General features: G+C 64.0%; 39 protein-coding genes and 1 pseudogene. 26 read left to right on the top strand and 14 right to left on the bottom strand.

The features are described from left to right. The 6 genes and pseudogenes from AC07VY_RS24890 to AC07VY_RS24865 all read left to right on the top strand — a co-directional run. A pseudogene (locus AC07VY_RS24890) lies at positions 1–129 on the top strand (NAD(P)(+) transhydrogenase (Re/Si-specific) subunit alpha); the annotation flags it as partial. Then, complete coding sequence (locus AC07VY_RS24885) at positions 126–845, top strand: hypothetical protein (RefSeq protein ID WP_495099828.1); 720 nt, start codon at positions 126–128, stop codon at positions 843–845. The pseudogene AC07VY_RS24890 and the gene AC07VY_RS24885, both read left to right, overlap by 4 nt. Positions 846–861: 16 nt before the next feature. Then, on the top strand, positions 862–1,179 hold the full coding sequence (locus tag AC07VY_RS24880; protein ID WP_495099829.1) for an NAD(P) transhydrogenase subunit alpha part 2: 318 nt from the start codon (positions 862–864) through the stop codon (positions 1,177–1,179). Further along, positions 1,176–2,612 carry an NAD(P)(+) transhydrogenase (Re/Si-specific) subunit beta gene (locus AC07VY_RS24875; protein WP_495099830.1) on the top strand — a complete coding sequence of 479 codons (1,437 nt, stop codon included), beginning with the start codon at positions 1,176–1,178 and terminating at the stop codon, positions 2,610–2,612. The genes AC07VY_RS24880 and AC07VY_RS24875 overlap by 4 nt, the downstream gene beginning before the upstream one ends. A 42-nt stretch (positions 2,613–2,654) precedes the next feature. Continuing rightward, the gene (locus tag AC07VY_RS24870) at positions 2,655–4,331 is read left to right on the top strand and encodes a long-chain-fatty-acid--CoA ligase (RefSeq protein ID WP_495099831.1); all 1,677 of its coding nucleotides are present in this window, start codon (positions 2,655–2,657) and stop codon (positions 4,329–4,331) included. A 6-nt stretch (positions 4,332–4,337) separates the two neighbouring features. Further along, positions 4,338–5,084: a 5'-methylthioadenosine/adenosylhomocysteine nucleosidase gene (locus AC07VY_RS24865; RefSeq protein ID WP_495099832.1), complete on the top strand. Its 747-nt coding sequence runs from the start codon at positions 4,338–4,340 to the stop codon at positions 5,082–5,084. Here the strand turns inward: AC07VY_RS24865 and AC07VY_RS24860 are convergent. Continuing rightward, entirely contained in the window at positions 5,081–6,070 is a 990-nt protein-coding gene (locus tag AC07VY_RS24860) for a magnesium and cobalt transport protein CorA (protein WP_495076873.1), read from the bottom strand. The two genes, AC07VY_RS24865 and AC07VY_RS24860, sit on opposite strands and share 4 nt — an antisense overlap. 330 nt (positions 6,071–6,400) lie before the next feature. On the opposite strand from AC07VY_RS24860, the gene hpf reads away from it, so the two are divergent. From hpf to hprK, 3 genes are all read left to right on the top strand, one after another. Then, positions 6,401–6,730, top strand: a complete 330-nt coding sequence (gene hpf / locus AC07VY_RS24855) for a ribosome hibernation-promoting factor, HPF/YfiA family (protein ID WP_490591461.1) — start codon at positions 6,401–6,403, stop codon at positions 6,728–6,730. Positions 6,731–6,823: 93 nt separating this feature from the next. After that, complete coding sequence (locus AC07VY_RS24850; protein WP_495076872.1) at positions 6,824–7,291, top strand: PTS sugar transporter subunit IIA; 468 nt, start codon at positions 6,824–6,826, stop codon at positions 7,289–7,291. Positions 7,292–7,331: 40 nt separating this feature from the next. Beyond that, complete coding sequence (gene hprK, locus AC07VY_RS24845; RefSeq protein WP_495076871.1) at positions 7,332–8,282, top strand: HPr(Ser) kinase/phosphatase; 951 nt, start codon at positions 7,332–7,334, stop codon at positions 8,280–8,282. Between the two features lie 26 nt (positions 8,283–8,308). Here hprK and fur read toward each other — a convergent pair whose 3' ends face one another. Then, on the bottom strand, positions 8,309–8,731 hold the full coding sequence (gene fur / locus AC07VY_RS24840; RefSeq protein WP_495099833.1) for a ferric iron uptake transcriptional regulator: 423 nt from the start codon (positions 8,729–8,731) through the stop codon (positions 8,309–8,311). A gap of 157 nt (positions 8,732–8,888) precedes the next feature. Between fur and AC07VY_RS24835 the strand changes: the two genes are divergently transcribed. The 8 genes from AC07VY_RS24835 (at position 8,889) to AC07VY_RS24800 (ending at position 16,926) form a co-directional block, all read left to right on the top strand. After that, positions 8,889–9,368, top strand: a complete 480-nt coding sequence (locus tag AC07VY_RS24835; protein WP_495099834.1) for an outer membrane protein assembly factor BamE — start codon at positions 8,889–8,891, stop codon at positions 9,366–9,368. A 13-nt stretch (positions 9,369–9,381) separates the two neighbouring features. Beyond that, positions 9,382–10,224, top strand: coding sequence for a 4-hydroxy-tetrahydrodipicolinate reductase (gene dapB, locus AC07VY_RS24830; RefSeq protein WP_495099835.1), 843 nt, complete (start codon positions 9,382–9,384; stop codon positions 10,222–10,224). A gap of 4 nt (positions 10,225–10,228) precedes the next feature. After that, positions 10,229–10,873, top strand: a complete 645-nt coding sequence (locus AC07VY_RS24825) for a MotA/TolQ/ExbB proton channel family protein (RefSeq protein WP_495099836.1) — start codon at positions 10,229–10,231, stop codon at positions 10,871–10,873. A gap of 15 nt (positions 10,874–10,888) precedes the next feature. Beyond that, complete coding sequence (locus AC07VY_RS24820) at positions 10,889–11,311, top strand: ExbD/TolR family protein (protein WP_495076866.1); 423 nt, start codon at positions 10,889–10,891, stop codon at positions 11,309–11,311. Positions 11,312–11,376: 65 nt separating this feature from the next. After that, complete coding sequence (gene leuS / locus AC07VY_RS24815) at positions 11,377–14,034, top strand: leucine--tRNA ligase (protein ID WP_495099837.1); 2,658 nt, start codon at positions 11,377–11,379, stop codon at positions 14,032–14,034. Continuing rightward, positions 14,034–14,537: an LPS-assembly lipoprotein LptE gene (locus AC07VY_RS24810; protein ID WP_495076864.1), complete on the top strand. Its 504-nt coding sequence runs from the start codon at positions 14,034–14,036 to the stop codon at positions 14,535–14,537. The genes leuS and AC07VY_RS24810 overlap by 1 nt, the downstream gene beginning before the upstream one ends. A gap of 8 nt (positions 14,538–14,545) precedes the next feature. Next, positions 14,546–15,607 carry a DNA polymerase III subunit delta gene (holA, locus tag AC07VY_RS24805; protein WP_495076863.1) on the top strand — a complete coding sequence of 354 codons (1,062 nt, stop codon included), beginning with the start codon at positions 14,546–14,548 and terminating at the stop codon, positions 15,605–15,607. A 26-nt stretch (positions 15,608–15,633) separates the two neighbouring features. Next, a complete protein-coding gene (locus AC07VY_RS24800) occupies positions 15,634–16,926 on the top strand; it encodes a glutamate-5-semialdehyde dehydrogenase (RefSeq protein ID WP_495076862.1) in 1,293 nt (430 codons plus the stop codon). Here AC07VY_RS24800 and AC07VY_RS24795 read toward each other — a convergent pair. Further along, positions 16,923–17,813, bottom strand: coding sequence for an amino acid ABC transporter substrate-binding protein (locus AC07VY_RS24795; RefSeq protein WP_495099838.1), 891 nt, complete (start codon positions 17,811–17,813; stop codon positions 16,923–16,925). The two genes, AC07VY_RS24800 and AC07VY_RS24795, sit on opposite strands and share 4 nt — an antisense overlap. A 193-nt stretch (positions 17,814–18,006) precedes the next feature. On the opposite strand from AC07VY_RS24795, the gene gshA reads away from it, so the two are divergent. The 4 genes from gshA to AC07VY_RS24775 all read left to right on the top strand — a co-directional run bounded on the left by gshA (position 18,007) and on the right by AC07VY_RS24775 (position 23,705). Further along, positions 18,007–19,290 carry a glutamate--cysteine ligase gene (gene gshA / locus AC07VY_RS24790; protein WP_495076860.1) on the top strand — a complete coding sequence of 428 codons (1,284 nt, stop codon included), beginning with the start codon at positions 18,007–18,009 and terminating at the stop codon, positions 19,288–19,290. Positions 19,291–19,454: 164 nt separating this feature from the next. Next, the gene (locus AC07VY_RS24785; protein WP_495076859.1) at positions 19,455–21,323 is read left to right on the top strand and encodes a potassium transporter Kup; all 1,869 of its coding nucleotides are present in this window, start codon (positions 19,455–19,457) and stop codon (positions 21,321–21,323) included. Positions 21,324–21,416: 93 nt separating this feature from the next. Then, positions 21,417–22,997: an L-aspartate oxidase gene (nadB, locus tag AC07VY_RS24780; RefSeq protein ID WP_495099839.1), complete on the top strand. Its 1,581-nt coding sequence runs from the start codon at positions 21,417–21,419 to the stop codon at positions 22,995–22,997. Between the two features lie 36 nt (positions 22,998–23,033). After that, on the top strand, positions 23,034–23,705 hold the full coding sequence (locus tag AC07VY_RS24775) for a phytanoyl-CoA dioxygenase family protein (protein ID WP_495099840.1): 672 nt from the start codon (positions 23,034–23,036) through the stop codon (positions 23,703–23,705). A gap of 69 nt (positions 23,706–23,774) precedes the next feature. On the opposite strand, the gene pabB is transcribed toward AC07VY_RS24775, so the two are convergent. From pabB to nadC, 3 genes are read right to left on the bottom strand one after another with little or no spacing between them, the layout of a single operon-like run. Continuing rightward, complete coding sequence (gene pabB / locus AC07VY_RS24770; protein ID WP_495099841.1) at positions 23,775–25,523, bottom strand: aminodeoxychorismate synthase component I; 1,749 nt, start codon at positions 25,521–25,523, stop codon at positions 23,775–23,777. Then, positions 25,523–26,632, bottom strand: a complete 1,110-nt coding sequence (gene nadA, locus AC07VY_RS24765) for a quinolinate synthase NadA (RefSeq protein ID WP_495099842.1) — start codon at positions 26,630–26,632, stop codon at positions 25,523–25,525. The genes pabB and nadA overlap by 1 nt, the downstream gene beginning before the upstream one ends. Before the next feature lie 10 nt (positions 26,633–26,642). Then, positions 26,643–27,521 carry a carboxylating nicotinate-nucleotide diphosphorylase gene (gene nadC, locus AC07VY_RS24760; RefSeq protein WP_495099843.1) on the bottom strand — a complete coding sequence of 293 codons (879 nt, stop codon included), beginning with the start codon at positions 27,519–27,521 and terminating at the stop codon, positions 26,643–26,645. Between the two features lie 103 nt (positions 27,522–27,624). Between nadC and AC07VY_RS24755 the strand changes: the two genes are divergently transcribed. Then, positions 27,625–29,037 carry a coniferyl aldehyde dehydrogenase gene (locus AC07VY_RS24755; protein ID WP_495099844.1) on the top strand — a complete coding sequence of 471 codons (1,413 nt, stop codon included), beginning with the start codon at positions 27,625–27,627 and terminating at the stop codon, positions 29,035–29,037. 71 nt (positions 29,038–29,108) lie between these two features. Here the strand turns inward: AC07VY_RS24755 and AC07VY_RS24750 are convergent, their stop codons facing one another. The 5 genes from AC07VY_RS24750 to AC07VY_RS24730 are packed head-to-tail and all read right to left on the bottom strand — an operon-like array spanning position 29,109 to position 34,301. Further along, entirely contained in the window at positions 29,109–30,554 is a 1,446-nt protein-coding gene (locus AC07VY_RS24750) for an efflux transporter outer membrane subunit (protein WP_495099856.1), read from the bottom strand. A 31-nt stretch (positions 30,555–30,585) separates the two neighbouring features. Beyond that, positions 30,586–31,533, bottom strand: a complete 948-nt coding sequence (locus AC07VY_RS24745) for an efflux RND transporter periplasmic adaptor subunit (protein ID WP_495099845.1) — start codon at positions 31,531–31,533, stop codon at positions 30,586–30,588. 7 nt (positions 31,534–31,540) lie between these two features. After that, the gene (locus AC07VY_RS24740) at positions 31,541–31,747 is read right to left on the bottom strand and encodes a DUF1656 domain-containing protein (RefSeq protein ID WP_495099846.1); all 207 of its coding nucleotides are present in this window, start codon (positions 31,745–31,747) and stop codon (positions 31,541–31,543) included. Beyond that, positions 31,744–33,792: an FUSC family protein gene (locus AC07VY_RS24735; RefSeq protein ID WP_495099847.1), complete on the bottom strand. Its 2,049-nt coding sequence runs from the start codon at positions 33,790–33,792 to the stop codon at positions 31,744–31,746. Before AC07VY_RS24735 ends, AC07VY_RS24740 begins: the two co-directional genes overlap by 4 nt. Next, complete coding sequence (locus AC07VY_RS24730; RefSeq protein WP_495099848.1) at positions 33,789–34,301, bottom strand: MarR family winged helix-turn-helix transcriptional regulator; 513 nt, start codon at positions 34,299–34,301, stop codon at positions 33,789–33,791. Before AC07VY_RS24730 ends, AC07VY_RS24735 begins: the two co-directional genes overlap by 4 nt. A gap of 76 nt (positions 34,302–34,377) precedes the next feature. Between AC07VY_RS24730 and AC07VY_RS24725 the strand changes: the two genes are divergently transcribed. The 3 genes from AC07VY_RS24725 (at position 34,378) to AC07VY_RS24715 (ending at position 39,136) form a co-directional block, all read left to right on the top strand. After that, entirely contained in the window at positions 34,378–35,556 is a 1,179-nt protein-coding gene (locus AC07VY_RS24725) for a benzoate/H(+) symporter BenE family transporter (RefSeq protein WP_495099849.1), read from the top strand. A gap of 20 nt (positions 35,557–35,576) precedes the next feature. Continuing rightward, entirely contained in the window at positions 35,577–36,533 is a 957-nt protein-coding gene (gene gshB, locus AC07VY_RS24720; RefSeq protein ID WP_495099850.1) for a glutathione synthase, read from the top strand. A 134-nt stretch (positions 36,534–36,667) separates the two neighbouring features. Next, on the top strand, positions 36,668–39,136 hold the full coding sequence (locus AC07VY_RS24715; RefSeq protein ID WP_495099851.1) for a sensor domain-containing protein: 2,469 nt from the start codon (positions 36,668–36,670) through the stop codon (positions 39,134–39,136). An 11-nt stretch (positions 39,137–39,147) separates the two neighbouring features. Here AC07VY_RS24715 and AC07VY_RS24710 read toward each other — a convergent pair whose 3' ends face one another. Beyond that, positions 39,148–40,164 (bottom strand): LacI family DNA-binding transcriptional regulator, encoded by a 1,017-nt coding sequence (locus AC07VY_RS24710; protein WP_495099852.1) that lies wholly within the window; start codon positions 40,162–40,164, stop codon positions 39,148–39,150. 98 nt (positions 40,165–40,262) lie between these two features. On the opposite strand from AC07VY_RS24710, the gene AC07VY_RS24705 reads away from it, so the two are divergent. Continuing rightward, positions 40,263–41,474, top strand: a complete 1,212-nt coding sequence (locus AC07VY_RS24705) for a phytanoyl-CoA dioxygenase family protein (protein ID WP_495099853.1) — start codon at positions 40,263–40,265, stop codon at positions 41,472–41,474. Positions 41,475–41,612: 138 nt separating this feature from the next. Here AC07VY_RS24705 and AC07VY_RS24700 read toward each other — a convergent pair whose 3' ends face one another. Both AC07VY_RS24700 and AC07VY_RS24695 read right to left on the bottom strand, forming a co-directional pair. After that, a complete protein-coding gene (locus tag AC07VY_RS24700) occupies positions 41,613–42,377 on the bottom strand; it encodes a class II glutamine amidotransferase (RefSeq protein ID WP_495099854.1) in 765 nt (254 codons plus the stop codon). A gap of 4 nt (positions 42,378–42,381) precedes the next feature. Next, on the bottom strand, positions 42,382–42,618 hold the full coding sequence (locus AC07VY_RS24695; protein ID WP_495099855.1) for a cysteine-rich CWC family protein: 237 nt from the start codon (positions 42,616–42,618) through the stop codon (positions 42,382–42,384). Between the last annotated feature and the right edge of the window lie 128 nt (positions 42,619–42,746).

Genomic DNA, 42,746 nt, shown 5'->3' with positions numbered 1-42,746 from the left:
TATGCCCGCAATGTGCTGGACTTCCTCAAGCTCATCTTGACCAAGGAGGGCACGCTGAACGTGGACATGGCCGACGATATCGTCGCGGCTTGCTTGATGACGCAGGGTGGAAAGGTGACGCGGGTATGAAGTTGAAAAATATCTATGCCGCACTGGCCATGGGCGTGGCGGTGCTGACGGTGGCTAGGGCCGAACCAGTAGAGGGCTCGGCAATCACCATAGGCCGCGTCAAAGTGGCCCTGGCCGAAAGTAACTGGGAAAAGTACCCTGCACCGTCCTTGGGTATCAAAGTGTCAGGGGGCAATGGTGAGGTCCGCAGTGAAGCCGGGTTGCTGGTACTGCGCCGCACGGATGGCCAGGTGGCGGCGGCTTTCATGGTGGGCGCGACCTGGGGCCGCAGTCAGCTCTACATCAACAACAGCTGCCAAGCCCAGGAGCCGCTATATGCGCATGACTTCAGTGGGGGCCAGGCCAAGGCCATGGAATGTGCGCGGACCGGTGGTCCGTTCTCGACAGAGATGCTGCTGAAGCAAGCCATGCCTAAGCTGAAGGCGGCCGTTGAGCCGCTGTCGCCATCGCTAAAGTTGCCTGAAGTGGCGTATCCGGTATGGATCTTCATGTCCAACCACAATGCCTCCATTGTGATGGTGGAGGGCGTGGTGGCTAGGGATTTTGCAGGTTTGCCCAACCACGAGCCGCTGGACAAATTGCCGGTCAATTTGCGCCCGGTGGTTGCAGCCTGGGCTGACGCGCTGGGCGCGGCGTCGAAAGAGGCAGTGAACTCGATGGGCGGTGAATTGCTGATGCCCGCCGTGGCGTTCAATGCCAACCAGCCTTCCCCATAAACAAGGAGACAAGAGCATGGACATACTTTCCCACACGGTCACCAACCTGATCATCTTCGTGCTGGCCATCTACGTGGGCTACCACGTGGTCTGGACCGTCACGCCGGCGCTGCACACCCCACTGATGGCGGTGACCAATGCCATCTCGGCCATCGTCATCGTCGGCGCCATGCTGGCCGCTGCGCTGACCGAAACCGGCCTGGGCAAAACCATGGGCGTGCTGGCTGTGGCGCTGGCGGCGGTGAATGTGTTCGGTGGCTTCATGGTCACCCGGCGCATGCTGGAGATGTTCAAGAAGAAGGACAAGAAGGCTGCCGTCAAGGAGGCAGCATGAGCTTGAACCTCGTCACCCTGCTGTACCTGTTCGCCAGCGTCTGCTTCATCCAGGCGCTCAAGGGCCTGTCGCATCCCACCACATCCATCCGTGGCAACCTGTTCGGCATGGTGGGCATGGCGGTGGCTGTACTCACCACCATTGCGCTGATCTTCAAGCTGGCCGGCCAGATGGGGGTGGACGGCGGCACCGGCATTGCCTGGGTACTGGGCGCGCTGGTGGTCGGCGGCAGCGTCGGCACGCTGATGGCCAAGCGGGTCGAGATGACCAAGATGCCCGAGCTGGTCGCCTTCATGCACAGCATGATCGGCCTGGCGGCGGTGTTCATCGCCGTGGCGGCCGTGGCCGAGCCCTGGGCGTTTGCGATTGTGGAAAAAGGCGGCGCCATTCCCGGCGGCAACCGCATCGAGCTGGCGCTGGGGGCGTTCATTGGCGCAGTGACCTTCAGCGGCTCGGTGATTGCGTTTGGCAAGCTCAGCGGCAAGTACAAGTTCCGCCTGTTCCAGGGCACGCCGGTCAGTTTTGCCGGCCAGCACAAGCTGAACCTGGTGCTGGGCCTGGCGGCGGTGTTCTTTGTGTTCGGCTTCTGGCATTCGCAAAGCTGGCTGGACATCTGCCTGGTGATCGCGCTCGGCTTCTTGCTGGGCGTGCTGCTGATCATCCCTATCGGTGGCGCCGACATGCCGGTGGTGGTGTCGATGCTGAACAGCTATTCCGGCTGGGCCGCGGCCGGCATCGGCTTCAGCCTGAACAACAGCATGCTGATCATTGCCGGCAGCTTGGTGGGCTCCAGTGGCGCCATCCTGAGCTACATCATGTGCAAGGCCATGAACCGCTCGTTCTTCAACGTCATCGGTGGTGGCTTTGGCGGCGACGCGGCAAGCGCATCGGCCGGCGCGGCTGTGCAGCGCGCGGTGAAGAGCGGTAGCGCCGACGATGCGGCTTTTGTGCTCGGCAATGCCGAAACCGTGGTCATCGTGCCCGGCTACGGCCTGGCCGTGGCACGGGCCCAGCATGCGGTCAAAGAGCTGGCGCAAAAGCTCACGGCGAAGGGCGTCAACGTCAAATACGCCATCCACCCGGTGGCCGGGCGCATGCCGGGCCACATGAACGTGCTGCTGGCCGAGGCCGAGGTGCCTTACGACCAGGTGTTTGAGATGGACGACATCAACGGCGAGTTCGGCCAGGTGGACGTGGCCATCATCCTGGGTGCCAACGACGTGGTGAACCCTGTCGCGCATGTGAAGGGCAGCTCCATCTACGGCATGCCCATCCTGGAGGCCTACAAGGCCAAGACCATCATCGTCAATAAGCGCAGCATGGCCGCTGGCTACGCGGGGCTGGACAATGAGCTGTTCTACATGGACAAGACCATGATGGTGTTTGGCGATGCCAAGAAGGTGGTCGAAGACATGGTCAAGGCCATTGAATAGGTGGGCGAAGCTGCCTGTTTTTGTATTTTTGAAGGAACGTGAATGACCGAGCGCATTTGGCTCAACAGCTACCCACCGGGCGTACCCGCTGACATAGATCCGGCTTGCTACCCCTCATTGCAGGCGCTGATCGAGGAGAGCTTCCAGAAGTATGCCGACCGCACGGCCTACAGCTTTATGGGCAAGGACTTGCGCTACAGCGAGACCGATGCGCTGAGTCGCAAGTTCGCCGCCTATCTGCAAGGTCTGGGCCTGGTCAAGGGCGATCGCGTGGCGGTGATGATGCCCAATGTGCCGCAGTACCCGGTGGCCGTGGCAGCTCTGCTGCGGGCCGGCCTGGTGCTGGTCAATGTGAACCCGCTGTACACCCCGCGCGAGCTGGAGCACCAGCTCAAGGACTCGGGCGCCAAGGCCATCGTGATTCTGGAGAACTTTGCCGCCACGCTGGAGCACTGCATCGCTGCCACGCCGGTGAAACACGTGGTGCTGTGCGCCATGGGCGACCAGCTGGGGTTGCTCAAGGGCGCACTGGTCAACTACGTGGTGCGCAAGCTCAAGAAGCTGGTGCCGCCGTTCCAGTTGCCGGGCGCGGTGCGCTTCAATGCAGCATTGGAAAAGGGCAGCCAAGGCGTCTTCAAACCGGTACCGGTGCAGCACGACGATGTGGCCGTGCTGCAGTACACCGGCGGTACCACCGGCGTGTCCAAGGGGGCGGTGCTGCTGCACCGCAATGTGATCGCCAACGTATTGCAGTCCGAGGCCTGGAACCAACCGGTGATGGACGCTGTACCCGCTGACGAACAGCCCACCAGCGTGTGCGCACTGCCGCTGTACCACATCTTCGCTTTTACCGTGGGCATGATGCTGTCCATGCGCACCGGTGGCAAGCTGATCCTGATTCCGAATCCGCGCGACCTCAAGGCCGTGCTGAAGGAGCTGTCGCAGCACCGCATCCACAGCCTGCCGGCGGTGAATACCCTGTTCAACGGCCTGGCCAACCACCCCGACTTCAATACCGTGGACTGGAGCCATCTGAAGGTGTCTATTGGCGGGGGCATGGCGGTGCAGGCGGCCGTGGCCAAGCTCTGGCTGGAGAAGACCGGTTGCCCCATCACCGAAGGCTACGGGCTGAGCGAAACCTCGCCCACCGCCAGCTGCAACCCGCCCACTAGCAAGTCCTACAGCGGCTCGATTGGTGTGCCCCTGCCCAGCACCTATTTCAAGTTGCTGGACGATGCAGGCGTGGAAGTGCCCATGGGCCAGCCGGGCGAGATCGCCATCAAAGGCCCGCAGGTCATGGCCGGCTACTGGCAGCGCCCGGACGAAACCGCCTCGGCCATGACGGCCGACGGCTATTTCAAAACCGGCGACATCGGCACCATGGACGAACGTGGCTTCTTCAAGATCGTGGACCGCAAAAAGGACATGGTGCTGGTCAGCGGCTTCAACGTCTACCCGAACGAGGTGGAAGACGTGGTGTCGGCCATGCCCGGCGTGCTGGAGTGCGCCTGTGTGGGCGTGCCTGACGAAAAGACCGGCGAAGCCGTGAAGCTGGTGATCGTGAAGAAAAACCCCGAGCTGACCGAAGCCCAGGTACGCGAATACTGCAAGGCCAAGCTCACCGGCTACAAGCAGCCGCGCGTTATCGAGTTTCGCACCGAGCTACCGAAGACCCCGGTGGGCAAAATCCTGCGGCGAGAGTTGCGCGCCAAGGCGTGATCTGACATGACCCTGGCCATCTTGAGCGCCCTGGCCGAAGAGCAGCAGGGCATCTTTGAGCAGCTGGGGCAAGCGCGGCAGGTGCAGCACGCGGGGCGTGAATTTGGCTTGGGTGTCTGGTACGGCCAGCCGGTGGTGCTGGCGCTGTCGCGCATAGGCAAGGTGGCCGCGGCCACCACAGCTACGGCGCTGATCGAGAAATTCCAGGTCAGCCGCATCGTCTTTACCGGCGTGGCCGGAGGCGTAGGCGAGGGCGTGCAGGTGGGGGACGTGGTGGTGGCCCGCGACTTCATCCAGCACGATATGAACGCGGCACCGCTGTTTCCCACCTTCGAAATACCGCTCTATGGCCAGGCCCGCTTTGCCTGCGATCCGGTGCTGACTGCTATGCTTTTGCAAGCGGCTAGCGCAGGTATTTCCTGCGCCAGCGGCCTTTTTTCTTTAAATGCATCCAAGCCCCAAGTGCACCATGGCTTGGTGGCCAGCGGTGACCGTTTCGTCTCTGCCGCCACTGAAGTGCAGCGCTTGCAAGCTGTTTTGCGTGGCGCCGGCCATGAAGCCTTGGCCGTGGAAATGGAAGGCGCCGCCGTGGCCCAGGTTTGCCATGACTACGGCATTCCCTTTGCCGCCATGCGCACCATCTCCGACCGCGCCGACGACAGCGCGCATGTGGACTTTCCCGAGTTCGTCCGCACAGTGGCCAGCCGCTATGCGCAGGCCATCCTCACAGAATTTGTGCAGCGCTTGGGCTAAGTTAGCCATCCCCGTTTGTAGAAGTACCACATGGGTACCAGTGCGCTGGCCACCATCAGTGTGACGGTATAGGGGTAGCTCCAGCCGCCCAAAAATTCCAACTCAGGGAATTTCAAATTCATGCCGTAGACGCTGGCCACCAGGGTCGGCGGCAGCAGGGCCACGCTGGCCACCGAGAAGATCTTGATGATCTTGTTCTGATTGATGTTGATGAAACCGACGGTGGCGTCCATCAAGAAGTTGATCTTGTCGAACAGGAAGGCGGTGTGCGAGTCCAGTGAGTCTATGTCGCGGTGGATCTGGCGGGCCTCTTCAAACTGCTCGGCATTCAGCATCTTGCTGCGCATCATGAAGCTCAAGGCGCGGCGGGTGTCCATCATGTTGCGGCGGATGCGGCCGTTCAAATCCTCATGCCGTGCGATAGAAGCCAGTACCTCGCCCGCCAAGGCGTCGGTCATATTGCCGGCCAGTACCCGGCGGCTGACCTTTTCCAGGTCCACGTAGATGTCTTCCAGTGTGTCGGCGGAGTACTCTGCGTCGGCATCGAAAAGTTTCAGTAAAACTTCTTTCGCGTCTTCGATCAAGCCTGGTGCCCGGCGCGCGCGCATGCGCAGCAGACGGAATACGGGCACGTCTTCATCGTGGATGGAAAACAGTACGCCGCGGCTTTTCAGCTCGGTGTTGTGTTGGTTCAGGATGAAAGCCACCCGCACGGTACGCGGGTCGGATTCGTCGGCTACCAAGAAGTCGCTGCGGATATGTAGTTCGCCGTTGTCTTCCTGATAGAACCGGGCCGATTCTTCGATATCTTCGTCCATCGCGTCTTCGGGGATGGACAGGCCGTAGTACTGCTTGATCCAGCGCTTTTCTTCCAGCGTGGGCGACTCCAGGTCCACCCATATCGGTTGAAAACGGGACAGCTCTTCCAGCGATTCGATTTCCTCCTGGAATAAACGACCGTTGGCGAGCGAAAAAATATTGAGCATGGGGCACTCCCTGGAAATGATGGCTACGGGCGGGGGAATGGGTTGGCTTTCAACCCCCCGTGCAGCGCAGGGAGGTGAAAGCTACCGACTAGGTATGCTTTCCATGGGTTATTTCCGATGTGGTAACGCTATGGATTATGGCATCGCAAAAGTGCTGGTTTGGGTGTGCGTTTTGCGGTGTTGAATGGTGTATTGGCGTACTTATTCACGTTTTCGTTAGCCGTTGTAACAGCCATGTCATCAGGTCGGGTTAGTGCTTGCGTTCCGCCTGTATCGGGCGCATAGTTAATTGACTTTCAACGGTGAAAGTAATGCACTAGGAGGCTGTACATGAACTTGACGATCAGCGGACACCATCTGGAGGTGACTCCCGCACTGCGTAGCTACGTGACCACCAAGCTAGACCGAATAACCCGGCATTTTGACCAACTGGTGGATGTCAAAGTTCTTCTGACAATCGAGAAGCAAAAGGAAAAGCAGGGACGACAACGCGCCGAGTGCAACATCCACGTCAAAGGCAATGACATGTTCGCCGAGAGCTCCCATGCGGATTTGTATGCTGCCGTGGACGAGTTGGTCGACAAGCTGGATCGCCAGGTGGGACGCCACAAAGACCGTGTGCAAGACCACCACCATGAAGCGCCCAAGCGCCTGATGTAGTCTCGGGCGCTGCGCGCCAACCACAAAGCCGCCCGCATAATCAGGCGGCTTTTTTGTTGTGCGACGCAGCACGTGCATAATTCACTCCCCACCATGAACCGACTCGCCTCCATCCTGCCCTCCGCTCAAGTGCTCGTGAGCGTTGACGCGTCCAGCAAAAAGCGTGCTTTTGAAGAAGCCGGCTTGCTGTTTGAAAACCTGCACGGCCTGAGTCGCGCCCTCATCACGGACAGCCTGTTTGCCCGAGAGCGTCTGGGCTCCACCGGTTTAGGGCATGGGGTGGCCATTCCGCACGGACGCATCAAGGGGCTGAAGTCGCCCATGGCCGCTGTGGTGCAGTTGGCCCAGCCCATCGGTTTTGATGCACCTGACGAATTGCCCGTGGGCCTGCTGATTTTTTTGCTGGTGCCCGAGGCTGCAACTCAGAAACATCTGGAAATCCTGTCGGAAATCGCCGAGCTGCTCAGCGACGCGCCCCTGCGTGAAAAAATCAAGACTGCCGAAGACGCTGCGGCCCTGCACGGCCTGATCAGCACCTGGCAGTCGGCGCAACCCGCCTAGTCTGTTGGCTGTTTAATAGCGTTCAGGGTCGGTACCGTCTTTGAAACCCACCGTCGTCAGCGCTGACGTCCTGTTTGAAGCTTTTCGTGGCCTGTTGCGCTGGGAGTGGATTGCGGGCCTCGGTGCTTCGGAGCGGCGTTTTGACGAGGTGGCTGTGCGTGCGGCCCGTTCTGGTGCCGATCTGGTCGGCTACCTGAACTATATCCACCCCTACCGTGTGCAGATTCTGGGTGAGCGCGAAGTCGCTTACCTGACCAGCGCCTCTGGTGAGGACTGCGCGCGCCGCATCGCCCGCATCGTCACGCTGGAGCCGCCGGTGCTGGTGATTGCCGATGGCCAGGCAGCACCGGACGCACTGCTGTCCATGTGCGAACGCGCGCAAATCCCGATGTTTTCCACCCAGGATTCATCGGCTTTCGTGATTGACGTGCTACGCGCCTACCTGTCCAAGCATTTCGCCGACCGCACCTCGATGCACGGCGTGTTTATGGACATTCTGGGCCTGGGCGTGATGATCACCGGTGAATCCGGCCTGGGCAAAAGCGAGCTGGGCCTGGAGCTGATTTCACGTGGCAACGGCCTGGTGGCCGACGATGCTGTCGATCTGTACCGCATCAACCAGACCACCATTGAAGGCCGCTGCCCCGAGCTGCTGCAAAACCTGCTGGAAGTACGTGGCATCGGTCTGCTGGATATCCGTGGCATCTTTGGCGAAACTGCGGTGCGCCGCAAGATGCGCCTGAAGCTGATCGTACATCTGGTGCGCAAAGAGACCATGGAGCGCGAGTATGAGCGCCTGCCCTACGAGCCGCTGACCCAAGACGTGCTGGGTGTGCCGGTGCGCAAGGTCATCATCCAGGTGGTGGCTGGCCGCAACATCGCCGTGCTGGTCGAGGCGGCCGTGCGCAATACGATCTTGCAGCTTCGTGGCATTGACACCTACCAAGAGTTTGTCGAGCGCCACCGCAAGGCCATGGAAAACGAGGGCTAGGGCCTTTCAGGCCCTTGAGCAGGTTTTTAAGCCTGCTTTTTGCTGCAGTCGGCGCACAGTCCGTACAGCGACATGGCGTGGTCTTGCACCGTCCAGCCTTTTTCCTTGGCCACGATTTTTTGGCGCTGCTCGATTTCTGCGTCGTAAAACTCTTCCACCTTGCTGCAGGATGTGCAGATGAAGTGGTCGTGGTGGCGGCCTTCGTTCAGCTCGTACACCGACTTGCCCGATTCGAAGTTGCTACGCGACAAAATCCCGGCTTGTTCAAACTGGGTCAGCACGCGGTAGACGGTGGCCAGGCCGATGTCTGAATGCTCCAGCAGTAAAACCCGGAATACATCTTCTGCTGTCATGTGGCGCAGTTCGCCTTTCTGGAAAATCTCCAGAATCTTCAGTCGTGGCAGGGTGGCTTTGAGGCCGGTATTTTTGAGCTCGTCGATGTTGGCCATGGTATCGTATCTTTCGGGTGCGGGGTGGCTGGGAGGCAGCCGCTACAATCGTTTGATCATATCGCCAGAGCCTTTATCCATGTTCGAACCTTTATTGCGCGGTACCCGTTGCGCCCTTGTGCTTGCTGTCTGCGCGGCCTCGGCGGCGTGCAGCGGAGTGGATACGAAAACGCGTAGTTTGCTGGCTGTCGTGTCGCCCTACAAGATAGAAGTGGTGCAGGGTAATTTTGTTTCCAAGGAGCAGGTTGAGGCCATCAAGCCCGGCATGTCCCGCGAGCAGGTCAAGGACATTCTGGGGACCTCTTTGCTGCAAAGCGTCTTCCATGCCGACCGTTGGGACTATGTCTTTACCTTGGATCGCCAAGGTACCGAGCCCCAGTCGCGCCAGCTGACTGTGTATTTCAAGGGTGATGCGGTAGACCGTGTAGAAGGCGACCCCATGCCGAGCGAGAGCGAATTTGTGGGCTTGCTGGCCCGCTCCCGTCCTGCCAAGACGGTGCCTCTGCTGGAGGCCGATGAAAGCAGCCTGAAGTCCTTCCCCGCGCCCGCCGCTGCCGTATCTGCTCCGCAAGCGCCCGCCGCCCCGGTGACGGCGGCCACAACTTACCCCCCTTTAGAAGCCCCTGCGGCGCCTTAATTCTGGCTTTTCCATGACCGATTCTCTTTCCTTACAGGCCACCACGGCGGGCGTGCCCCACGCGATTGCTGTTGCTGGCGCTTCTGGCCGTATGGGCCGCATGCTGGTTGAGGCCATCCACAATGCCGACGACTGCGTGCTGGCTGGCGCCCTGGGTTTGGCTACCGACCCGAATATCGGCGCCGATGCCGCTGCATTTTTGGGCCATAGCACCGGTGTGGCCATTACGGTCGACGTGAAGGCCGGCCTGCAGAATGCCCGTACCTTGATCGACTTCACCCGGCCCGAAGGCACCATGCACCATCTGCGCATCTGCCGCAGCCTAGGTGTGAACGCCGTAGTGGGTACCACCGGTTTCAGCGACGAGCAAAAGGCCGAAATCGCCGACATCGCGCAAGACATCGCCATCATGCTGGCGCCGAATATGAGCGTCGGCGTGAACGTCACCCTGAAGCTGCTGGAAATGGCCGCCAAGGCCCTGTCCACCGGCTACGACATCGAGATCGTCGAGGCCCACCACCGCCACAAGGTGGATGCACCGTCCGGCACCGCGCTGAAGATGGGCGAAGTGATTGCCGATGCGCTGGGTCGTGATCTGAAAGACTGCGCCGTGTACGCCCGTGAAGGCATCACCGGCGAGCGCGACCCGTCCAGCATTGGCTTCGCCACTATCCGCGGTGGCGACATCGTGGGCGACCACACCGTGCTGTTTGCTGGCATTGGCGAGCGCATCGAGATCAGCCACAAGTCCTCCAGCCGCGTGACCTATGCGCAGGGCAGCCTGCGTGCTGTGCGCTTCCTGGCCGACAAGCGCAAGGGCTTGTTCGACATGTTCGACGTCTTGGGCCTGAAATAACACCATGGATCCGCTACAGGTGCTGCTGCGGGGCGATATCGTCAGCCGCGTCGTGGCGCTCGTGCTTTTGTGCATGTCTGTGGCCAGCTGGATGGTGATTTTCTGGAAGGGCTGGCTGCTGCGTCGTGCGCGCACCGACGTGGCCCGCAGCACCGCTGCGTTTTGGCAGTCGCCTAGCGTGGCCGAGGCCTCGGAACGTCTGGTGTCTTTTGACCCTCTGGCGCTCGTACTACCTTTGGTTGCAGCTACAAAAATGGAAGCAAGTGGTACCTTGGCCGCAGCCGGTGACCGCGCCCAGCAACTGACCCGCGTGTTGCGCAATGCCTTGCATGCCGTGCTGCACAAGCTGCAGTTTGGCCAGGTATTGCTGGCTACCGTGGGTTCCACTGCGCCGTTTGTCGGCCTGCTGGGCACGGTCTGGGGCATTTACCACGCGCTCGGCGCCATCGCACTCGAAGGCCAGATCAGCATCGACAAGGTGGCCGGCCCGGTGGGCGAGTCGCTGGTGATGACGGCCGCCGGCCTGGCAGTGGCAATTCCGGCGGTGCTGGCCTACAACGTGTTTGGACGCCTGATCGGCAGCATTGAGGCCGATCTGGAAGGTTTCGCCCGCGACCTGCGCGAGCTGTTGGCCAGCCATACGGCCTAAGGCCTGAGACCCACCATGGCATTCGGCCGTCTTGAGCGCACCAAGGGTTCCGAGCCCATGAGCGACATCAATATGACACCGCTGGTGGACGTGATGCTGGTGCTGGTGGTGATCTTCATCATCACCGCGCCGCTGCTGTCCAGCTCCATCAAGCTGGACCTGCCCAAGACCGATGCGGCCAAGTCGCAGGCCGCGCCCCAGTCCGTCACCTTGGTGGTGGACAAGTCCGGCCAGGCCTTTCTGGACGACAAACCGGTCAATGCGGCTCAACTGGCGACCCAGCTGGCCGCCGTGGCCGAGCAAAACCCTGATACCGAGGTGCAATTGCGTGCCGATACCACCGTGCCCTATGGCCGCGTGGTGGAAGTCATGGGTGCCGCGCAGGCCGCCGGCCTGAATCGCATAGGATTTGTGGCCCAGCCCACGGCCACGCCCTAAAATCAGCCCCTTGCGGCTTGTGTGCCGCCCCGTCTTTCTGCTTCTTCCCGCTTTTTACGCCTGCCATGCTCGAAAAATACAACCATCTCGACGTCGAACCGTCTGCGCAAAACTATTGGAATGGCCGCGACGCCTACCGCGTCACCGAAGATGCATCCAAGAAGAAGTTCTACGCCTGCTCCATGCTGCCTTACCCCAGCGGCAAGCTGCACATGGGCCATGTGCGCAACTACACCATCAACGACATGCTGGCGCGCCAGCTGCGCATGCAGGGCTACAACGTGCTCATGCCCATGGGCTGGGACGCGTTCGGCCTGCCGGCGGAAAACGCGGCGATGAAGAACGGTGTGCCGCCCGCGCAGTGGACCTTCGACAACATCGCCTACATGAAGAAGCAGATGCAGGCCATGGGCCTGGCCATCGACTGGAGCCGCGAGGTCGCCACCTGCACGCCCGAGTACTACAAGTGGAACCAGTGGCTGTTCCTGAAGATGCTGGACAAGGGCATTGCCTACCGCAAGACCCAGGTGGTCAACTGGGACCCGGTGGACATGACGGTGCTGGCCAACGAGCAGGTCATCGACGGCAAGGGCTGGCGTACCGGTGCCGTGGTCGAGAAGCGTGAAATCCCCGGCTACTACCTGAAGATCACTGACTACGCCGACGAGCTGCTGGGCCAGGTCAAGGACGATCTGCCCGGCTGGCCCGAGCGAGTCAAGCTGATGCAGGAGAACTGGATCGGCAAGAGCGAGGGCGTGCGCTTCGCCTTCCCGCACACCATCCAGGACAGCAGCGGCCAGCTGATCGGCGACGGCAAGATGTATGTCTTCACCACCCGTGCCGACACCATCATGGGCGTGACCTTCTGTGCGGTGGCGCCCGAGCACCCCTTAGCCACACACGCCGCGCAGAGCAATCCCAAGCTGGCCGCCTTTATCGAGAGCTGCAAGCAGGGCGGCACCACCGAGGCAGAACTGGCGGTGCGCGAAAAAGAAGGCATGCCCACCGGCCTGCAAGTCATCCACCCGCTGAACGGCCACAAGATCGACGTCTGGGTTGGCAACTATGTGCTGATGGGTTATGGCGACGGCGCCGTGATGGGTGTACCCGCCCACGACGAGCGCGACTTCGCCTTCGCGCTGAAGTACGAGCTGCCCATCGTCCAGGTAGTGCATGTAGACCACCTGCATTACGACTACCACCACTGGAACGACTGGTACGGCGACAAGCAACGCGGCGTGACCATCAACTCCGACAGCTTCAGCGGCCTGGGCTTCCAGGAGGCGGTGAACGCAGTTGCCCACGCGCTGCAGGTCAAGGGCCTGGGCGAGAAGAAGACCACCTGGCGTCTGCGCGACTGGGGCGTGAGCCGCCAGCGCTACTGGGGCACGCCCATCCCCATCATCCACTGCGAAGAACACGGCGCGGTGCCGGTGCCCGAGAAGGATCTGCCGGTGGTGTTGCCACAGGACTGCATCCCCGACGGCTCTGGCAACCCGCTGAACAAGCACGAAGGCTTCCACTCTGGCGTGGTCTGCCCGATCTGCGGCGCCAAGGCTCGGCGCGAGACCGACACCATGGACACCTTTGTGGATTCCAGCTGGTACTTCATGCGCTACTGCGACCCGCACAACACCGACAAGATGGTGGCCGAGGGCGCCGACTACTGGATGCCCATGGACCAGTACATCGGCGGCATCGAGCACGCCATCCTGCACCTGCTGTACGCACGTTTCTGGACCAAGGTGATGCGCGACCTGGACCTGGTCAAGGTGGACGAGCCTTTCAGCAAGCTGCTGACCCAGGGCATGGTGCTGAACGGCGCCTTCTCGCACAAGCCGGCCAGCGGTGGCATCCAGTACCACTGGGAAAGCGAAGTCGATGTGAAGCGCAATGAGCGCGACCAGATCGTCGGCGGCACGCTGAAGGCCGACGGCACACTGCTGGACTACGAGCTCACCACCATGAGCAAGAGCAAGAGCAACGGCGTCGACCCGCAGGACCTGATCGAGAAGTACGGCGCCGATACTGCCCGCCTGTACACCATGTTCACCGCGCCGCCCGAAGCCACGCTGGAGTGGAATGACGCGTCTGTTGAAGGCAGCTACCGTTTCCTGCGCCGTGTGTGGAACTTCGGCGTCAAGCTGGCCGCTATGGATTCCGTAGCGGCTGTCGCAAGTGTTACGGGCGCTGGCAGCCTGAAAGATGTGGAATTCAGCAAAGAGGCCAAGGCCTTGCGGCTGGAGGTGCACACCGTGCTGCGCCAGGTGGACTACGACTACCAGCGCATGCAATACAACACCGTGGTGTCCGGCTGCATGAAGCTGCTGAACGCGCTGGAAGATTTCAAGGCGCAGGACTCTGCCGGTGCCCAGGTGGCGCTGATCGAGGCTTTCAGCATCCTGCTGCGCTGCCTGTACCCGGCAACGCCCCACATCACCCATGCGCTGTGGACTGAGCTCGGCTACGCAGACCGTTTTGGCGACCTGCTGGATGCGCCCTGGCCGGTGGTGGACCCGCTGGCCCTGGTGCAGGACGAAATTGAACTGATGCTGCAGGTCAACGGCAAGCTGCGCGGCTCCATCTTTGTGGCCGCCACTGCCGCCAAGCCCGAGATCGAAGCTGCGGCCCTGGCCTGCGAGGCGTTTACCAAGATCGCCGCTGGAGCGGCACCTAAAAAAATCATCGTGGTGCCCGGGCGCCTGGTGAACCTGGTGCTGTGATGCGCCGCCGCCTGCTTCTGACACTGCCCGCACTTTCCGCATTGGGCCTGGTGGGCTGCGGCTTCCAGCTGCGCCAGGCACCCAACTATGCGTTCACCACTATTTTTGTGCGTGTGGCCGAGGCGTCTTCGCTGGGCATTGAGCTCAAGCGCAATATCAAGGCCAGCGGCAAGGTCGAGGTCATCACCGACCCGGCCAAGTTGGCGACGGCCCAGGTGGTGCTGGAGGTGCTGCAAGACCAGCGCGAGAAAACCGTGGCCTCGCTCACCTCGTCGGGCCAGGTGCGTGAATTCCAGCTGCGCGTGCGCATGAAGTTCCGCCTGCGCACGCCAGACGGCAAAGAGCTGATCCCCGATTCCGAGATCGTGCAGCAGCGCGATATCAGCTACTCGGAAAGCACGGCTCTGTCCAAGGAAGCCGAAGAGCAACTGCTGTACCGCAGCATGCAGACCGACGTGGTGCAGCAGATCATGCGTCGGCTTGGCTCCGTCAAAGAACTCTAGCCGCCGCGATGCAACTGGCTCCCGGCCAACTCACGGCGCAGCTGCAGAAAGGCCTGCGCTCGCTCTACACCTTGCACGGCGACGAGCCGCTGCTGGTGCAGGAGGCACTGGACGCGATCCGTGCCGTGGCGCGCAGCCAGGGCTTTACCGAGCGCACGGTGCATACCGTGTCCGGCGCGCATTTCGATTGGAGCGAGGTGCTGGCCGCCGGTGGCTCGCTCAGCCTGTTTGCTGACAAGCAGATGCTGGAGGTTCGCATCCCGTCCGGCAAGCCGGGCAAGGAGGGCAGCCCGGCCTTGCAGCGCCTGGCCGAGCAGGCTGAGGGCAATACCGACACCCTGACCTTGGTGGTCTTGCCGCGCCTGGACAAGCAGGCCAAGTCCGCCGCCTGGTTTGTGGCGCTGGAGCGTTACGGCGTGACGGTGCAGGTGGAGCCGGTGGAGCGCGGCGCCCTGCCGCAATGGATCGCCCAGCGCCTACAGGCACAGGGGCAGCGTGTCGAAGCCGGTGTCGAGGGCCAGCGCACTTTGCAGTTCTTTGCCGACCGGGTCGAGGGCAATCTGCTGGCCGCGCACCAGGAAATCCAGAAGCTAGCCCTGCTGTACCCGGCGGGCGAGCTGCAATGGCAGCAGGTAGAGGCCGCGGTGCTGAACGTGGCCCGTTACGACGTGTTCAAGCTGTCCGAGGCCGTGCTGGCCGGCCAGCGCCTGCGGGTGCAGCGCATGCTCGACGGCCTGCAGGCCGAGGGCGAGGCCGAGGTGCTGGTGCACTGGGCGATTGCCGAAGACATCCGCGCGCTCAAGCGTGTGAAAGACGCCATGGACGCCGGCAAGCCCCTGCCCATGGCGCTGCGCGACAACCGCGTCTGGGGCGCCAAAGAGCGCTTGTTTGAGCGCGTGCTGCCACGCCTGGGCGCCCACACCATCGCCGAGCTGCTGGCGGCCGCGCACCAGGTGGATGGCATCGTCAAAGGCCTGAAGCTGCCGAATTGGCCGGCCGATTCCTGGCAGGCTCTGCACCGTCTCGCCGGCATGCTGTGCCAGGCTTGTGTGCCCCCAGCCGGGCGCTAAATATTCTTGCGTGAGAAAATAGGGCGATGAACGCTCTGAACATCGCCGAATACACCCAGACTTTGGGTTTGCAAGCAAAAGTGGCTTCTGCGCAGATGGCGCGTGCGCAAGCAGCTGCTAAAAACATAGCATTGCGCACCCTGGCCCGCCTGCTGCGCGATAGCACCGCCGCGCTGCAGATTGAAAATGCCAAGGACCTGGACCGCGCCCGCGCCGCCGGCCTGGCCGCGCCCATGGTGGACCGCCTCAAGCTCAGCCCGCAGACGCTGGAAACCTGCGCCCAGGGCTGCGAGCAACTGGCCGCCATGCCCGACAGCATCGGCGAGATCATCGGCCTGCAGCAGCAGCCCAGCGGCATCCGCGTGGGTCAGATGCGCGTGCCGATCGGCGTGTTCGGCATGATCTTCGAGAGCCGCCCGAATGTGACCATCGAGGCCGCGAGCCTGTCCATCAAGAGCGGCAATGCCTGCATTCTGCGCGGCGGCTCCGAGGCGATCGACTCCAACAAGGCTCTGGCCCTGCTGGTGCAGCAAGCCCTGGTCGAAGCCGGCCTGCCCGCCGACGCGGTGCAACTGGTGCAGACCACCGACCGCGAAGTCGTGGGCCAACTCATCACCATGCCCCAGTACGTGGACGTAATCATCCCGCGCGGCGGCAAGAGCCTGATCGAGCGCATCAGCCGTGACGCCAAGGTGCCGGTGATCAAGCACCTGGACGGCAACTGCCATGTGTATGTGGACGACCCCTGCGACATCGCCATGGCGGTGAAGGTGGCCGACAACGCCAAGACGCAAAAATACAGCCCCTGCAACGCCACCGAGGGCCTGCTGGTGGCGCGTGGCGTGGCGGCCGAGTTCCTACCATTGATCGGCGCCATTTATGCCGCCAAGGGCGTGGAAATGCGATGTGATCCGGCTGCGGTGCAGATACTGTCTGCACATGCAGCTACCAAAGATGTAGCAAATATCGTGGCCGCCACCGAGCAGGACTGGTCCGAGGAGTACCTGGCGCCGGTCATTAGCATCAAGATCGTCGAAGGTGTCGACGAGGCGATTGCCCATATCAACCAGTACTCATCCCACCACACCGACGCCATCCTCACGCGCGACCACATGCATGCTCAAGCGTTCCTGCGCGAGGTAGATTCGGCCAGCGTGATGGTGAACGCCAGCACCCGTTTTGCCGATGGCTTCGAGTACGGTCTGGGCGCAGAAATCGGCATCAGCACCGACAAGTTCCACGCCCGCGGTCCGGTCGGTCTGGCTGGCCTGACCTCGCTCAAATATGTGGTCTTAGGCCAGGGCGAGGTGCGCGGCTAATTCAAGTCGCCTACCTTATCGCTAGGGTACTTGAACGAGTCGCGCAGCATATAGGGCATGGGCAGTGCCAGGTTGATGCCCTTGGGCGGTATCGGTAGCTGGAACCAGCGCGCGTACAGGGCGTTGATCTCACCGCTCTGGATGATGCGGCGCATTTCCTGGTCCACTACTTTCTTGAACGGCGCGTCGTCCTTGGGCAGCATGATGGCGTAGGGCTCGATGGTCAGCGGCTTGCCCGTCACCACAAAGTCCTCAGGCTTGCTGGCATTGGCCCGCAGACCCGACAGCAGCACGTCGTCCATCGCGAACGCCGCGGCTTGGCCGGCGGCCACCATAGCGAAGGCCTGTGCGTGGTCGGCGGCCTCCACCACATTGATGTGCAGCGACTGCTCGTTGTTGATGCGCCGCAGGCGCTCCAGCGGCGTCGTACCCTTGGTCGAGACCACGGTCTTGCCCGCCAGTTGGGCCAGGGATTCGATGTGGTCGTTGCTGCGCACCAGCAGACGTGCGCTGGAGATAAAGTGCGGAATCGTGAAGTCCACCGTCTTGCGGCGTTCCGCATTGTTGGTGGTGGAGCCGCATTCCATCGCGGCCTGGCCCTCGGAGATGGCGCTAAGGCGCTTGTCGGGCGTGACCAGCAGGTATTTCACCGCCAGCTTGTCCATTTTCAATTCGCGCTTGACGGCCTCCACCACTTTCAGGCACAGGTCCAGGGCATAGCCCATGGGGCGGCCGTCGGCGTCCACATACGAGAAGGGAATGGATGCATTACGGTGCGCCAGGGTGATTTCACCACTGGCGCGGATGTTTTCCAGCGTGCCGGCACCTGCCGTCAGGCTGCAGCAAAAGACCATACAAGTGGACAAGCAAAAGGAGCGAAAAGCCATGGCAGGTGCAGGGGTGGGGAAAAAGTTGCGAATGGGCGGCGGCTGCATCTTGCAGAGCCGCAAAGAATCCGCATATTCTGTGCCAATGCCTTCGCGCGTGCAGGGATTTTTGCGTTGACCCATCCGGCTGCCTGGTGCCGGGTCTGTCTTGCCAGCTTCCTACAATGCGCTTATACCCTTCAAAGAAAAACCCATGGTTCCCCATCTCATTACTGCGCTGACCGGCCCTATCAATGAACTGGAGCAGCGCATCCTGGACTCCATGCCCGCGATTGAGCGCTGGTTTCGGCTGGAGTGGATGGAGCACACCCCGCCGTTTTATTGCGCGGTGGATATCCGCAACGCCGGTTTCAAGCTGGCACCGGTGGATACCAACCTGTTTCCCGGCAGCTGGAACAACCTGACGCCGCAAATGCTGCCCCTGGCCGTACAGTCGGCCATGGCCGCCATCGAGAAGATCTGTCCCGAGGCCAAGAACCTGCTGCTGATTGCCGAAAACGATACGCGCAGTACCTTCTACCTGGCGAACCTGGCGCAGCTGCAGCGCATCTTCCACATGGCTGGCCTGAACGTACGCATTGGCTCCATCAGCCCCGACGTAAAGGAAGCCAAGACCATCAATTTGCCGAATGGCGAGCAGGTCACACTGGAGCCGGTGGTGCGCAGCAAGCGCCGCCTGGGTCTGAAGGACTTCGACCCTTGCACGATTCTGCTGAACAACGACCTGTCGGCCGGCCCTCCGGGCATTCTGGAAGACCTGCACGAGCAGTACCTCCTGCCGCCGCTGCACGCGGGTGGCTCGGTGCGGCGCAAAAGCACCCATTTCCGCAGTTACGAAGAGCTGGCCAAGCGCTTGGGCAAGCTGCTGGGCATAGACCCCTGGCTGATCAACCCCATGTTCAACCAATGCGGCGCGGTGGACATGGCCGAAGGCCACGGCATGGACTGCCTGACCACCAATGTGGACGCCTTGTTGGGCAAGATCCGGCGCAAATACAAGGAATACGGCATCCATGAGAAGCCCTTCGTCATCGTCAAGTCAGACTTCGGCGCCCCCGGCATGGGTATTTTGACGGTGCGCGACGTGAAGGATCTGGCCGTGTTGCACCACCGTGCCAAGACCCGCAAGGACGATCTGCCGGTGCGCGACACCATCATCCAGGAAGGTGTGTTGACCAACGAGCGCATCAACGACGCCGTGGCCGAGCCCGTGGTTTACATGATGGACCGCTACGTGGTGGGCGGTTTCTACCGCATCCATGCCGAGCGCGGGGTGGACGAATACCTCAACGCACCGGGTTCCAGCTATGTGCCGCTGGCCTTCGCCGAAAGCGCCCACCTGCCCCAGGTGGGTGTGCGCCCCGGCGCCAGCGCGCCGAACCGTTTTTACATGTATGGCGTGGTGGCGCGCCTAGCCATGGCGGCAGCCAGCTATGAGCTGGAAGCCACCGACCCGGACGCTGAAACCTACGATTGAAGCGGCGGGGGGGAATGAGTTGCTGCATTGCAACATTTTTTCAATTCCCCCCGAATAGACAGTCTGCCCGGCTTGAAAGCGCTTGTGCAAGGCGCAAAATACGCTTCCCAAAGTTTATGGAACCCCGCTGACCTTATGGAGGTCGTCCCCGCGGGACCTTATTTGTGCAAAGTTCAAAATCTTCGCTTACGGCGCTCACACTTGGTGCACTCGGTGTGGTCTACGGCGATATCGGTACCTCTCCCCTCTACGCATTCAAAGAAGTTTTTGCCCACGGCCATGTGCAGGTAAGCGAGTTCAATGTGCTCGGCGTCCTGTCCCTGTTCTTCTGGGCTCTGATGGTGGTGGTGTCACTCAAATACGTGGTGCTCATCATGCGGGCCGACAACAACGGTGAAGGCGGGCTGATGGCCCTGCTGGCGCTGGCGGCGGAGTCGGTCAAGACCAGCCCTCGTCTGCGACAAGCTTTGCTCATGCTGGGCGTGTTCGGCCTGGCACTGTTCTTTGGCGACGGCGTGATCACCCCGGCCATCTCCGTGCTGTCGGCGGTCGAGGGTGTGGAAATCATCACACCGGGCGCAGCGCCTTACGTGAAAGCCATTTCCCTGGTGATCCTGGTGCTGCTGTTCATGGTGCAGCGCCGAGGTACGGGTGACATCGGCAAGTTTTTCGGCCCGGTGACACTGCTGTGGTTTGGGTTGCTGGCGGTGATGGGTGTCGCCCAGATCCTGCGCTACCCCGCCGTGCTCATGGCCTTGTCGCCTATTTACGCGCTGAAATTCTCGTTTCAGAACCTGCACATTGCCTTCATTACGTTGGGCGCGGTGTTCCTGTGCCTGACCGGAGCCGAGGCACTGTATGCCGACATGGGGCACTTTGGCAAGCAGCCCATCCGTATTGCCTGGTTTGCGGTGGTGATGCCGGCGCTGACGCTCAACTATTTTGGCCAGGGCGCGCTGGTGTTGATGGACCCTGCGGCTGTTGACAACCCCTTTTACCTGATGGTTCCCGACTGGGCACTGATTCCGACTGTGGGCCTGGCGACTGCCGCCACGGTGATCGCCTCGCAGGCGTTGATTTCCGGTGCCTTCTCAGCCACCAAGCAAACCATCCAGATGGGCTATCTGCCGCGCCTGAGCATTTTGCACACCTCGGTACGCGACACCGGGCAAATCTATGTGCCGGTAGTCAACTGGACCCTGCTGGCCGGGGTGGTGGCGGCGGTGCTGATGTTCGGCTCGTCCGATGCGTTGGCTGCGGCCTACGGCATTTCGGTTAGCCTGTTGATGGTCATCACCACCGCGCTGACCTTCTTTGTGGTGCGCTACGGTTGGGGTTATTCCCTGCCGTTGTGCTTGGCTGCGACCGGTTTCTTCCTGGTGGTGGATGTGGTCTTCCTGGCGTCCAATTCGCTGAAGATACTGCAAGGCGGCTGGTTTCCGCTGGCCATGGCTATTGTTCTGTACATCGTGATGTCCACCTGGAAGGACGGCCGCCGACTGCTGGCCCTCAAGCAGCGTGAAAATGCCATGGACCTGCAAAGCTTTCTGGACTCGGTGTTTATCAGCCCGCCCATGCGCGTGGAAGGCACTGCCGTGTTCATGACCGCTGACAAGGGCATGGTGCCCAATGCCTTGCTGCACAACCTCAAACACAACAAGGTGCTGCATGAGAACAACCTCTTTGTTACCGTGCACAACCACCCGATTCCCTGGGTGGGCATGGACAAGCGCCTGGAGGTGATCGCCCTGGGCCACAACTGCTGGCAGGTCACCATCCACTACGGCTTCAAGAACGGCCCGGACGTTCCACGTGCCCTGGAGCTGATCCGCGGCCGTGGTTGCGAGCTGGAGGTCATGACCACCAGCTACTTCCTGTCGCGCGACACCGTCATCCCCACCCTGGGCGGCGGCATGGCGCCCTGGCGTGAAAAGCTGTTTGCCCAGATGCACCACAACGCCAGCGACGCGGCCGACTTCCTGCGCCTGCCCAACAACGCGGTGGTTGAGCTGGGCTCCAAAATAGAAATTTAGCCGCACCGCCAGGGTGCGACAATCCGGTCCGCACAGTGCCCCGGGCCCCCGGGGCTTTTCCGATTTGCCGCTTGCTTCCGGACCCATCCCACCGTGTTGTCTTCCCCATCCCTCCTGGATTTCGATGTCTTGATCGTGGGCAGCGGCCTGGCCGGCCTGAGTGCCGCGCTGCTGCTTGCCCCCACCCACCGCGTAGCGGTACTCACCAAGCGTGGCCTGAACGACGGCGCCAGCGCCTGGGCCCAGGGCGGTATTGCGGCGGTGCTGGGCCAGGGCGACAGCTTCGCCGCCCATGTGGACGACACCCTGGTGGCCGGCGGCGGCCTGTGCGATGTGGACGCCACCCGCTACGTGGTCGAGCACGCGCCCGAGTGCATTGCCTGGCTGCAGTCCATGGGTGTGCCGTTTTCCATGGAAGACGGCCAGCTGCACCTGACCCGCGAGGGCGGCCACAGCCACCGCCGCATCGTGCACGCCACCGATGCCACCGGCGCGGCCGTGCAGCAGACCATGATCGAGCAGGTGCTCCACCACCCGCACATCAGCCTGTTTGAAAACCACACCCTGGTGGACCTGATCGTGGGCAGCAAACTGGGCCTGGCCGAGCAGGGCTGCGTGGGACTGTATGCGCTGGACGGTGACAGCGACACCGTGCGCACCTTCAGTGCGCCCAACACCATCCTGGCCACCGGCGGCGCGGGCAAGGTGTATCTGTATACCTCGAACCCCGATACCGCTACCGGCGACGGCATTGCCGCCGCCTGGCGCGCCGGCTGCACGGTGGCGAACATGGAATTCATCCAGTTCCACCCCACCTGCCTGTACCACCCACAGGCCAAATCGTTTCTGATCACCGAGGCCGTGCGCGGCGAAGGTGGGCGCCTGCTGCGCCCCGACGGCAGCCGCTTCATGCCCGAGCACGACGAACGCGCCGAGCTGGCCCCGCGCGACGTGGTGGCCCGCGCCATCGATTTCGAGATGAAAAAGGGCGGCTTCGACTGCGTCTACCTCGACATCTCGCACCAGCCCAAGGAATTCTTGCTGGAGCACTTTCCCAACATCTACGCGCGCTGCCTGGAGCTGGGCATCGACATTTCGCGCCAGCCCATCCCGGTGGTGCCCGCCGCCCACTACACCTGCGGCGGCGTGCTGACCGACCTGCAGGGCCGCACCGGCGTGCCCGGCCTGTACGCGCTGGGCGAAACCGCTTGCACCGGCCTGCACGGCGCGAATCGCCTGGCCAGCAACTCGCTGCTGGAATGCATGGTGTTTGCCCGCGCCGCCGCCCAAGCCCTGGCCCTGCTGGACCGCAAACCCGCACCCCAGCTGCCAGACTGGGACGACAGCCAGGTCACCGACAGCGACGAGCTGGTCGTGCTGTCGCACAACTGGGACGAGCTGCGCCGCTTCATGTGGGACTACGTGGGCATCGTGCGCACCACCAAACGCCTGGAGCGCGCCGCCCACCGCATCGCCCTGCTGCAGAGCGAAATCCACGAGTTCTATGCCCGTTTCCACGTCACCCGCGACCTGCTGGAGCTGCGCAATCTGGTGCAGGTAGCCGACCTGATCGTGCGCAGCGCCCGCTCCCGCCTGGAAAGCCGCGGCGGCCACTTCAGCCGGGACTACCCGGAGCTGGCGGCATCGTCTGAGCCCACCGTGCTGGTGCCGTAATTGTCAGGTACTGGCGGGCGTGAAGGAGTCTCGTCCATGAATGCCGATGCATTTGCAGAGAACGGTTTTGCGCTTGTGCCAGAAGTGTTTTCTGTTGACGAGTGCGGTGCCATTGCGGGGAAGCTGGCGCTCGACGCTGGTACGAGTGGTACCCGCTGCCTTTTGCAGCAGGCTTGGTGCGCTGTGCTGGCTCAGCGCTTACGCCAACATACGGTTTTATCTAACTTGATTGGCCCGAAATTGGTGGCCGTCCAATGCACCTACTTTGAAAAATCGGCTGAGCGTAATTGGTTGGTGGCTATCCACCAGGATTTGAGTATTCCCGTGGCAGAACATGTGGATGCCCCTGAACTGCGTGGCTGGTCAGAAAAGGAAGGCGCATTGTTTGTGCAGCCGCCCATAGCCGTATTGGAGCAATTGGTCGCAATACGTTTGCACCTCGATGTGTGTGGTACGGAGGATGGCCCGTTACGGGTTGTGTCAGGCTCCCATCTTGCTGGGCGAATAGATTCAGCTGAGGCCCTCCGTATGCGAGATGCCGTGGGCGATATCGCCTGTCCCGCGGACCTGGGCGATGTCTTGGTGTTGCGTCCCCTGGTTCTGCATGCATCTTCTAAATCTAGAGGATTGAGCCGCAGGCGCGTTCTTCATTTTGTGTTTGGGCCGTGTGAATTGCCACATGGCCTGCAGTGGCCGCGTACAGCGTAATGTGAAAATTTTTGTGAAATCGTGTCCTGACGCAGGCACTACCTGCGCCAGCAGCTACAAAAACCGTAGCTAAACCAAATCCGCGTCTATCCAGCCGCGCAGGCTGTTCAGGAACGCCAGGGCCTGTACCCGCGGCAGGTCGTCTACCCGTACCACGGCTTCTTCCAGCCGGCCGTCGGCCAGCGCTACGGCCCGGCCTATGCCGCCCAGCAGGCCGCAGGCCAGCGGTGGCGTGACCCAGCGGCCGTCCAGCAGCAGGGCGATATTGCCGCGTGTGCATTCCGTGATTTCGCCAGCCGGGCTCCACAGCAAGGTGTCGAACACGCCGGGCGGCGTAGTGAATGCGTCGTAGTGGGCGCGGCGGGTGGTTTTGAAGCGCACGAATTCGCCATAGGCCTCGGCCAGTGGGCGGTCCGCCAGCTGCAGTCGCACGCGCGCGGGCGAGGCTTCAAGCGCATAGGCCTCGGCGGTAGCATGGCCTTGCGCGTCCAGCAGCAAGCGCACGCGCCAGGACTTTTCTGGGCGGCCGGCGATCAAATTGTCCAGGGTGTGCGCGACATGCTCTGGGTTCCACGGCGTGCCGAAATGCGCGGCCGCCTGGGCCATCCGCGCCAGGTGCTCGGCGCGGTTGCGCAGCGTGCCATCGACCAGGGCCAAGGTTTCCAGCAGCGCGAACGGCGCACTGGCGCGCTGCACGAAGGCCTGTTTGTTGGCCCATTCCTGCCACTCGCCTTCGGCGCTGGCGTCGGAGGTGATGCCGCTGCCGATGCCGCATTGCGCGTGGGTGCCGCGCAGGGTCACGGTGCGGATAGGTACGTTGAAGGTCGATGTGCCGCCCGGCTGCACCACGCCGATGGCGCCGCAGTAGACGCCGCGCGCGCTGGGTTCCAGCGATTGGATCTTGCGCATCGCCTGCACCTTGGGCGCACCGGTAACCGAGCCGCAGGGGAATAGCGCGGCAAATACCTCGGCCAGGCTGCAGCCGGCACGGGTGCGGGCACTCACATCCGAGGTCATCTGCCATACCGTCGGCAGCGCCTCGGTATGGAACAGCCGTGGCACTTGGACGCTGAAGGGTTCGGCGATGCGCGACACGTCGTTGCGCAGCAGGTCGACGATCATCACGTTCTCGGCCCGTTCTTTGGGCGACGTGCGTAGCGCTGCGGCCAGTGCTGCATCCTCGGCCTCGGTCGTGCCGCGGCGTGCCGTGCCCTTCATCGGGCGGGCCAAGATATTGCCGCCGCGCCAGTCGAAAAACAGTTCGGGCGAGACCGACAGGATTTGCATATTGCCGGTATGGCCGGTATGGCCGGTATCGATGAACGCTGCATAGCCGCCCGGCTGGGCACGCTGCAAGGCGGCGAACAAGGCCTGCGGTGCGCCGCAGAAGCGGCCCCGCATCTGCGCCGTCAGGTTCACCTGGTACAGCTCGCCGTCGGCAATCGCCTGCAGCAGCGTTGCCATCGCGGCATCGAAATCCGTACGGGCGATAAAGCCTTGCCAATCGATCTGCGCAGTGCCCACAGCAACCTCAGGCCAGGGCAGAGGTTCGTCGTACACCGCGAACCAGGCCAGCGGACCATCGGCTGCATGCACGGCCAGCGCCGCATCGAAGGCCGGCGCGGCCTCGTACTGCAGATAGCCCACGCTCCACAGGCCTTGTGCGCTGGCGGCCTGCACGGCATCCAGCAGCGGCCGCACCTGGTCCAGCGTGTGGGCTACCAGCGTCCGCAGCGGCGTGCCAAACGCGTGGCGCAGCCGCGGCGCGCCGGGCTGCGACGGATCGCTGAAGTCGACCAGCGCGGTGATACCGTCCATCAGGCTGCGCCGATATGCGGCACCAGGCCGGTGGTGGGCTGGCCGGACTTGAGGGCTGCGGTGAAGGCCAGCATGCGGTCGATGGGCACGCGGGCGCGCAGGCCCAGCGCGGGGTTGATGTGGATCTCGTTGGTGCCCAGCTCCAGCACCTGGGCCAGGCCGGCCAGGCCGTTCATCGCCATCCAGGGGCAGTGCGCGCAGCTCTTGCAGGTGGCGCTGTTGCCGGCAGTGGGGGCTTCGATGAACAGCTTGTGCGGGTTCTGCGTGCGCAGCTTGTGCAGCATGCCGTTGTCGGTGGCAACGATGAAGGTGGTCGCGTCCATGGTGCGGGCCGCGTTCAGGATGGCCGAGGTCGAGCCCACGGCATCGGCCAGTGCCACCACGTCGGCCGGCGACTCGGGGTGTACCAGTACCTTGGCTTCGGGGTGCTCGGCCTTCAGCGCCTGCAACTCGAAGGCCTTGAACTCGTCGTGCACGATGCAGGCGCCGTTCCAGAACACCATGTCGGCGCCCGTTTCGCGCTGGATGTAGCTGCCCAGGTGCTTGTCGGGCGCCCACAGAATCTTGTGGCCCTGGTCTTTCAGTGCCCGCACCACGTCGAGCGCGCAGCCCGAGGTCACCAGCCAGTCGGCGCGGGCTTTGACCTCGGCGCTGGTGTTGGCGTAGACCACCACGGTGCGGTCCGGGTGGGCGTCGCAAAAGGCATTGAATTCGGCGCTGGGGCAGCCCAGATCCAGCGAGCAGGTGGCGTCCAGATCGGGCATCAGGATGCGCTTTTCCGGCGACAAAATCTTCGCTGTTTCGCCCATGAAGCGCACGCCGGAGACCACCAGGGTCTGCGCCGCATGGTCGCGGCCGAAGCGTGCCATCTCCAGCGAATCGCTGACCAGGCCGCCGGTTTCTTCCGCCAGGTCCTGCAGATCGGGGTGCACGTAGTAGTGCGACACCATCACCGCGTTGCGCTCCTTCAGCAGGCGGCGGATGCGGTCCTTCAGCGCCAGGCGCTCGGCCGGGCCGGGCTCGACCGGCACGCGGGCCCAGGCGTGGCGCGGGGTGCAGGCCGTGCCCTCTGCCGGCTGCTCGTATTCGACTTCCATCATCGTGTGCATGGCCGTCTCCTCACAGGTCCAGGAAGCGCATCGAATAGTCGGTGGCCTTCACGTCCTTGGTCAGGCCGCCGATGGAGATGCGGTCCACGCCGACTTCGGCAAGACTGCGCAGGCTCTCCAGCGTGACGCCGCCAGAGATTTCCAGAACGGCTTTCTGCGCGCCGCGTGAGGCGTTGCGGCGCACGGCCTCATGCAGTGTGGCCAGGTCCATATTGTCCAGCAGCACCATGCGGGCGCCGGCGTCCAGCGCCTCGTCCAGCTGGGCCAGGGTTTCGACCTCGATCTCGATGAAGCTGGCCTGCTGGGCCAAGGCGGCAGCGCGCTGCAATACCTGGGTCACGCCGCCAGCGGCTGCGATGTGGTTCTCTTTGATCAACACTGCGTCATACAGGCCGATGCGGTGGTTGGTGCCGCCGCCCACGCGCACCGCGTATTTCTGCGCCAGGCGCAGGCCGGGCAGGGTTTTGCGGGTGTCGACGATGTGGGTGCCGGTACCGGCCACGGCCTGTACGTGCAGGGCGGTGCGGCTGGCCACGGCGCTGAGCAGCTGCAGAAAGTTCAGCGCGGTGCGTTCGGCCGTCAGCAGAGCCTGGGCTGGGCCGTGCAGTTCCAGCACCACCTGGTCGGCGGAGCAGCGCTCGCCTTCATGGACCAGCCAGCGCCAGGTGGCGGTGGGGGCGATCTGGCGTAGCGTGGCTTCCACCCAGGGGGCGCCGCAGACGGTGGCGGCTTCGCGCGCCAGCACGCGGGCATGGACCTGCCGGGCCGGGTCTACCAGGGCGGCGGTCAGGTCGCCGGAGCCCACGTCTTCGGCCAGGGCGCGGGTCGCGTCGGACTCGGCCAGGGCCTGGATCTGCGCGGGAGAAAAGTCAAAAACCGTTGTCTTCATTGTTGTGGAGCGAGGGTCGGGCAGCTAGGAAGGAACGGAAGTGTGTCACATCCGTGTCGCACTTTTGCCGCCATGGGCTTGCAAGACTGGCACTATGTGCCATATGCATACCCCTGAAATCGAACTCCAGCGCCTGCTGACCTTGCAGCGCCAGGCCCATGCGGCCGACCCGGTACCTGCTTACGCGCTGCGCCTGGACCGCTTGCAGCGGCTGGATGCGCTGCTGGAGAAGCATGGCGAGCATTTCACGGCCCTGGTCAGCCAGGACTTTGGCAACCGTTCGGCGGTGGAGACCCGGCTGACCGAGCTGCTGCCGGTGCGCGGCGCGATACGCCATGCGCGCCGCCATCTGCGTGCCTGGATGCGGCCCCGGCGGGTGGCGACGGCGCTGGCTTTCTGGCCCGGGCGCAGCCGCTTGCTGGTCCAGCCGCTGGGCTTGGTGGGCATCGTCAGTCCCTGGAACTACCCGCTGCTGTTGGCCTTGTCGCCGCTGGTGGATGTGCTGGCGGCGGGGAACCGGGCGCTGCTCAAGCCGTCCGAGCTCACGCCCTTGTTTGCCGATGCGCTGCAGGCCGCAGTGGCCGAATTTTTTGCGCCCGAAGAGGTGGCGGTGCTGACCGGCGACGCGGCCCTGGGCCAGGCTTTTTGCGCCACACCGTTTGACCACCTGGTGTTCACCGGCTCCACCGCCGTGGGGCGGCTGGTGGCGCAGGCGGCAGCGAAGAACCTCACGCCGGTGACGCTGGAGCTGGGCGGCAAGTCGCCGGCCATCGTGGATGCGTCTTGCGATCTGGGCCAGGTGGTGGACCGGCTGGCCTGGGGCAAGCTGATCAACGCCGGCCAGACCTGCATCGCGCCGGACTACGTGCTGGTGCCGCGCGCTCAGCAGGCGGCTTTGGTAGATGCGCTGCGCGCCAGCATGCAGCGCCTGTACCCGCGCTTCCAGGGCAACCCCGACTACACCAGCATCGCCAGCGACCGCCATCTGCAGCGCCTGCACGCCTTGGTGGACGACGCGCGCCAGCAGGGCGCCAGGGTGGTGGAGCTGGAGCCGTCCGCCGTGCCTGGCGTGGGCCGCCAGTTGGCGCCGGTGCTGCTGCTGGATGTGCACGCCGGCATGCGCGCGCTGCAGGAGGAAATCTTTGGTCCCATCTTGCCCATCGTGCCTTACGACACGCTGGCCGAGGCGATTGCCTATGTGAACGCCCGTGACAAACCGCTGGCCCTGTACTGGTTTGGCACCGACACGGCGCACCGCGACCAGGTGCTGGCACAGACCCAGTCGGGTGGCGTGTGCATCAACGATTGCCTGCTGCACCTGGTGCAGGACGGTCTGCCGTTCGGCGGTGTGGGGCCGTCGGGCATGGGGCATTACCACGGGGAATATGGCTTTCGCCAGTTCAGCAAGGAAAAGCCGGTGTTCCTGCAGTCGCGCTGGTCGGCGGGCGGCCTGGTGTATCCGCCGTACCGGCCGTCCATCCAGCGGCTGCTGAAGTGGATGGGCCGGCTGAACTAGGGTTTGCTATGGTTTAAATAGCTGCTCGCGCAGGTGTTACCTGCGCTGGAGCCTGTTTTTCTTTAAATGTCTCAGGACGCTGCATCCGGCTCCCAGCCGCCGCCCAGGGCCAGAAACAGTAGCACCTGGTCGTCGGCCAGCTGGGCCTGGGACGCGGCCAGGGCGGCCTCGCTGCTGGCCAGGGCGCGCTCGGCGTCCAGGGCTTCCAGGTAGCCCGTCTTGCCGTTGCGGTAGAGCTGGCGGGCTTGCTGGGCCACGGCGGCGTTTTCTCGGGCGGCAGCTTGCAGCGCGGCGTGGCGGTCGAGTTCGCGGGCGTAGTTGTTCAGGGCGGTCTCGGTCTCGCGCAGGGCGGTCAGCACCGTACCGTCGAACTTGGCCAGCGCGCCACGGGTGGTCGCCTCGGCCTGGGCGATGCGGGCCTGTACCACGCCGTTGATGGGGATGCTCCAGCTGATCAGCGGGCCTATGCCCCAGCTCAGCGTGTCCTTGCGGCCAAAGCCCACGGCCTCGCCTTCGGACGCGCCTTGCAGGCCAAAGCTGATCTTGGGGTACAGGTCGGCCGTGACCACGCCGATGCGGGCCGTGGCTTCGGCCAGGTTGCGTTCGGCCTGCCGGATGTCGGGCCGGCGGCGCAGCAGGGCCGCACCGTCGCCCACTGGCAGCGTGCCGGCGACTTGCGGCGGCGTGCTGCAGCCGGCCACGTCGCGCGGGAAGTCCTGCGGCAGCGCACCGGTGAGTGTGGCCAGTCGGTACAGCGCGCTTTGGCGCTCGGCCTGCAGCGGCGGCAGGCTGGCGTTCAACTGCTGCAGCTGGCCGCGGGCGCGGCCGGCGTCCAGGCTGCCGGCGCGGCCGGCTTGCTGCAGCTTCTCGGAGATGTCTACCGCCTCTTTTTGTAGGGTGATGGATTTCTCGGTGGCGGCGATGCGCAGCCCGCTGGAGCAGACCTCGGCATAGGCGCGGGTGGTGCCGGCGGCCACGTTGATGCGGGCCAGGTCCAGTGCGGCCTGGGCGCCATCGCCGGCGGCGTTGGCGGCCTCGATGCCGCGGCGGATCTGGCCGAACAGATCGACCTGGTAGGACAGGCCGGCGCTGGCGCTGTACAGATAGCTATTCGGTGGCTCGTAGTCTTTGTGTAGCAGCGACAGGCCGGACACATGGCCGAACTCGGGGCCGGCCTTGGCGTTCAAGCTGGGCTTTTGGGCGCCGGCAGCTTCGTTTTCCAGGGAGCGCACACGCTCCAGGTTGGCCACGGCCTGGCGCAGGTCGGTGTTGTGCTCCAGGGCCTGCTGCACCAGCCGGTCCAGCAGCGGGTCCTGGTACAGCCGCCACCAGTGGGCGGGCAGGGGCTGGGCAGAGAACGGGGCCTGCCCGTCCACACCGGCAAAGGGCTTGGTGGCGGCTGGCTGGCTAGCCAGCGCCTGTGGCGGCAGCTGGTAATCGGGGCCTACGGGGGCGGTGCTACAGGCCGCCAGGGATGCCAGTGCGGTTGCAGCCAGCAAAGCCAGCAGCGGCCGCATGGGTGTAGGGCGGAATATCGCTTGCATGGCTTCAACCTTTGGGTGCGGCCGGTGCGGCGTTGCTGGCCAGGGGCTTGGTTTTTTCGGGCGTGGCCTCTTCCTGCACCTGCACGGTGACGGTTTCGCCGGCCACCAGGCGCACGCCTGCGGGCAGTGGGTCCAGCTGGATGCGCACCGGTATGCGCTGCGGCAGGCGCACCCAGTTGAAGGTCGGGTTCACATTGGGTAGCAGGTTGCTGCTGGGGCTGCGGTCGTGGTCGGCAATGCCCGCGGCCACGCTTTCCACCACGCCGGGCAGGGCTGCGCCGCCGCCCATGGGGGTCACGCCCACGCGGTCGCCCACGTGGATGCGGGCCAGCTTGGTTTCTTCAAAGTAGCCCTCTACGTAAAAGGAGCGTTCGTCCACCAGGGCCAGTACCGGGTGGCCGGCGCTGGCGTAGCTGCCGGTGTGTAGGTCCAGGTTGGTGATCCAGCCGTCGCTGGGCGCGCGCACCAGGGCGCGTTCCAGGTTCAGCCGGGCGGCGTCGACCGCCAGTTCGCCCTGGGCCACGGTGGCCTGGGCCTGGTCGGCGCGGGTGCGGGCTTGTTCGCGCAGCTCTTGCGACACCAGGGTGCCCAGGCCGGCATCGCGCTCGCTTTCGCGTTGCGCCTGGGCCAGGGCAATGCGCTGGGCACCCAGCACGGCCTGGGCCTGGCGCAGGGCCAGCGCGTAGCGGGCGCGGTCCACTTCAAACAGCAGCTCGCCGGCATGCACCTGCTGGTTGTCGTGCACGGCGACGGTGGTGACCAGGCCGGACACATCGGCTGCCACCTGGACCACATTGGCGCGCACCCGGCCGTCGCGCGTCCAGGGCGCCAGTTCATAGTGGTCCCACAGGCGCAGCGCGGCCCAGATGGCGGCGGCCACCATCAGCAGGGTGATGAGGATGCGGGCGCCGCGCAGGGCCCAGGTGGTGGGGGTGGAGGTAGAGCTTGTCATGATGAACTTAGTGCAAAAGAGCGGAGGCGCGGCTGATCGCATACAGCAGCAGCACATACAGGGCGAGGTCGAACAGTGCCGGGTGCCAGACCCAGCGGTACAGGCCGGCGCTGGCCAACAGCCTGCGCACGCCCCAGAGCGCGAACAGGGCGCCCAGGGCCAGCAGCATCAGCCAGGGCAGGTACAGGCCGTAAACATTGGTTTGGCCGATCATGTGGGGGCTCCTTCGGGGCTGAGTGCCGCTGGGGCATGGGGAAACAGGTTGCGGCGCAGGCCGACCAGCGCAGTCACGGCGTTGCGGCCGTCGGCATGCGGGCTGGCCAGGGCGGCGGCCAGGCTATGGTCTATATGCGCCAGCAGGCTGGCAGGCCAGGGGCTGCTGCGGCCGGCGCCGCGCTGGCGGAAGAAGCGGGCCATGCTGACCAGTACCGTGCCGACGGACTGCGCCGGCAACTGGTCGCGGCTGCCCTGCAGACCAGCGATGTCCATGCCGACACGCAGGTCGCGCAGGGCGTCATTCGTCACCAGGTTCGGGTCGTCTGGACTGGCCAGGGCCACGCGCGGCGCCAGCAGGCCGATGCGGTCCAGCATGCGCACGGTGTAGTCGGCATTGCCTGGCGCGCCGCGGGCGGCGGCCATGTCGCCCAGTTCGCGCCAGATGGCGCGCTGGATGCGGCGGGCGCTCCATTCCGCACCTACCGAGCGAACCAACCGGGTCACCCGGGCGGCCACCACAATGCCGACGATCTGTCCGGCCAGGGAGTTGAAGAACACCGCCAGGTCCACATTCGAGGTGTCGTGCAGCGACAGGGTGCCGGCCACGCCGAACAGCAGGGCGAGTGCACTGCCCATGGTGGCGGGGCGGGCCATGTAGCAGCCAGCCAGTAGAAACAGCGGTGCGCAGACCATCACCAGCATGCCAAAGTCGTGCACCAGGGGCAGCAGTACCAGCACGTAGACGATGGAGATGGGCATGGACCACAACGTGAATTTCAGGAAACCGTGGATGGCCGGCACCGGGTCATCCATGCTGGCGAAGAAGCTGCAGAACACCGCAGCCATCATCGCGGCGGCCGAGCCGGAGGACCAGCCGGTGGCGATCCAGAAGGCACTGCACAGGCAGATCGCCAGCACTGCAGCCAATGCCGACAGCAGGGCCATGCCGTAGTCGCGGTGCAGCACGCGGTTGCTGCTGGCCTGGTGGCGTGGCATGGCTGTACCCGACAGGCCGGCGTCGATGTCGCGCCGCAGCTGGGCGCAGGCGCGCCAGCCTTGCACCAGTTCTTCCAGCCCGGCGGCCAGGCCCATGCGCAACGCGCGCTCCCAGGCTGGTAGTGCGGGTTGCTCGGCGATGGCATGGATGGCGGCTTGCAGCGCGGGCAGTTCCGCCGACTGGTCTGGCGTGGCAGCTTCCAGCCAGCGGCCTATCTGTGCCAGCAGCGCGGAGACGTCGGCGCTTAGCGTGCCGCCTTGGGCTTGCTCCAGCGCGGCCAGCCGGTCTTCGACGGAGGACAGCGTGGGCGTCAGCGCGGCGACGCGGTCCTGCATGGCGCGGATGGCGTCGGCGGTCCAGCGCAGATGGGTGGTGTCAAACGGTACGTGGGTAGACAGCAGGCGCAGCTGGGTGATGTCCATCGCCGGCCGGCGCCGGTCGGCACCCAATGCGTGCGGGTCGTGGCTACCTTGGCGTGGGCCGGGGCGCAGCAGGTCGCGCAACCAGCGTTGGGCGTCGCCCAGGGTGCGGTCCATCAGCCCCAGCAGGGTCGGAGCCAGGCTGGTGGGCAGGACGATGCTGTGCACCAGGCTGGCGCAGAGGATGGCCAGGCCGATTTCTTCCACCCGGGCCACGGCGGTGTCGAACATCTGCAGCGGCGCCTGCACCGAGGGGAAGCCGATCAGCGCAGCGGTGTAGCCGGCCAGCAGAAAGATGTAGGCGCGCGGTGTGCGGTCGAGCAGCGAGATAAACAGGCACAGGCCGGTCCACAAGGCCAGCGCCAGGGTCAGCAGCTCGGGTGCGTTGGACAGCGTGGGCACCAGCAACACGGCAGCGCTGCTGCCCAGCAAGGTGCCCAGGAAGCGGAACAGCGCCTTGGAGCGCACTGCGCCGGCCAGCGGGTTGGCCACTACGTAGGCCGTCAGCAGCGTCCAGAACGGGCGCGGCAGGCCGGCCCGGTTGGCGATATACATGGCCAGCATGCCGGAGCCAAAGGTCTTGAGAGAAAACAGGACTTCGGCATGGCTGAAGCGCGGCAGCTTCATGGCGTGTCGGCTTTGGCGGGGACTGCCATGCCGAGCTCGGCACTGCTCTTGCGGCCCAGGCGTTGTTCCAGCGTGGCAAAGACGCGCAGGCAGGCGGCCACGTCTTCGTCGCTGACGCCTTCGTACAGCACGGCGCGCATGTCTTCCAGGGCGGCTTCGATGTGGGCGCGGGCGACTGCACCGGTCGGCGTCATGTGCAGCGTCTTGGCGCGGCGGTCGGCTGGGTCTTCCTGGCAGCTGATGAGGCCGGACTTTTCCAGCTGGGCAATGGAGCGCACCAGGGACGGGCCTTCGATGTTCAGCAGGTTGGCCAGGACACCCTGGCGCAGGCCGTCGCCATGGCGGCCGATCATCACCAGCGGCAGGGCCAGTGCCTGCGACAAGCCGGCGTGGGCCACGGTCTTGTCCACCGCCGCCCTGTAGCCGCGCTGCAGGCCGGCCAGGGACACCGACAAAGCCATCAGGGACGCCGTGCGCTGGGCGCTGTCTGCGGGGGATGGGGTGGACATGGTGGAATATTAAATTAGTTAGCTTGCTATCTAGTTTAGCGGGTTTTGCGATTTCGTGCGTCGGGGACAATGCCGCATGCGATTTTTCAGAGACACCAATCTTTCGGCCGCCACCGCCGGCTTTGTGGCCGTGTTGGTGGGTTTCACCAGTTCCGTGGCCATCGTTTTCCAGGCCGCGCAGGCCTTGCACGCTACGTCCGAGCAAACCACCTCCTGGATGTGGGCGCTGGGCCTGGGCATGGGGCTGTGCACGCTGCTGCCATCGCTGTGGCTGCGCATGCCGGTGATGGTGGCCTGGTCCACGCCCGGTGCGGCGGTGGTGGCTACGGCGGCAGTGGCTGGGGGCTTCAGCATGGCCGAGGCGGTGGGGGCTTTCATGGTCAGCGCGGCGCTGATCACGCTGTGTGGCGTGACCGGCTGGTTCGAGAAGGTGATGGACCGCATCCCCATGGCGATCGCCGCCGCGCTGCTGGCCGGCGTGCTGGCGCGCTTCGGGATGAACGGTTTTGCCGCCGCCCAGAGCGCCTTGCCGCTGGTGTTGCTGATGCTGGCCGTGTACCTGCTGGCGCGGCGCTGGCTGCCACGTTATGCGGTGGTGCTGACGCTGCTGGTTGCTATTGCTTTTGTAGCTGCTCGCGGAGAAGTGGCGGGCGCCAGCATCGTATTTTCCTTGGCAAGCCCGGTGTGGGTCACACCGCAGTTCAGCTGGGCTGCCACCATCGGCATGGCCTTGCCGCTGTTCGTGGTGACCATGGCCTCACAGAACCTGCCCGGCGTGGCGGCGATACGCGCGGCCGGCTACCCCATGCCGATCTCCAAGCTGATCAGCATCACCGGCCTGGCGACGCTGGTGCTGGCGCCGTTTGGCGGCTATGCGCTGTGCCTGAGCTCCATCACCGCCGCCATCTGCATGGGCCCCGAGGCGCATGCCGACAAGGCCAAACGCTATACCGCCGCCGTGTCGTGCGGCCTGATCTACGTGTTGATCGGCATCTTTGGCGCGGCCATCACCGGCCTATTGACAGCCTTCCCGCGCGAGCTGATCGCCGCCATCGCCGGGCTGGCCTTGCTGGGCACGATTGGCAATGCGCTGTCGGCGGCGCTGCACGACATCCAGCACCGCGAGGCCGCTACCATCACTTTCCTGGTCACGCTCAGTGGCGTGGTGATAGCCGGCGTCGGCTCGGCCTTTTGGGGCGTGGTGGCCGGCGCGCTGGCGCTGTTTGTGCAACAGTACCGCCGTCCCGCTGTGTGACATCCTGTTTGAAAGCTCCCATGAATATCCTCTTCGTCGCCGACCCGCTTGAGTCTTTCAAGATATACAAAGACAGCACCTTCGTGATGATGCGCGAGGCCCAGCGCCGCGGCCACACCATCTCGGCCTGCGAGCCGCTAGACCTGCAGTGGCAGACCGGCGGCGTGGTGACGGCCCAGGTGCGCGACATCCACCTCACGGGTGACAAGACCGACTGGTTCAGCGTCAGCCAGCCGCTGTTTGCGGGCAGCCCGCGCGCGCTGAAAGACTTCGGCGCCATCATCATGCGCAAGGACCCGCCGTTCGATTCCGAATTCTTCTACGCCACGCACCTGCTGGAGCAGGCCGAGCGCGAAGGCGCCAAGGTCTTCAACAAGCCGCGCGCGCTGCGCGACCACCCGGAAAAGCTGGCCGTCATGGAGTTCCCGCAGTTCAGCGGGCCGACGCTGGTGACGCGCAGCGCCGAGGCGATTCGCCGCTTCCATGCCGAACACAAGGACGTGATCCTCAAGCCGCTGGACGGCATGGGCGGCATGGGCATCTTTCGTGTCAAGGAAGACGGGCTGAACCTGGGCAGCATCATTGAGACGCTGAACAAGAACGGCGCCGAGAGCGTGATGGTGCAGAAGTTTCTCCCTGCCATCGCCCAGGGCGATAAGCGCGTGCTGGTGATTGGCGGCAAGCCCGTACCGTTTTGCCTGGCACGCATTCCGCAGGGCGGTGAGGTGCGCGGCAACCTGGCCGCCGGCGGCAAGGGCGTAGCCCAGCCACTGTCGGCGAGGGACCGCGAGATCGGCGAAGCCCTGGGCCCCATCCTGGCCGCGCGCGGCCTGCTGCTGGTGGGCGTGGATGTGATTGGCGACAGCGTGACCGAGATCAATGTCACCAGCCCCACCTGCTTCCAGGAAATTTTCGACCAGACCGGCTGTGACGTGGCGGCGCTGTTTGTCGACGCGCTGGAAGCCGCGCTGGCCTAGCGCGGCGCCGAAAAGCCTGACTTTATTCACGCTGCGGCCGAAAGCCCGCGGCAGAGGGTAAATCCGCGCAAGCAAGAGTTGTTTGTGCGCGTGGTGGGCACTTATCATCTTTGTAAACTTCCAGCCGCCCATTGATGCCAGAACAAACCCCACCCGGTCCCGACCCTGCCAGCCTACAGCGCTGGCTGGTGGGTATGGCCATGCCGGTGTGTGTCAAGGATGCTGGCAGCCGCTACCTGTTCGCCAACCAGGCGTTTGAAGCCTTGTTTGGCACGACCGGCGATGCATTGCGTGGCGGCCACGGCGAGCCGGTTTTTTCGCCGGAGCAGGTGGCCGATTCTCTGGCCGCTGATGCCAAGGTATTCGCCAGCGGCGTGACGGCTTCTTTTGAGTCGGTGTATTGCAGCCCTGTGGATGGGAAAAACCGCCTGCTGCACAGTCTGAAAACGCCGCTGTTTGACGCTGCGGGCCAACCGCAATTCTTGATCGAAGTCATACAGGACGTGACAGATAGCCGCCAGGCCTATGCTGACCTGCAGGCCTATGACCAGCGCTTCCGCGATCTGGTGGATTTCACCGACGGCATTGTGTGGGAGGCTGAAGCCACTACCTTCAACAACACCTTCATCAGCAAAAGCGCCGAGCGTCTGTTGGGTTATCCGTCGGAAGACTGGCTGACGCCTGATTTCTGGGCCAACCACATCCATCCGGAAGACCGCCGGCATGCCATGCAGTATTCATCCGACTGCATTGCCCGTGGCGAGGACCATGAGTTCCAGTACCGCTTCATCAAGCGGGACGGCAGCGTGGTGTGGATACACGACAGCACCAAGATCGCCATGCAGGACGGCAAACCCAAATGGCTGCGCGGGATGATGGTGGACATCACCGCGCGCCAGCAGGAGCAGCAGCAGTTGCGTGTCAGCCACCAGTCGCTGAAGGCGATCTCGCAAGGCGTGGTGATCGCCGACCCGCAGCAGCGCATCGTGTCGGTGAACGACGCCTTCTCCAGCATCACCGGCTACGCTCCCGCCGAGGCCATGGGCCGGACCTGGGACTTGCTGCAGGGGCCGGATACGGCCCTGGATTCCGTGGATGCGATGCGCCTGAACATGGCCTACGGCTCGAACTACTACGGCGACATCCTGCACTACCGCAAGGACGGCAGCACCTTCTGGGACGAGTTAACCATCTCGCCGGTGCGCGATGCGCGGGGGACCTTGACGCATTTCATCGGTGTCATCCGCGACAACACCAAGCGCCACCAGAACGAGGAGGAAATCCGCCGTCTGGCGTTTTACGACCCGTTGACCGGCCTGCCGAACCGGCGCCTGCTGCTGGACCGGCTGCGCCATGCCCAGCTCGGCACCGCCCGTACGCTGCAACATGCGGCCGTGTTGTTCCTGGATCTGGATAACTTCAAGCAGCTCAACGACACCCTGGGCCATGATGTGGGCGACATGCTGCTGCAAGAGGTGGCGCAGCGGCTCACCTCCTGTGTGCGCGAAGGCGACAGCGTGGCGCGGCTGGGGGGCGACGAGTTTGTGCTGCTACTGGAAGCACTGAGCCCGCATGGCCCGGAGGCCGCAGCCCAGGCCGAGATGGTGGCCAGCAAGATTCTGCACACCCTGGGCGAGCCCTATGCGCTGGGCAAACACCGGCACCACAGCACGCCCAGCATAGGCATCGTGGTTTTCGTCCAAGACAACGAATCCATCGACGAGCTGTTGAAGAAAGCCGACATCGCCATGTACCAGGCCAAAGCGGCGGGCCGCAACGTGGCGCGTTTTTACGAGCCCGCCATGCAGGCTGCCGCGGCGGCCCGGGCGCAGCTGGAAAAAGACCTGCGCCAAGGGTTGGTGCGTGGCGAGTTCCTCCTGTACTACCAGGTTCAGGTGGAAACCCATGCTGACGGCACCGTGCGCACCATTGGCACCGAAGCGCTGGTGCGTTGGCAGCATCCGACACGCGGCCTGGTGTTGCCCGCCGCGTTCATTCCGATTGCCGAAGAGTCCGGCCTGATCCTGCCGCTGGGTCAGTGGGTACTGGAAGCCGCCTGTGCCCAGCTGGTGGCCTGGGCCAGGCAGCCGGACACGGCGCACTGGACGGTGGCGGTCAACGTCAGCGCCGCACAGTTTTCCAAGGCCGACTTCGTGTCCACCGTCAGCACCGCGCTGCAAGCGACGGGGGCCAACCCGGACCGCCTGAAGCTGGAGATCACTGAAAGCATGCTGATGCATGACGTGGAGGAGGTGGTGGCCAAGATGAATGCCATCAAGGCTTACGGTGTACGCATGTCGCTGGATGACTTTGGGACAGGCTTTTCCTCGCTGAGCTCCTTGAAGCGCCTGCCGCTGGACCAACTGAAGATCGACAAATCCTTTGTGCGCGACCTGCTGACCGACCCCAGCGATGCCGTCATCGCCCGCACCATCGTGGACATGGGCCACAGCCTGGGTTTGCGCGTGGTGGCCGAGGGTGTGGAGACGCAAGGCCAGCATGCATTCCTGGCCAATATAGGCTGCGATGCCTACCAGGGCTACTACTTCGGGCGGCCCGTGCCCAGCAGCCAACTGGTGTTGCCAATACAGCGCGCGGCATAGGCCCGCAGCGGTCAGGGCAGGTTGTAAGGCGTCACCACCTGCACGGCGGACGAGGTGGTTGAGATGCCGGCCGGCGCCGCACCATGCGCCGCCATGATGTGCAAGCAGGCCTGGCGCATGTCTTGTTGCAGATCGTGGTGCAGCACGGCCTGCAGAGTGCCGTCGCGCAGTAGCGCCAGGTTGTCGGCATCTAGGTCGTGGGCGATGAACACCCGGCATGGGCGCTGCAGCTGCGCGAAGGCTTGCTGTATCGCCGCGTTGGCGCCGCCAATGGAATACACCGCTTCTACATCCGGTAGCTGCTTGAGCCGCTTGCGCACCAGGGCTACCGTGGCATCGTGCAGTCCTAGTCCCTCGCTTACCTCGTGCAGCACCAGGTTTTTGAACTGGGAGCGCACGGCCTGGCGAAAGCCAATTTCCCGCTCCTCCTCGCCCCGGAAGCGGTTGCTGCTGATGGACACCAGCACGCCGGTTTTGCGCTTACCCAGCCACTGCGACACCAGGTAGGCCGCGGTGTGGCCGGCGGCGCGGTTGTCCATGCCCACATAGGCAAGGCGTGCCGAACCCGGCAGGTCGGTCACCAGCGTCACCACAGGAATGCCCTTGGCCTGCAGGCGGGCAACGGCTTGGGATACCTCGGGCACATCGGGGGCCTTTAGCAGCACGCCGTGGCTACCCTGCTGCAGGATCTTGTCCAGCGTGGCCACCAGCTGCGTGGTGGCTTGGTCCTCGCCCAGGTGGTAGCGGGCGCGGAAGATGGCCGGGTGCAGGCCCGGCAGCACCTGCTCCAGCGCCGTGCGTACCAGCAGGCTGAAGCGCTGTGGCGCCTGCATCACCACATCCACCCAGAACTTGCGCCCCACCAGGCCGACCTGGTTCTTCTGCCGGTCCAGCTCCTGCAGCGCCTGCTCCACCCGCCGCACCGTGTGCTGGCGCACACCACCGCGCTGGTTTAACACCCGGTCCACCGTGGCCAGACTGGTGCCGGCCTGCGAGGCGATGTCTTTCAGAAGGTGCGTATGGGCCATTTTTTGATGGATCTTTGAGGTGTTTTTGAAGGCTTTGAGTCCCTATTATTCATCTGCAATACCTACACTGGCGCATCTTTCACCGATGGACTCCAGCCATGCCCTCCCTGCAAAACGACACAGCCGCATCCCGCTCGCACCACTGGCTCAGACCCGAAGACTGCACGGTGGCCGAGCTGGATGCGGTGCTGCGCACCCCCGCCAATCCCGCCGATTACCCGCTGGCCAGCGGGGTGGACATGGGCGTGCCGCAGTACGACTGCGTGCAGTTGCGCCAGCAGATGGCGGCGACTTCCCAGCCGGTGCTCTTCCAGCAGCAGCTGATGGCCGAATGGAGCTGGGTGTGGAGTGACGGTCCGGGCGTGCTGGCCTTGCAAGGCCTGTTTGCCGACCTGGCCGTGGTGGACGCCGCCACCGCCGTGTTCTTGCGCATGATTGCCGCCGAGCGACTGCTGGGCGCCAAGGCTGACCATTTCGCCAAGCCTGGCGCCAACGACCGGGTGTGGAATGCGCTGGAGAAGTTTTGTGTGGAAGCGCCCGAGGTATTCGCCGCCTACTACGGCAATGAGCTGCTGGCACTGGTCTGCGAGGCCTGGTTGGGCCCGGCCTACCAGATGACCTCGCAGATCAATAGTGTGAACCCTGGCGGCGCAGCGCAGATGGCGCACCGCGACTACCACCTGGGCTTTTTGACCGCCGCGCAGGCGGCGCGCTACCCGGCGCCGGTGCACCGCCTGTCGCCCTATCTGACGCTACAGGGCGCGGTGGCGCACGTGGACATGCCGCTGCACAGCGGCCCCACGCTGTACCTGCCGCATTCGCACAAATACCTGCCGGGCTATCTGGTGGCGGGTCAGCCGGAGTTCCAGGCGTATTTTGATGCCCACCATGTGCAGCTGCCGCTGCGCAAGGGCGATGCGGTGTTTTTCAACCCCGCGTTGATGCACGCCGCGGGCCATAACCGATCTACCGATATCTGCCGTATGGCAAATCTGCTGCAGGTGTCCTCAGCCTTCGGCCGCGCCATGGAGTCGGTGGACCGGCAGCGCATGGTGCAGGTGCTGTACCCGGCGCTGCGTGCACTGCAACAGGCGGGTGCTGTAACGGACGCAGCCCTGGCCTGCGCCGTCGCCGCCTGCGCCGAGGGCTATGCCTTCCCGAGCAATCTGGACCGCGATCCGCCCCTGGGTGGTCTGGCGCCGGAGAGCCAGCAAGGCCTGGTGTTGCGCGCCCTGGCGGAGCAGTGGCCGGCGCCGCAATTGAACCAGGCTCTGCAGCAGCAAGCGGACAAGAAGAAAACCACGTCCTAGGTTTGGGTGGTTTCAGCTGCGTGGACGGCGCATGTGCGGTGGCATGCCCCGTCACCGGAGTCACACTGATGCGCTATTGATTTGGTAGCTGCTTGCGCAGGTATTTCCTGCGCCAGAGGTGTATTTGACTTGAAGCCGCTAGCTGACCAGTGCGCCGTCCACAAACACCTTCAGCTCGCCCGGTGCGAAGGCCGTCCAGGCCTCGTTGGTGGTCAGCGGCGCGGTGGCCACCAGGGCCACGCGGTCCTGGGCGGTGGTGTGTTCGGCAAAGTTGACGCTCAGGTCCTCGTCCTTCAGCGTGGCGTGGGCGAACGGATGCTGGCGCTCCAGGTAGTGCAGCTGCGTGGAGGCATGGGCCCACAGCGCCTCGCCGTTGCTGAGCAGGAAGTTGAAGGTGCCGTGGCGGGCGATGCGCTGGCCCAGCTCGCGCAGGGTCAGGGTCAGCTCGGCTACGCTGGGCACGCCAGCGTGGGACTTGGCCAGCTCTTGCATCACCCAGCAGAAGGCGCGTTCGCTGTCGGTATTGCCCACCGGTTGGAAGCTGCTGTGCAGGCGGGGGTGGAAGTCTTTCAAATCACCATTGTGGGCAAACACCCAGTAGCGGCCCCAGAGTTCGCGCACAAAGGGGTGGCAGTTCTCCAGCGCTACCACGCCTTGCGTGGCTTTGCGGATGTGGGCGATGACGTTGCGGCTCTGGATCGGGTAGCGGCGTATCAGCTCGGCCACCGGCGACTCGCAGGCCGCCTGGTGGTCCACGAAATGGCGCAGGCCCCGGCCCTCAAAAAAGGCGATGCCCCAGCCGTCGCTGTGATGGTCGGTGCGGCCGCCGCGTTCGGCGAAGCCGCTGAAGCTGAACACCACGTCGGTCGGCGTGTTGCAGTTCATTCCCAGCAGTTGGCACATGGGGTCAGTCTTTCGGCGTGCAGAGGGGGCCCGCAGCACAGCGTGGGCACAGGCAGGCCCGGTTCAGTGCCTCGGGTGGCAACTGGGCTAGCGCCTGCGGGGCCACGCTTTGTGTTGTGCACCAGCACGGGGGTTGCGCAATGCCGCTGCTGCGCTCCAGTTCCAGGGCGCAGTGGTTGGCCTGACCGCACAGCGGGCACTGGCTGGGGAGGCGGGCTGTAGGGGGCGTATCGGCGGGCATGGGGAATCTTAAGGCGAAGGGGCTGGCCGGCTGGGGTTTAGGTAAAAAACGGCCTGATTAGCTACCTGCCTCAGAGTATCGAAGAACAGTCAATGGAAGTGGCCGGGTCGTCACAGCCGCGCGCAGCA

The sequence above is a fragment of the Rhodoferax sp. GW821-FHT02C08 genome, assembly GCF_059421805.1.
This window is presented reverse-complemented; position numbering and strand designations above follow the sequence as displayed.

Coding starts and splice junctions, on each gene's coding strand:
- AC07VY_RS24775 (WP_495099840.1), top strand. CDS start 23,034: ATGAATGCCGATGCATTTGCAGAGAACGGTTTTGCGCTTGTGCCAGAA.
- pabB (WP_495099841.1), bottom strand. CDS start 25,523: ATGGACGGTATCACCGCGCTGGTCGACTTCAGCGATCCGTCGCAGCCC.
- AC07VY_RS24750 (WP_495099856.1), bottom strand. CDS start 30,554: ATGCGGCCGCTGCTGGCTTTGCTGGCTGCAACCGCACTGGCATCCCTG.
- AC07VY_RS24810 (WP_495076864.1), top strand. CDS start 14,034: ATGCGCCGCCGCCTGCTTCTGACACTGCCCGCACTTTCCGCATTGGGC.
- AC07VY_RS24865 (WP_495099832.1), top strand. CDS start 4,338: ATGACCCTGGCCATCTTGAGCGCCCTGGCCGAAGAGCAGCAGGGCATC.
- AC07VY_RS24700 (WP_495099854.1), bottom strand. CDS start 42,377: ATGTGCCAACTGCTGGGAATGAACTGCAACACGCCGACCGACGTGGTG.
- AC07VY_RS24825 (WP_495099836.1), top strand. CDS start 10,229: ATGGATCCGCTACAGGTGCTGCTGCGGGGCGATATCGTCAGCCGCGTC.
- AC07VY_RS24880 (WP_495099829.1), top strand. CDS start 862: ATGGACATACTTTCCCACACGGTCACCAACCTGATCATCTTCGTGCTG.
- dapB (WP_495099835.1), top strand. CDS start 9,382: ATGACCGATTCTCTTTCCTTACAGGCCACCACGGCGGGCGTGCCCCAC.
- holA (WP_495076863.1), top strand. CDS start 14,546: ATGCAACTGGCTCCCGGCCAACTCACGGCGCAGCTGCAGAAAGGCCTG.
- AC07VY_RS24745 (WP_495099845.1), bottom strand. CDS start 31,533: ATGACAAGCTCTACCTCCACCCCCACCACCTGGGCCCTGCGCGGCGCC.
- fur (WP_495099833.1), bottom strand. CDS start 8,731: ATGGCCAACATCGACGAGCTCAAAAATACCGGCCTCAAAGCCACCCTG.
- AC07VY_RS24705 (WP_495099853.1), top strand. CDS start 40,263: ATGCCCTCCCTGCAAAACGACACAGCCGCATCCCGCTCGCACCACTGG.
- AC07VY_RS24875 (WP_495099830.1), top strand. CDS start 1,176: ATGAGCTTGAACCTCGTCACCCTGCTGTACCTGTTCGCCAGCGTCTGC.
- AC07VY_RS24735 (WP_495099847.1), bottom strand. CDS start 33,792: ATGAAGCTGCCGCGCTTCAGCCATGCCGAAGTCCTGTTTTCTCTCAAG.
- AC07VY_RS24885 (WP_495099828.1), top strand. CDS start 126: ATGAAGTTGAAAAATATCTATGCCGCACTGGCCATGGGCGTGGCGGTG.
- hpf (WP_490591461.1), top strand. CDS start 6,401: ATGAACTTGACGATCAGCGGACACCATCTGGAGGTGACTCCCGCACTG.
- AC07VY_RS24860 (WP_495076873.1), bottom strand. CDS start 6,070: ATGCTCAATATTTTTTCGCTCGCCAACGGTCGTTTATTCCAGGAGGAA.
- AC07VY_RS24850 (WP_495076872.1), top strand. CDS start 6,824: ATGAACCGACTCGCCTCCATCCTGCCCTCCGCTCAAGTGCTCGTGAGC.
- AC07VY_RS24725 (WP_495099849.1), top strand. CDS start 34,378: ATGCGATTTTTCAGAGACACCAATCTTTCGGCCGCCACCGCCGGCTTT.
- leuS (WP_495099837.1), top strand. CDS start 11,377: ATGCTCGAAAAATACAACCATCTCGACGTCGAACCGTCTGCGCAAAAC.
- AC07VY_RS24870 (WP_495099831.1), top strand. CDS start 2,655: ATGACCGAGCGCATTTGGCTCAACAGCTACCCACCGGGCGTACCCGCT.
- gshB (WP_495099850.1), top strand. CDS start 35,577: ATGAATATCCTCTTCGTCGCCGACCCGCTTGAGTCTTTCAAGATATAC.
- AC07VY_RS24730 (WP_495099848.1), bottom strand. CDS start 34,301: ATGTCCACCCCATCCCCCGCAGACAGCGCCCAGCGCACGGCGTCCCTG.
- nadC (WP_495099843.1), bottom strand. CDS start 27,521: ATGAAGACAACGGTTTTTGACTTTTCTCCCGCGCAGATCCAGGCCCTG.
- AC07VY_RS24755 (WP_495099844.1), top strand. CDS start 27,625: ATGCATACCCCTGAAATCGAACTCCAGCGCCTGCTGACCTTGCAGCGC.
- AC07VY_RS24710 (WP_495099852.1), bottom strand. CDS start 40,164: ATGGCCCATACGCACCTTCTGAAAGACATCGCCTCGCAGGCCGGCACC.
- AC07VY_RS24695 (WP_495099855.1), bottom strand. CDS start 42,618: ATGCCCGCCGATACGCCCCCTACAGCCCGCCTCCCCAGCCAGTGCCCG.
- nadA (WP_495099842.1), bottom strand. CDS start 26,632: ATGCACACGATGATGGAAGTCGAATACGAGCAGCCGGCAGAGGGCACG.
- gshA (WP_495076860.1), top strand. CDS start 18,007: ATGGTTCCCCATCTCATTACTGCGCTGACCGGCCCTATCAATGAACTG.
- AC07VY_RS24795 (WP_495099838.1), bottom strand. CDS start 17,813: ATGGCTTTTCGCTCCTTTTGCTTGTCCACTTGTATGGTCTTTTGCTGC.
- AC07VY_RS24740 (WP_495099846.1), bottom strand. CDS start 31,747: ATGATCGGCCAAACCAATGTTTACGGCCTGTACCTGCCCTGGCTGATG.
- AC07VY_RS24715 (WP_495099851.1), top strand. CDS start 36,668: ATGCCAGAACAAACCCCACCCGGTCCCGACCCTGCCAGCCTACAGCGC.
- AC07VY_RS24800 (WP_495076862.1), top strand. CDS start 15,634: ATGAACGCTCTGAACATCGCCGAATACACCCAGACTTTGGGTTTGCAA.
- AC07VY_RS24820 (WP_495076866.1), top strand. CDS start 10,889: ATGGCATTCGGCCGTCTTGAGCGCACCAAGGGTTCCGAGCCCATGAGC.